Source organism: Calyptranema fuscum S582 (genome assembly GCF_055793305.1).
Genome location: NZ_JBSLYH010000058.1, coordinates 1 through 40,667 on the forward strand (window position 1 = coordinate 1; position 40,667 = coordinate 40,667).

Genomic DNA, 40,667 nt, shown 5'->3' on the forward strand with positions numbered 1-40,667 from the left:
CCCGTGCCCGGTTGGAGAAGGTGACGAATGAGCAGGTGAAGCGGCGTGGTGTGATTACCCGTCCGACTGCATTGCTCGTGGACAAGTCAGGTTCGATGGAAAATGCGATCGAGTTAGGGAAGCGGCTCGCTGCCCTGATCTCTGGCATTACCCAGGCAGATCTGTTTGTCTATGCCTTCGACAACATTCCCTACCCTGTCACTGCCCAGGGCAAGGAGTTGACCGACTGGGAGCGGGCATTCCAGCACATCAAGGCTGGGGGTGGTACAAGCATCGGTGCGCCTCTGGAAGCGATGCGGAAGAAGAAGCAGGTGGTTGACCAGATCATCGTCGTCACAGACGAAGGTGAGAATGCGGCTCCCTACTTCGGTGAGGTTTACAAGACCTACTGCCGGGAGTTGGCAGTAATGCCCAATGTAGTAATCGTCCGTGTGGGCGGTTACTGCAACTGGCTGGAGAGCCAACTGAAGGGACAGCAGGCACCTGTAGAAACGTTTACCTTCGCGGGAGACTACTACAGCTTGCCCAACCTGGTACCGCTGCTGACACGCCCTTCTCGTTTGGAACTCCTGATGGAGATTCTGGACATGCCTTTGCCCGTACGATCGGACAAGTAGGGTTCGCACAGAATCATGCAATCTACTAGGACGGTTGATTAGAGATATCAAGCTGAGAATTTAGGTGGTAAATCCAATGCCCCTAAAACAGGTTCTATAACTCTGTCTACCTCAGCTTGATTCTCTTGAATCCAAACAGTTAGAAATGCTCCTCTCACTATTGGTTCTGGGATAAATCCGATCTTTACCCCAATTTGACTAAATAAAAGATGTGGATCTCTATTAGTATGAGACACCTCTCTGACTTTTTCTGCAACCTCATCTTGTTTGTTTATAGAACGTTGACAAGCGATTGTCAGTAATGCGATGTTATGGTTTAAATTGCTTAAAACCGAATTAAAAACTGTAGATTCTGGAGATAAACCTGGAAGGCGATAAATTCCTTTACTAGGATCTTCTTTTTGCTTTGAATCACCATCAATAAAACATAACGAGTAAAAGGATATTGCAGGATTAGACATATGTCCATCATGTACTTTTACTGCACTACCATCACCTGAAACAGCGTAGACTCCTATTTCATCTAAGTGGTCACAAAGTTTTTCCCGCAAAATGCTTTCTACCCAGGTCTTTGCAAAAGCATCTTCTACAAAGATGGCAAGTCTTTTGTCTACTCGCCCAGATACTGCCCTCAAAGCTTCAATAGAGAGTTTGCCCTGTTGAACTCTTCCCTCTAAAGAAGCCCAGATTGCCTCAGAGGGAAGAGGCTCAAGTGCAAAATTACTGTGAGTTGTAAAAATAATTTGAAGAGTTTTGCGACGTGCTACATCGATAAAGTATTCAACCATCCTGCGAACAGCGACTGGATGAAGTCCATTTTCTACCTCTTCTATTAAAACCAGGGAGCTATTAGGCAAAGATTCGATATCTGAAACCATTCTTAAAACAGAAGCTTCTCCCGAACCAAAATTAAACTCTGAATATTCATATTCACCATTCCCCCCAACATGCAATCTTTGAACCTGAGGAAGGCTAATAGTAACTTCTTGCTCAACCTGCCGCTTATAAACGGGTCTTTGATTACCATCCTTGTCAAGAATGTATGAATCTAAAACTTTTCTTGTAATAGTCTTTGTCTTATTAAAAGAAACTTCTACTAATCTAAAATTATCCAGCGATTTTCCAAGGATTTTTTCAGCCTCCTCTTTAACGTGATCAAACTCTTCTATATACGATACAGATTCAACTGAAACACCCTTCTTTCTACCAAATAACCTACTTCTCATAAACAGATGGCTCTCGGTTGGCGGAACTGTTCTATTTATGCTAAAGAACTTAACAATTCTTTTCCGTAAAACTAGATCTCTCAACCACTCTTTTCCTTTAAGTTGAGTGATTGTTCTGATAGTTCCTTTTGGGTTTTGCTCCTTATCAATCGCTTCATATTCAATCTTCCAATCAATCATACTGCTGTCACCAACAGAGCTTCTTGGAAAGAATGATTCTGGATTCATTGAAGCATAAGCAGATGCGATAGCTCCAAGAACTGTAGACTTACCACCTCCATTAGGTCCTACTAGTGCTGTTACAGGAAAATCAAAGTTAACTTGAGACCCTCGAAATAAGCGAATCTTTTCGAGTCTAACTGAAAGTAAATACTTCCCATAGTCACCCTTGCGAACTTTCTCTAAAAGTGCTCGAACGGCAGAATCACGAATTTCACCCTTGTATAAACCACTCATGTTCTTTCATCCAAAGTCATCGTTTTCATCTTTAGTTGATTGTAATTCCACACGCTGACTTGGATTATAAGGCTTTAAGAAACATTTGTATTACTCGCACAAAACATAGCTTATCCAGGCTTAAGGTTTCATCGACTCTCCAGAGGTAACAGTATGAGCAACATGAAGAAAGCGTATGAGGTGGCAGCGATCGCACCTCACCTCATTAAAATGAATATAAGCCTGAACAGAGAAAGCAATGACTGAAGCTGTACAGTACATAACCAATCAGCAAGGGGAGCGCGTTGGGGTTTTGCTTGATTTGGAAACCTACCATCGCCTTGTTAATCCTGCTGCATCCAATGAGGAGCTTTTGACAGGGTTGAGCCTGGAAGAATTGCAGGCATTAGCCAATAGCCAACTTGCCTTGGCTGAACAAACGCAACTGGGTGATTTACTGGCTCAAAATGCTGAAGGGCAATTGTCGGCTGATGCTACTGCAACTCTTGATCGCTTGCTGACCCAGGTAGACAACCTGAACATCCTTAAAACTAGGGCCAGGTATACCTTACAGCAGCTTTACGGAGTCTTAGCATAGCGTGAGTGCTTATATCCCTGTTGAGTTGCAACGCCAGATCCGTTCTCACTTTTCTGACTGTTGTGCCTACTGCCGAACGGCTGAATCTCTTACAGTGTCAACTTTTGAATTTGAACATATCGTTCCACTAGCAAGAGGTGGAGAGACAGTCTTTGAGAATCTTTGTTTAGCCTGTCCCTCCTGTAATCGCTACAAAGCAGTTCGTCAGACCGCAACTGATCCAACGACACAAACAGAGGTGCCACTATTTCATCCGCAGCAACAATTCTGGTCTGATCACTTTGAGTGGAATGAGGGAGCCACAGAAATTGTTGGATTAACTCCTACGGGTAGAGCAACCATTGAAGCATTAAAGATGAACCGGCCTCAATTACTTCGAGTGCGGCAAATGTGGGCCAAGATGGGCGAACATCCTCCTACGTTGTGAGGATTCAAATACAGAGTAGGTATCCGGAGAATGGCAAAATCGAATGTAGTACGATGTAATACACTTCCTGCGTGCCCTGACCTGTAGAGCATCCATACGAGTACGAGAGGAAACGTGCCACTGCAAGCAGTGGGCGCTTGTGAACGGGGAGGGCAAAGAACCTGGGAGGTGGGCTTAAAAGTAGCCATCCTTGAAAGAGTGTGTAACAACTCACGACTCGGAGCGCCCCAAGTAACTGAGAAAGCGCAATGCTCCCAAAACTTGCACGCAGGATTGCTGAAAACTATCAGCTAAACTCAACTTTTATGGAAGAACAAATATGGTTAAAGTGGCAACAATCAACGTCTTATTTGACCTAAAAGAATGGATACAGCGACGGGAACTCCTGGTTGAAGGACTGATGGCAGAGGATGTTGATTTAATTGCTTTGCAGGAGGTCGTCACATTACCTGAAAATACAGGAGTCTGGCTTGCAGACAAACTAGATATGCCCTACGTATCCTTCACCCCTAAAGTCAACGATGAAGGAACTGCTCTGTCTGAAGGAATCGCCATCCTCAGCCGCTATCCGTTCGTCAAGCAAGAGATGCTCGCGTTGAAAGGGCAGAACCGTGTTGCTCAGTATGTTCAGGTTGTGGTGGATGGACAACCGTTTGCCCTCTGCAATGGACATTATTACTGGTATCCCGGACCTCACCCAGATCGGGATACTCAAGTACAGCAGGTTTTAGATTGGTTAGGACAGCTTCCACCAGAACTACCTATTGTTGCAGTCGGAGACTTTAACGGAACCCCGGAGACCTCAGCGATCGCGCTGATGCGGCAACAGTTCACATCTGCCTATGCTGTACACCACGGTCAAGAGCCAGTCTATACCTGCCCGACTCCCCTGGTGCGACGCAATTGGAAGAAAGTGCTGTGGCATACATTTCGCAATTTGCGATTCAATCACACACTTCGTCCTTGGCGAGGCACTTTGGATTACATCTTTGTCAATCATTATCTGCGGGTCAAGAACTGCCAATTAACTCTCAACCAACCTGCTTCTAACAGTCGTACTCTCTATCCTTCTGACCATTTTGGCATCACGGCTGATTTGGAAATCCTGCCTTAAGCCATCAACATTGATGACGAATGAGTTAGAAACACCAAGCAATCTTACTCATTCACTCTCAGCCATGATGAATATTCACACCTTACTCAATCAAATTGCAAACGCTGAAGCACAACTGCAATCAACTCAATTCCTTGCCCCCTGCGTCAAGGGTGGACGAGTTCGCACACGGGTAGCAGGGATGGTCTATACCTTCACTTCTAAACCTCGTCAGTTTGAAGGATGGGGTATTTTTCAGCCTGTGGATGCACAGACGGCAACACTGCTTGAAGAAGCCGATTTGTCTCAGATTACTGCTTATTTACAGCAGTTTCCGACCATCCGACTGCGGTTAGCTTATTGCTTGCAACATCAAAGCTGGCTGGCATATCCCGTTAATGAAGCGGATATGCGGCAACGGTTTAAGGCAGTGAAACCTGTGGTTGTGCATTTGGTGACAGAAGGCGTTGTGTTTGAGCAAATTCTCGCCCACTGGAATGGCAACTCCTGCTGGTTTGAGGACATCGATCGCCGTGCTGACCCTGCGATCGCCGAAGCCTTGCAATCCAATCTCAAGCAATTGACTCCCGTTGAGGAATTGCAATTTAAGGGGATGACCCCAGAAATGCGATCGCTCTACGAGTTGGCGGCTCAGCAGATAGAAGGGTTTACCCAACCTCAACGGGATGAAAAGCGACTGCGCCAAGCTCTCAAACTGGGTGGGGGTGAACTACACCAGTTCCAGGATCGAGGGGATTACTGGACGGTGGATTGGACAACAGCAGATGGTGTTCGTCATACCAGCGCGGTCACCAAAGAGGACTTGACCGTTGTTAGTTCTGGTATTTGCCTGAGTGGACGCGATCGCGATTTCGACCTGCAATCGTTAGTGGGTGTGATGGAACACCGGGAGTGGTGAAACAATGAGCATCTTTTTTCATGAGCAGCTTTACCGGACAGATTCCGTCATGGCAAAGCTGAAGGAGTTTCCTCTCACCATTTGTGGTGCAGGAGCATTGGGCGCAAATCTGGCTGAGAATCTGGCTCGTGCGGGTTTTGGTAAGCTCAAGGTGATCGATCGCGATCGCATCGAAGAACGCAATCTTTCCACGCAGCCCTACTACCGTTCGGATGTTGGTGCATTCAAGTCCAAGATTTTAGCGAATAACTTGTATCGGGCGATCGGAACAAAAGTAGAAGCTGAAACCAAAGAACTGACTGCGGCAAATACTACTCAACTACTCAAAGAGAGCGGATTGATTGTTGATGTATTCGACAACAGCACCTCTCGCCAAGCGGTGAAGGAGTATGGCGATCGCACCCGAATTCCTTGCCTTCATGCTGGACTCTCTGCCGATTATGCAGAAGTAATCTGGAATGAGGTTTATCGAGTTCCATCTGATGTCAATGATGATGTTTGTGATTATCCTTTAGCACGTAATTTGGTGATGCTAACGGTAGCTGTGGCTTGTGAGGCGATCGTTTCTTTTGTTGCAACAGGAGAACAACAGCACTTCACGATCACGTTGAAAGATTTGAGCGTTCAATCTCTCAATCTGTAACATGTGATGGTGGCTGTTCAGTTCACGATTAGCCGAAATACAGTACCCCGCTCACCTTGCCCACCCTGCCCAGTCGTGCCATAGAACGTGCCGTCATTCGCCTCCATGAGACTACGAGGATATTTCCCATTCTCGCCCGTGAATCGAGCAAGAATGGTGATTTGTCCTTGGGGGGTGAGGCGAAAGACAGCACCTGGTATGGTTTCCTCTCGCCCAGTTGCTGTGCCATAGAAGTTGCCATCGCGTCCTTGAATCAAACTGTTGGGGAAGAGGTCGCGATCGAAGGTCGCGATCGCCGTTCGTTGACCGTCAGACGCGAGGCGAAAGAAGCTTCCCATCAACGTCACACCATAGAAATTACCATCGCTGCCCTGAATGAGTCGGCTTGGATAAGCCTCTCGATTCACGCCTTGATTTAAGCCTTGAAACGTCGTGAAGGGAATTACTTTGTGATCGGTGGTGAGCCGAAAAATAGTGGCGGCTCCATCTGCCATATATTCCGTGCCGTAAAAATTACCGTGCGTCACATAGAGATTGCCGCTCTGATCTTCAAAGACATCCAAGCCACCGGGGCGATCTCTCACAGGAGAGGCTTCACCAAAATCGATGTCAAATTGAACTAGAGTTGTCAGTTGATCACTGGGAGTGAGCCGAAACAAAGTTCCTTGCTGTTTTATTCCTCCCATGTAAGTGGTGCCATAAAAATTCCCATCTTTTGCCTGAATTAGAGGACGCTCAGGACGTGCGCCATTGGTGCGATCGAACACGGCAAGAGTAGTGAATTGTCCCTCTGGAGTCAGCCGAAAAACGGTTCCAAACCCACTTCCACCTTTGTCTCCGCCACCCGTGGTCGTGCCATAAAAATTCCCATCCCGCCCAACAATTAGAGGAGCATCGGGGTTATAGCCATTGATTTGGGCATCGAAGGTTACCAGTGTCTTCAGTTGTCCGTCAGGAGTCAAACGAAAAACTGTTCCGGCTCCAGGATTTCCGCCCGAGGCAGTCACACCATACAGATTGCCATCCTTGCCTTGCACAACCCCGATTGGGTCACTCCCATTGCTACCGTTGAAATGGGCGATCGTCGTTAGCGTGACCTGGGTCGGAGTTGAAGCTTGTGTCCTTTTCAACCGGAGAGTTAGCAGGCGAAACTCGATTGATAACTTCACAAGCAGACAAACCAAGCAATGAAACAATTGCCAGAGAGCAGGATAAGGGAAAAAGTAGCTTTGAATTTTTCGCCCAGCCGATGCTCCCCTCGACAATGGTGGAGGTGCTGATGGCGAAACGGTTCTCTCCCTTGAAATTCCTGATAGGCTATTCGAGGAGTATGAATGGGTTGAAGAAGATCTGGAGTGCAGACTGTATCGGGAATCATTCATGCCGGCAGCAGAACTGAATCGCTATCCGATTCAAGTTTGGAATAAGGGAAAGTAGCGATCGCAGCTTTCAGGAATGGATGTTGATTTGCTGATGAGTGAACCCATCAAACCTGGGATGATTCACGCACTTCTAGATTTGCTTCATATGGGTAACAAGCTGATCGAGAGCTTTGCCCCATCCATCATGAAATCCCATATCCGCATGGGTCTTGCAGTCCTCTTGATTTCCATGAATAACCAGTGCAGTGTATTTCGTTCCCTGCTCGTGCGGCTCAAGCATAAGTACGGCTGTGAACGGGAAGTCACCACTGTCTTTTTCAGAAGATTGGATGACGGGACGGTAACCCGGTTGAAGGGCATTTGTCCAAACCAGCTTTTCGTTCGGGATGACTTCCAAATAACAGCCAACGTTAGGAAACTCTTGTCCCTCCGGAGAACACATCACGGTACGGAAAAGACCACCAGGGCGAAGATCAATTTCACAGTCGATCGTTTTCCAGGGTGCGGGCGTGAACCAGTGTTTCAGGTGCTCTGGCGTTGTCCAGGCTGCCCAAACCAGTTCTGGTGAAACATCGACGATGCGTTCAAATACCAGGTCAAGTTGAGAATTAGGTTGATGAGTTAATGGAGTCATCGGAATTATCCTTCAGTTGGGTGAGGTAAGAATCTAATTGATTGAGACGAGTTTCCCAGAGGTGGCGTTGTTCTACCATCCACTGTTCAGCCGCCATTAAAGCGTGTGGTGAGAGTTGATAGGTGCGGATGCGACCTGTTTTCTGAGACTGAACCAATCCACAATCACTCAAAACACTGAGATGCTGAGTAAACGATGGCAATGCCATATCGAATGGCTGCGCGAGTTCGCTCACGGCAGCAGGTCCAACACTCAACCGTTCGAGGACGGCACGCCGGGTTGGGTCTGCCAGGGCATAAAAAATGCGATCGAGTTGAATCAATTGGTTAGGCATATACCTAACTATAGCGCCAATCAATACTTAGGTAAATACCTTTCTTTTGTTGGATGATTGAGCGATCGCCTCTCTGTTTTCTAGGAGATGGTGAGTGCGATCGCCTACACCGCCATTTGCTGCACGTAAATACCTGCCATTCAGTGTATCAGCGCAATCTCGCCTGACTGGATAACTTGTTTGATATTGAGCTTGAGCTTATAGCGGTTCTCGGTCAAGTGCGGTACGCTTCCAGTCCTGAAGCTTTTGCCAGGCAGGAATCGACTGTACTTCACCATATTCTGAAGCTACTGTCTACAACTAATACCGAGCAATCCCAAATCTGGGTACACTTAGTATAGAGTCCATGAGAATTGTAAAAAGCATAGATGGGTAGACTGCTCGAGACATACTTGAGATATGGAATTCCAAGTGATGCAGCCTCAAAATATGAAGCTGTTGGATTGTCTGTTTCCACTTTCAGAGTGACTCCTATTAAGAAATTAGTTGAGCATTACGGCATATCCCCTGAAGAGGCTTCATGGGTTAAACAATGTATTACACGGCGGCCAATTCAAGAGGAAGTTGCTCAAAAACTTTTAGAAAATAGTAATTTTGTATGCTGTTGCTGTAAAGGCATTAAAGGAGAAAGTTATATCATTCATCACATAGTGGAATATGAAATTTCTCAGGATAACAGTTATGAAAATCTTGCCGTTTTGTGCCCCAACGATCATGATCTCGCACACAGATCACCAGGTTTAACAAATAAGCTGACGCCGGATCAAATTCGCAAAAGTAAAGACAATTGGGAGAAACAAGTTCGCTTACATAATCTTGCCACGTCCTTGCATGGAGAACGAGAGGAATTTCTTCTTAAACTACCTCGTTATCAGGAATTACAATTAGAAATTAATCTCTTAAAAGAGCGCATTGTTGATAAAGAAAAGATTATTACAAGAAGTGAGGCTTTCTTCAACGACGAGATAGCTAAACTATGCAATCAGATTACAGAGCTAGAAAGTCAAAAGGCTTCTCTCAAACAGCAAGTAGAAAACATAACACAAAAGCTTGTATGCATTGATTTTAGCCGCGTTTCAGAGCTTTACTCAGAAGCCGTTTCACGTTTTCTAGATGCGGATCTAGCTGGTGCGATTGCTGCACTTAATGAAGCGGAGCTAGACGCTGAACTTGAAAAATTTGAGGAACTCGATGAAGAACTTAATGAATCACTCCGCAAAAATGCAGATAGTCGTCTCTTTAAAGCAAAACTACTTACTCTAGATTTCCGTTTTTCTGAAGCACAGCAAAGTGCAGGGAAAGGGCTGCAATTGTATGAGAGACTGGCAGACCGTAATCCAGAAAAGTATCTTTTGAATTTAGCTTTTACTTTTGAAACTGTAGGAAGCGTTTACTACAATACAGGAGAATATGAGGCATCTGAGGCGTGCTTCGTCAACGGTGTTAGCGTTTGTCAAGCTTTATACGAAATGGGAATTTATGCCCAAGTACCTTTATATGCTCTATTGCTGCAAAATATTGGTGCTTCCTACTATAGTCGTGAGGAGTATGAAACTGCGAAAAATTACTTGGAAGAAGCAAATCTCTGGTACGGAGATCTTAGTAAGGTGTATGAAAAAATCGATAACGTACCATCAGAGAACCAAGAGCTAGTCGAACCTCTATTATTAGATTTCAAATATAGGCGTGCAATGGCTGCCACCAATTTAGGTACGACATATGAGGCTTTGGGAATGCACGATAAGGCACTTGAATTTCTGCTCAAAGGAAATAATCTTTACGAAGATCTAATTTTTGAAAAGCCAAACACAGATTTGGATGGTTTAATGAAAAGTTTATCTAGCTTGGGAAGCTTCTATAATTCAAGTGGAGACCTTGTTGCAGCAAAAGAGGTATACTTGAAGCTCCTTCCAATTGTTCAAAATCTATTTGAGAAGCATAGATCAAGATACATAGAAGAACTCGCGGACTTACTCTTAGATCTTTGCAGTATATGTTTAAGAAGTAATGAAGCCAATGACGCAAGAGAGTTTTGCAGTCAATCTCTTAATTTATACAGAGAATTTGCTACATCCAGAGGTGAGAAATCTGAGATTCAAATGGCATGGGCACTTATGTATCTTGTAGTTCTACCAAGTAATGAGCAGGTGAATAACTTTAACAAATGTGAGATGGCTAACGAAGCAAAATCTATAGGTGAGAAGTATCCAAGTAATTCAGAAGCAAAGAAATTAATTGAGGTTGCTCAACAATTTCTAGATTTAGTAAAGTCTAAAAATAAATAAATATGATGAGAGAGGTTATATAACTGTAAAATTTCCAATTGATATTGTGAATTGGATAGCCACCACCTAGCAATTCAAATGTAGCGGACAGATGAGAGTCACTGGTGTCGAGTTCGAGGTCATCTGCTGCCACTGCGTTTTGCCGTTATCCCGCCTATGTGAAGCACAGTGAAGCCGCGCTAGAATGGGCGGAAATGTCGTCTGAGCCAATACTCTTCGACTGCGAGTATATCGTTGAGTCCGGTTTTGGATGGCTCATCTTGATGGAGAAGTGACATGGAAAAGCCAGCAAAGAACACGATTTGCCTCTGGTATGATGGTTCCGCCGAGGAAGCCGCGCGGTTCTACGCCGAGACCTTTCCCGATTCGTCCGTCGATGCAGTGCACCACGCACCGGGAGACTTTCCATCAGGGAAGCAAGGGGATGTGTTGACCGTCGAGTTTACTGTGATGGGAATTCCCTGCCTCAGCCTCAACGGCGGACCTACGTTCAAACACAATGAAGCCTTCTCGTTTCAGGTCGCAACCGTTGACCAGGCTGAAACCGATCGCTACTGGAATGCGATCGTCGGCAACGGCGGACAGGAGAGTGCCTGCGGCTGGTGTAAAGACAAATGGGGAGTGTCCTGGCAGATTACACCGATCGCCCTGACAAAAGCAATTACCGATCCCGATCCCGCTGCCGCCAAACGAGCGTTCGATGCCATGATGCAGATGGGAAAGATCGACATCGCTGCGATCCTGACGGCGCAGCGCGGTTAAGCTTATGGAAGTCTGTCCCCTGCCATCGTCCGACCTCGGTGTCTAACCACGCGCGCCGGTGATGCCATCTCCCAAATAGTGACGGATTGATTGAATAAACTCGCGCAGTACAGGCGATGGATTATGAGCGCACCACACCGCAAGAGTTTCAATCTCAAACGTAGGCTGTATATCCTTGTAGACCACCCCAGTCCGCTGTAGATTCTGCATTGAGGCGGGCACGAGGGCAACCCCGATTCTTCCCGCAACTAAACCTAATGCGGTTTGTAGCCACCTGGCTTGTTGCACGACCGTTGGAATAAACCCGTTGTCCTGGCAAAGGTTCAGCACTTGATGATAAAACCCTTGCCCCAAGTGAGATGGAGGCAGAATAAAGGGTTCCTGGCTGAGTGCCTTGAGAGGAATTTTTTGGTGAGAGAGGAGTGGATGCTCTTGATGGATGGCAACAATTAATGGTTCTTTGAAAACAGACAAAACATTTAAATCGCTATTGCTTGGGATAGGGGAATTAACGAAACCACAATCAATGGTGCGATCGCCTAGCCGTTGAATTTGCGTTTGAGAATCCAGTTCGCATAGGCTCAACTGAACCTGGGGAGATCGAGTTTGAAAGAGGTTCAAAATCGATGGCAGAACACTTTGAGTCACGGTGCTGTTAAACCCGATCGCTAAGTGTCCGACTTCGCCTCGATTAGCTTGTTGAGCAATCAGCGTTGCCTGTTCAACTTGAGTCAAAACCAACTGCGCCTGCTTTAGAAATGCCTGTCCCGCATGGGTTAACTGAAGCGGACGCTTATCCCGTTCAAACAACTGCACACCGAGTTCGATTTCCAACGCCCGAATTTGCTGGCTCAAAGGTGGTTGAGCCATGTGTAACCGCTCAGCCGCTCGACTGAAATTTAACTCTTCTGCAACCATGATGAAGTATCGCAGGTGCCGTAGTTCCATTGTTGAAGCTCATCGCTGATTTCAAGACTATATCTCAAAAGTATAGTGTGTCGATCTAACCAATATTGGACATATCAAAACCCTGCTCTTATCGTTTTAGTAGGACTGTTCACCCGATTGAAGCAGCACAGCATTATGGTTATCTCATCATCGGTAGGGGCGGTCTCCACCCCCCAATTACTAAGCAAAAAAGGATATTACGGCGAGTTTGGCGGACGCTTTACGCCTGAAGTTTTGCATGAAACATTAGAGGCAGTCACCGCTGCCTATCAAACTGCTAGACGAGATCAGGCGTTTTGGAGGGAGTTTATCGCCTTATTAGCGAATTATTCTGGTCGTCCGACGCCCCTCACTTATGCGGAGGGATTAACGCGTTACCTGGGGGGTGCCAAAATTTTCATTAAGCGAGAAGACTTAAACCATACGGGTTCCCACAAATTGAATAATGGGCTGGGGCAAATGCTGCTGGCGAAACGGATGGGCAAGACGCGAGTGATCGCAGAAACAGGTGCGGGTCAGCATGGAGTCGCAACGGCTACGCTTGCCGCCAAGTTCGGACTCCGCTGCACCATTTATATGGGTGCGATCGATGTTGAACGGCAATATCCGAACGTGTTCTGGATGCGAAAGTTGGGGGCAGAGGTCGTTCCTGTTTCATCTGGAACTCAAACGCTCAAAGATGCCATGAATGAAGCGTTGCGAGATTGGTCTACTCACATGGACACCACACACTACGTCATCGGAACAGCCTGTGGTCCGCATCCGTTCCCAGAAATGGTTGCCTGGTTTCAATCGGTGATTGGACTGGAAGCGCGATCGCAAATTCTGCAACAGGCTGAAACCTTACCGACTGCCGTTTATGCCTGTGTCGGAGGTGGCTCCAATGCGATCGGGATTTTTAGCGGATTCCTAGATGATACATCGGTGCAATTAGTGGGTGTAGAAGCAGGGGGATTGGGCATCAATACTCCGCATCATGCCTCTCGCTTAGCAGCATCTGATGCATCCGTTGGGATTGCTCAGGGGTATAAAACCTATTTTCTGCAAAACCAGGATGGACAAATGCAAGACACCCATTCTGTCGCAGCAGGGCTTGACTACATTGGTGTTTCACCGCTTCTCGCTCATCTGACTCAAACGGATCGCATTAACGTTAAAGCTGCAACAGATACAGAGGTGCTTGAGGCGTGTCAGCTATGCATGAGTCAAGAAGGATTAATTCCTGCCCTGGAATCGGCTCATGCGTTTGTTCAAGCCTTCAAAGATGCACCGCACTACAGTTCCAGTGATTGCATTGTGATTAACCAATCTGGACGTGGTGATAAAGATATTTTCACGATCGCCAATGCTTTTGGTGATACTGAGTGGAAAGCATTTCTAAACAATCAAGTGTCTTCATTCCAGTCGTAAAAATAAGGTATTAAAGAAGTTGATGAGAACATTATCTACGCCTACTCCACTAGAGCGGTTCATTGTTGAACAGCGTCAGCAGAAAGACATTTTGTTGATGTCTCACACCGTGCTAGGCTATCCATCATTTCAGGATAATTACTGTGCGATCGACGCGATGGTGAAAGCAGGAGTCGAATTGATTGAACTCCAGTTCCCTTTTTCGGAAGCGATCGCAGATGGTTCTCTATTGCTGAACGCAAATCAATCCGCTATCCAAGCCGGAACAACGATCAAAGATTGCCTCTGCTTTGCGGCTGAGATCACTCAGCAGTATCGGCAAACGCAGTTTGTTATCATGACTTACTACAATGTCGTCTATCACTATGGAGTCGAGCAGTTTGTCCAAACCGCTGCCAATTCTGCTACCACTGGCGTGATCATTCCTGATCTGCCGCCAGAGGAAGCTAGAACCTATGTTGCAGCCTGTAATCATCATGGCATTGCCGCAATTTTTTTATGCACACCAAATAACAGTCCTCCAAGGTTGCAGCAGATTGCTAAAAGCACAAGTGGAATGATTTACTGTACCGCTCGCAAAGGTGTGACAGGACATGAAACACAATTTTCAACCCAATTTGGACGCTATATTGAATCGGTTCGTGCTTCAGTTCAACTGCCGATCGGGGTTGGATTTGGCATTCAATCTCAAGCAGCCGTTGCTCAGCTAAAGGGGCAAGTCGATATCGCAATTATTGGTACCCAGGCTGTGAAATTGTATATTGAACAAGGAGCAGCGGCATTAGAAGTGTTTATGCGAAATTTACGAACTGGTTAGGATTTCGACATACCCTTCTGTTCCATGCACGCGAATTCGTTGCCCATCTTTGATCTGTTGGATCGATTTCTCCGACACATCGCATTTCATACTTGCTGAGATAGGCAGCGATCGCGTTCCGAGCTTCCCTGCCGCCATCCAGTTTCACTAGCCCATCCCAAAAATTATCGTCTTCTGCATCCTGTAAATAATCAATTACCTCCGGATAAGGGCGAATCACATCGCTACAGAGACATAAACGTGATTCTCCCTATCATTCGCTTCCGGGATGGGATACAAGGTCGTGATCGGTCGGCTCTGAACCATGTAAAACGTATCATCCACCAAACACCATTCGATATCTTGGGGACTACCGAAATGTGCTTCGATTGTTCTATCGATACGCTCAAGCTGCGAAATCTGATCATCCGTCAGTGCTTGCTGATTCTGCCGCTCAAGTTCAATCTCCTGTGCTTTTGTACTACCATCTTCTAAGACATCAATCGCCAGTTTCTTAGTGGATATCTTCTTGTCGATAATCTCACCGTTCCGCACTTTATAGCTATCGGCATTCACTAATCCGGAAACAATCGCTTTCCCCAGTCCGAAGCTAGCATCAATGGATACCACTTTCCGAGGACCAGTGACCGGATCGGCAGTAAACAAAATACCTGCTGCCTGCGGGAAGACCATCTTCTGAACCACCACAGACAGGTGATCTTTACGGTGGTCGAAGCCGTTTTGCAGGCGGTAGGTGACTGCCCTCTCGGTAAATAGCGATGCCCAGCACTTGCTGATGTGCGTTAGGATTGCCTCTTTTCCAATGATGTTCAAATAGGTATTAGACTTGATCGGAAATTGGTTTGGGGCGCGGCTCCGCCGCGCCCCAAACCAATTTCCGATCAAGTCTATTGTGCTGACCTGCAAAAGAAGCGGTCGGTAAATCCTCTGCTGTTGCTCTGGATCGGACTGCATAGGAATTTTTTTCTCCAAATTTGGAGAGATAGCGGGCGATCGCTTCACTCATTTCTTCAGGCATGGCTATCCCTTCGATGACCCTGCGAATCTCACTGCTAAGTTCATGGATTTTATCTCGATCCTCTATCTTGAGCAGCGATAACTGATCCAGTAATTCGTTAATCGACGATGTTTCTTCAATGATTCTTTGAAAGGCGATCGTAGTAATGCAAAAGCCATCGGGTACGAGGATTCCTTCAATCCTGGACAGTTCCCCCAGGTTCGCGCCTTTCCCCCAACAAAGGTGAGTTTTGTTTGATCAATATCTTGAAAACCAAGCACCAATGAACTCATTTACTTACCTCACTAGCGCAACTCGACAATGCCACTTCCAAGCTGTTGGACAGACACTAAGCACAGATTTGGACTGCCTGTTCGATTGAAACAGAGGCAGAAATCTCTTTACCCGATCATCGTTGATGATGACGGTTGCTCACTGATCCATTGCACTAGTTGCAACACAACCCCGTTTGGATCGGTCACTTGGAAGAATCGCTCACCCCAAGGTTCTGTCTCGATGGGAGTTGTAATTGGGACTCCCTCAGCTTGCAAGCGGGTGTGATGCCTCTATCTGATATAGCTTTTTCAGATTAGCGATCGCTTCTGCTTTGCACTTCACCCAGTCAGGTAGAACGAATAGTTCTCTATCTTTTGACAGATTTTATTGCCGGGACTATTATCGATCGCCCGGTATTTCAAGAAGCTATAGGATGTGGGGCTAGTGAGGATTGGTGTTGAATCACTTTGACGTTTTCATTGACCGTTCAGTCAGTCATAAAATAGAATAGCGATAGAACAATTCATCAGCTCATCAAAGTCGCATCACACATCTACGGCTGCATGATGTTGCTGCTGTGGGATAGAGATAATTTGGAAGGAGCGATCGCCATGAAAGGAAGTTGTGCCTGTGGTGGCATTCAGTACGAACTGAACGACAAATTTTGGATTGCGAATCATTGCCACTGCTCAATCTGCCGAAAAGTGCATGGAGCCGCATTTAGCACCAGTCGATTTGCGTAAACTGGTGTAGAGAAAATTAGGATGCCACGCACTCCCGAAGAGAACGATCGCGTTCGTCGCGCCACTACCGAGCAGATTCTCCAAACCGCATTGAGTTTATTCTGTGAAAAGGGCTATTACTCTACCTCAATTGAAGAGATTGCTCGCCAGGCAGAAATTTCTAAAGGGCTGCTCTATCACTACTTCAAGAGCAAGGCAGATGTATTGGGCGCACTGGTAGACCTTCGTATCCAGGACGTCTTAGTGGTGATGGATGCAGCGCGGACAAGGCCGATTCCAGCAGCACAGATTCGGTACATTGCGGAAGGCGCACTTGCCGATGTTCAAAAGAAACCTGATGTCTTTCGGTTCTATCTCAACTTGTTCAGCCAACCCAAGCTTGACCCGGTGATTGCAACCTATAGTCAGAAATTAATGGATGAGCAAGCTCGACAATTTCAGGTGCAAACCGAGATGTTTAAGAAACTGGGGGTGAAAAATCCTCAGCAGCGATCGCTCTATTTCTCTTCAGCCCTCCAGGGCACCATGCTGATGTATTCCACCTATCCCACAACCTTTCCGCTGGATGCAGTAAAGGCTCAGATCATCGCAGAATTTTGCACAAATTCCCCATGAAATACATCTGGGCAATTCGCGCCAAGCGCACGTTCCCAAGGGAGATAGGAATCACTGATTGAAACCTCAGGAGCTAACGAATATGCCGATGCCATCTGAATACCAACGAGCTTCACTGGAGTTTGAGAAATTTCTGGTAGATGCTCGTGAAGCATCGGGTCTAACGACCACCAATCAGGTCTACACAATGGTGCAAGGTGTCTTGCAAACCTTTCGGCGACGGCTCACGCTTCCAGAAGCAATCCAATTCGCTGGAGTTCTACCACCTGTTCTGCGAGCACTGTTTGTGGCGGACTGGAATCCGAATGAGCCACGTCGCAGTTTTGGTGATCGAGCAGAAATGACTCAGGAAGTGCAGTCGTTGCGTGCCGATCATAATTTCGCACCCGATATCGCCATTCAAGCCGTTGCCATAGCACTTAGAAAGAACATTGACGAAACAAAACTCGATGGCGTGCTGAGCGTTCTACCCACCCCAGCCCATGACTTCTGGTGCCGTAAACAGTGATAACAGTAAACCATGAACGATTGCCACATTGGGTTGATCCATCCGTTATTTTTGTTGCGAGGATGTGTTCAGGTTGACCTACGTTCCTGCTTAATCTCGCGACTCATGCTAGACGCCTTGACCGCAAGCCATGCCCGTAACGCTCCAAGTTGGTTCAGCTTGATTGACAGCACCATTGATGTTCGAGGAATGAAACCTGAGCTAATGATCGGTGAGCGGTGGAAAAAGCTTTCCGTTCCGACAACTTTAATCTTGGGTGAAAATGACGCTTGGTGCCCTCCAGAGGAGGGCGAAGCGATCGCGTTGTCTAACCCTCATGTACGAGTCGTGCGTATCCCAGCGGCAGGTCATGCAGCGTGGCTTGACGATCCTGGCAGGGTGGTGGACGCAATCAACGAGTCCCTCAGTTGAGATCTGAAACAGCCGCTAACTTGCCGCTTAATCGATCGCATTCGTTCAATAGTCGATCCAGTTCCGCAGCCACTCTCCAGGGATTGCGTCCTGTGAAAAGAGCGGCAACGATCGCTTCATGGGGATTTCTCCCCGTTTGCTTTACGGCTGCGATTGCGGCTTTAGGGGAGAACCCTCGTCCTGCCACCAACCAGGCGGCTAGAATGTGTCCCGTACGCCCAATTCCACCTGAGCAATGGACAATAACCCTTTCATTGTTCTGATTAGCAGTTGCTAGGAACGGTAAAATGTGATGAATCAGTAAATCTGGATTGGCTGTGACTTAAGGTAAGCGATTGCCGCTGAATAAGGCATCCTTTTGCCAGAGTGCAGCCTAAGATGCTGATTCTCTCGTTGAACCATCATCCTACTTTTCCACCTGATTCAGCCATCCTTTTGCCGAAAGTCCAGATCTAGAGCAACTCTTTGCCGAAATTTCAAACCTTCCTTATAAGCATATGTTATGGTTTCTCGCCTATTGCGCCTAAAGCCTTTGAAGTTATTCTTTGAGCTTCGTTGAGCCCTGTTGTACGTCTGGCTAGATAGCTAAATCGCGATCGCATTGATTTGCTGAATTGCCTTAATTTTCGGAATTCTTGTGAGGCCGATATAATTGTTGGCATAACTCATGGCATTTATGGTGCGGGAGTTCTATGAGTGTGCCGACCGGAATCATAGCCCAAAGCAAAATCTATGAGAGTTCAGTATCTCTGGTCTATCGAGGTGTTAGAGAAGCAGATGGCCGAGCGATCGTCATCAAACAGCTGAAGCAGGATTATCCTTCTTCTCAAGAATTAACGCGCTACAGGCAGGAATATGAAATTACTTGCTCCCTCAATTTGGAGGGTGTAGTTAAAGCTTATAGCCAGCAGGATTATCAGCGAACACTCGTCATTTTTTTAGAAGATTTTGGTGGAGAATCTATCGAATGGTGGATGCGAAATCGTCCAAACTTCTATCCGATGTCTTTAACCAACTTTTTACCGTTGGCGATCGACCTTGTGAATATTATTGGCAGAATTCACTCCGCGAATGTTATTCACAAAGATATTAATCCTGGAAATATTGTTCTTAATCCCGATACAGGTGTTGTTAAAATTATCGACTTTGGGATTGCCACTCGCTTCAACCGCACGAATCAAACGTTTAAAAACCCGCATTTATTAGAGGGCACCCTCGCTTATCTCTCTCCAGAGCAGACCGGACGGATGAATCGGGCGACCGATTATCGCACTGATTTTTACTCGCTTGGCGTAACGTTCTATGAATTACTCACCGGACAAGTCCCGTTTCCGACAGCGGATGTCCTGGAACTCGTCCATTGTCATCTAGCTAAACCCCCTATCCCGCCATGTGAATTGAATCCTGAAATTCCCAAACCCGTTTCAGACATTATTGTGAAACTGATGGCGAAGAATGCCGAAGACCGCTATCAAAGTGCCTGGGGCATCAAAGCGGATCTAGAGAATTGTGCTGATCAACTGGAAACAAGGGGTCAAATTAATCCCTTTCAACTGGGTCTGCAAGATGTTTCCGATCAATTTCAGATTCCCCAAAAACTGTATGGTCGAGAGAAAGAAATCTCAGAATTATTAGAAGCGTTTGAGAGAGTTGCAGGGAGAAAGGACGCGGGGACAGGGAAACAGGAAGGTACAAAGAGCGAGAACGCCTCTGTGTCTTCTGAAATGATGTTAGTCAGCGGCTATTCTGGTATCGGCAAATCAGCCTTAGTACAGGAACTCTACAAGCCGATTACAGCAAAGCGCGGGTATTTTATCTCAGGTAAGTTTGACCAGTTGCAGCGCAACATCCCCTACAGTGCAATTGTGGATGCCTTACGAAAACTAGTGCAGCAACTGCTCGGTGAACCGGATCAGCAAGTTCAACAGTGGCGATCGCGCCTTTTAGAAGCGTTAGGAAGTAACGGGCAACTCATCATTGATGTCATTCCGGAAGTTGAGTTAATTATTGGCAAGCAGTCACCCGTACCGGACGTTGGGGCAACGGAAGCACAAAATCGCTTTAATCGAGTTTTTCAGCAATTCATTCGGGTGTTTTGTGCTAAAGAGCATCCTCTGGTCATCTTTCTAGATGATTTGCAGTGGATTGACTCTGCGACACTGAAGTTAATCGAACTGATGCTGCTCGATGAGCAAACCCAAGCGCTATTTCTGATTGGAGCCTATCGAGACAACGAAGTTACTTCAACCCATCCGTTATCGTTATCATTGGAAAACCTGCGCAAGCAAGGGGTAGTGCCGCAGAAAATCGTTCTAGCACCCCTAACGCTGGAACCACTGAGCCAGCTAATTGCCGAGACGCTACATCAAAATGTTGACACTGTTGCTACCCTCGCCAAGTTAGTGTTGCACAAAACCGAAGGCAATCCGTTCTTTGTAGGCGAATTTCTCCGATCGTTGTACAGTGAAAATCTTTTAAGCTTTAATCATGAACAGCGAAGCTGGCAGTGGAACATTGCTCAAATTGAAACTCAAAATATTACTGATAATGTCGTGGAGTTGCTGCTGAGCAAATTGAGAAAACTGCCGGAAAACACTCAGCAACTGCTTCAACTAGCCGCTTGCATCGGGGCTGAATTTGATTTGGAGACGTTGGCTATCGTATTTCAGCGATCGCCTCAAACAGTTTTTCAGGATTTGTTAGCTGCCATTCAATCTGGCCTAGTTCAGCCTATCTCTGAATTAGACGAGAATTTGTTGGTTCAGAAGCATAAGTTCTTACACGATCGCGTACAACAAGCTGCCTATGCTCTTATCGATGCATCGCAGAGACAAGGGATACATCTGCAAATCGGCCGCAATTTACTCGAAAAAACGTTGCCAGAGCAGCGAGTAGAGCGGTTGTTTGAAATCGTAGATCACCTCAATTATGGAACCGAGTTAATCACTGAGCAAGCTGAACGGAATCAGATTGCCAAGCTGAATTTGCAAGCAGGTCAAAAAGCGCTAGCAGCAACGGCTTATGAAGCCGCTTTTAACTATTTCAATACAGGGCTGAAACTCCTTGAGGTCGAGAGTTGGCAGCGTGAGTATAACCTGACTCTGGCGCTGCACTCAGAAGCAGCAGAGGCTGCCTACCTCAGTGGTCATTTTGACGAAATGGAGTGGCTTGTAAAAGAAGTACTCAGTCAGGCGAGGACCGTGCTAGACACCGTAAAAGCTTACGATAGTAGGATTCAGGCATGGCTATCATGGGGCGAACCGAAACAAGCCCTGAAAACTGGACTGGAAGTGCTACGACTGCTGGGAATTGATTTAGTGGAAGCTCCCAGTCAGTTAGACGTTCAAGCAGGATTAGAGGAAACCACTGCGCGATTGGCTGGGTGGGAAATCGAAGAGTTGATTGATCTGCCAGAGATGACTGAACCTGTGCCGCTGGCAGCAATCCACATTTTAGTCAGCACCATAGGCGCAGCTTTTAATGTGGCACCTGCTCTGATGGTGCTGATTGTGTGCAAAATGGTGAATTTATCGATCGCCTACGGCAACGCTAGCTGGTCGCTGCTTGGTTATGCTGCCTACGGCATGATGCTGTGTGGCGTTGTACAAGATCTTGAACTGGGCTATCAATTTGGCAAATTATCCTTAAATTTAGCAAAACAACTAAGCAACAAGAGAGGCAACTGCAAAGCATTGCTGATGGTGAATTTCCATATCATTCCCTGGAAAGAACACCTTAAAGAGACGTTTCCCGTTTTAGCTGAGGCTTATCAAAGCGGGATAGAAAGTGGAGAATTTGAATTTGCAAGTTATTGTGCATTCAGCCTCTGTTATTACCCCTTTTTTGCAGGACAGGGACTGAGAGAACTGGAACAACAAACAGCTATTTATCGAAAAGCCACCCATCAAATTAGACGAGAGACGGCTTCCATCTGGTTAGCCATGTTGCAACAAACGATCTTGAACCTGCAAGGTCAATCTGAACATCCAAGCCGCTTAGTGGGGGATTTCTATGATGAAGAGCAAGCACTATCATGGGCGATCGTGGTCAAGGATGGCACCAGCCTTCACTACTTTTACTTAAATAAGCTGATTGTATGTTACTTGCTCGGGGAGTATGAGCAAGCTGCAAAAACGGCTCTTTTATCAGAGCAATATTTAGGCGCAGCCACAGCAATCATCTCTGTCGCGATCTTTCATTTCTATAATTCCCTCATAATTCTGAGCTTGTGGGCGAATGCTGCCAACTCTGAAAAGGAAACCTGGTTAAATCGCATTAATGCTAACCAGGAGAAGATGCAGAAATGGGCACACCATGCCCCCATGAATTTCCTGCATAAGTTTCAGTTAGTTGAGGCAGAGAAAGCACGAGTTTTGGGTCAGTGGTTTGAGGCAGAGGAGTTTTACGAACAAGCCATTCAAGGGGCTAAAGAGAACGAGTATCTTCAAGAAGAAGCCTTAGGCTACGAGTTAGCGGCCAAACATTATTTAGCTCGTGGTCGCGAAAAGTTTGCCCAACTCTATATGAAGGAAGCCCATTACTGCTATGAACGATGGGGCGCAACGGCAAAGGTCAAAGATTTGGAAACCCGCTATCCTCAATTCTTTTCTCAGTCAGGAAATATAACTTCTATACCCATTCATACCAGTTCTGGAACGAATGCTAATACTTCACAGGTTGCCATCGATTTGGCAGCAGTGATGAAAGCATCTCAATCGATTTCAAGTGAGATTGAATTAGAGCAACTACTTTGTTCTTTGATGCAGATCCTGATTGAAAATGCTGGAGCACAAACTGGATGTCTGCTTTTAGAAAATGCAGGAGAATGGACGATCGAAGCAACTTGTGAACTCAGTGAGAATGCCCAAGTCTGTGTGCCGCGAGTACTGCAATCAGTGCCCATCGCAAATCACCTACCTGAAACGATTATTCAATATGTGATTCGAACACATGAATCGGTCATTCTCAATGATGCTATTCATGAAGGTCATTTCAATCATGATCCTTACATTCAACGCCATCAAACGCGATCGATTCTGTGTTTACCACTGCTGAATCAAACCAAACTTGTGGGTGTGTTGTATCTCGAAAATCAGTTGGCAGTTGGAGTATTTTCACTGGAGCGATCGCAACTTCTCAATCTACTTTCGACTCAGTCCGCCATTGCGATCGAAAATGCCAAACTCTACTCAAAGCTCCGCGCCAGTCAAAGCCAGATGGCTCAATTTTTAGAGGCGATTCCAGTCGGGATTGGCATCGTCGATGCAGCAGGACGCCCTTATTATGCCAATCAACGGGGAATTCAGCTCATGGGCAAAGCCATTGATCCTGCCGTATCCCCCGATCGACTCGCTGAAGTGTATCAATTCTATGTGAGCGGAACGAATCAAATTTATCCAACCGAGAGACTGCCAGCTATCCGGGCGTTGAGCGGGGAACATACCAGAATTGATGACATGGATATTCAGCAGAGCGATGCAACCATTCCCATTGAAGTATGGGGCACTCCTGTCTTTGATGAGCAGGGTAATGTTGTTTATGGGATCGTGGCATTTCAAGACATCACTGAGCGTAGACAATCTGAGCAATTATTAGCCGATTACAACCGCACCTTGGAGCAACAGGTTGGAGAACGGACAGCAGCTTTACAGAAAAGTGAAGCAGAACTACGCCAAGTCTACGACGAGCTTCGCTTACGAGAACAGGAACTAAGATTAATCACCAATGCTCTCCCAGCTCTCATCAGCTATGTCAATGGCGATCGGTGCTATCAATTCATCAACCGTGCCTATGAAGCCTGGTTCAACCTTAGCTGTGATGAAATTTTGGGCAAACCTGTTAGCCAACTTCTGGGTGAGGCGGTTTATCAACGCATTGAACCGTATATTAACCAGGTATTTGCAGGGCAAACGGTACCCCTGGAAGCAGAAATCCCGTTTCCGATCGGTAAACGGTTCATCAGTGCCATCTTGATCCCTGATTTTGATGCCAAGGCTCAGGTGAGAGGATTCTACAGTCTGATCACGGACATCAGCGAACAGCGGGACGCTGCACTACGTGAACGCAAACGCGCCGAACAAGCTTCGATTTTGGAAGAACGCAACCGCATGGCCCGAGAAATTCACGATACGTTAGCGCAGGCTTTTACGGGCGTTTTGCTTCATGCTGGATCGGTAACACAAATGCTGGTAGATGATTCCGGATCTGCTCAGATATATCTGGAAAGGCTGGAAAAAATTGATGAATTAGCTCGAACCGGACTTGCGGAAGCTCGTCGCTCAGTGGTAGCACTTCGTCCTCAACTGTTGGAGCAGGGGACTTTAGAGAGTGCTCTACAGCATCTTGTGACTCAAATGCAGCCAACGACTAAGACCACGCTAATCTACGAAAGCAAGGGTGCCATTTACGCTCTACCGATTGAAGTAGAAAATCACTTACTGCGGATTGGACAGGAAGCCTTAACAAACGCCATCAAGTACGCTAATGCCAGCCAAATTCTGATTGAGCTAGTGTACAACAATACTCAGTGTCTGTTGCGCATTAAAGATGATGGACAGGGCTTTGGGATTGGCAGCATCTCATCACTGGGCAGCTTTGGTTTATTAGGAATGAGCGAGCGAGCAGAACGGATCGGTGCACAACTAGCGATTCAAAGCGAGCCTGGGCAAGGAACAGAGATTGTGGTAGTAGTGGGGTGGGGGGGGTAGGGTGTGGGGTGTGGGGGATGTGAGTTATGGGTAAACTGGAGAGTTATCGTGATTTGGAGGTTTGGAAGGTATCGATGCGATTGGCAAAGGAGGTTTATCAGGGAACAGAAGTCATGCCTAAGCAGGAAATTTATGGGTTAACTTCGCAGATTCGTAGAGCTAGTGTTTCTGTTCCTGCCAATATTGCTGAGGGCTATGGACGGAATCATCGTAAGGAGTATCTTCACTTCCTCAGTATTGCCAATGGAAGCCTCAAAGAACCAGAAACGTTGCTTCTCCTTGCCGATAGTTTGAACTACATTGATGACATTACTGAATTAATGAATTTGTGTGAAAGTGCAGGACGCCTACTCACCCGTCTCCGTCAGAGCCTCCAAAGGGGGATAGACAATTGACTTCTCCACACCCCACACCCCACACCCTACCCCCCATCCCCCATGTCCCACACCCCACACCCCACACCCCACACCCCAATCCGGGTTCTGATTGTCGATGACCATTCCCTCGTTACAGAAGGATTGGCGAACATTGTTAACTATGACCCAGAAATGACAGTGGTTGCTCAGGCAGAGAACGGGCAACAGGCGATCGACTGTTATCGTGAGCATCAGCCTGATATCACCCTAATGGATTTGCGAATGCCAGGAATGGGAGGGGTTGAAGCCATTACTGCGATTTGTGCTGAATTTAAATCAGCCCGAATTATTGTGTTGACCACCTACGATGGCGATGAGGATATTTATCGAGGGTTGCAGGCAGGCGCACAGGGCTATTTGCTTAAAGATGCAAAACCCAATGAACTTTTGAATGCGATCCGGATGGTTCATGGTGGTCAGCAGTATGTTTCTCCAGTTGTAGGGCGGAAACTGGTCGAGCGGATGAATAACCCAGTCCTGAGTGAACGAGAGCTAGATGTGTTCCGTTTAATGGCGCAGGGATTGAGTAATCAAGACATTGGAACGACCTTAAATATTGGCGAAAGCACTGTTAAATCGCATGTAACCCATATTTTGAATAAGTTGGGAGTCGGCGATCGCATGCAAGCCGTCATTGTGGGTGTCAAACGCGGGATTGTTAGTTTATAAATTATGTTTTAGTGGAGATTTAGGCTCCGACTAAAGTTGGAGTCCAACTTCCACTTATGATGGATTGCTTCATCCATCCCCAGATCACACGAATTGTAGACTCTTAGTGGGCGACAGATAGAAACCAATTTCCTATAGTGAATTCATGCAAACGCTAACAGCAACTTAGTTGCAGGTTTAAGTTTGCCTGGCAGGTTTGAAAGATGGCTGACGATCGTGCACATAATTCCTTGTTTGTTCCACCTTCAATCCAGGATCACATTCAAGGTGTGCTAAGTGCCAGTATTGTACTCGTCATGTATGGAGATTATGAATGCTTTCAAAGCGCAAACGCCTATCGATTGATTAAAGCGGCTCAACAAGAGTCAATGCCTTCTTTGGGCGAGAATAATATGTGTTTTATCTTTCGCCATTTTCCCCAGATAGAAATTCATCCTCATGCTCAACGAGCAGCGGAAGCAGCGGAAGCAGCCGCAATGCAAGGTCAGTTTTGGCAAATGCATGAGATGCTCTTTATCCATCAACAAGCATTAGAGAACGGATATCTGGTGGAATATGCAAATCGTTTGGGACTTGATCTTTCCCAATTTTTGCAAGATTTATCTAGAAGAGTGCATGTCGATCTCATCGTTGCAGACATTCAAAGTGGACAGCAAAGTGGAGTAGAAGCGGCACCAGCTTTATTTATTAAGGGGATTCGTTATCGCGATCGCTGGACTGTTGAGCAATTAATAGCAGCCATTACGGCGGCAAGTCATTAGGGACACAGGGTCTGAATTGAGCGATTACCCCGCAGGGGGAACTGCTTCGCATCGCCGAAGGATAAAAAGCAACCAATCTGAACATCAAATTCATCAACCTAAAGGAGATCAAGATGAGTAGCAATCCTGTAAACGGTCAAACCATGAAACTCGAAGTGGTAGTATTGCCTGTTTCCGATGTCGATCGCTCCAAGGATTTTTATAAAACCTTGGGATGGCGGCTGGATGCCGATTTTGTTACTGGTGAAGACTTTCGGGTGATACAGTTAACGCCTCCCGGTTCAGAGTGTTCAATCATCTTCGGGAAAGGAGTGACATCAGCCGCACCGGGTTCAGTTCAGGGTCTACATCTCATCGTTTACGACATCGAAGCAGCCCGCGCCGAACTCGTCGATCAGGGGATCGAGGTGAGTGAGGTGTTCCACGACGCGGGCGGCATCTTCCACCGTGCCGGAACTGAGGGACGAGTAACGGGTTCCGATCCAGAGCGTCGCGACTATGCCTCCTTTGCCTCATTCAGTGATCCAGATGGCAACGGTTGGGTACTCCAGGAAGTGAAGACACGCGCACCCGGACGGTAATCGGACATCCACACACCCAGCAACACCTAAAAACTAATTCATCCAATGAAAACGCAAAAAGTATGGTTCATTACTGGAGCCTCCAGAGGGTTCGGACTGGAAATTGCCAGAGCAGCCCTGGCATCCGGCGATCAGGTCGTGGCGACGGTCCGCAGTAAACCTGAACAACTCGCGACTGCTCTACACAACCACCCAGATCTCTACGTGGTGCAGATGGATATCACTCAAGAAGACCATGTACAAGCGGCTGTCAAGCAAGGGGTTGCCCGGTTTGAGCGGATCGATGTCCTAGTCAATAATGCTGGGTTTGGTATGGTTACGGCGATCGAAGAAGCTTCGGATACCGAAGTCCGCAACTTGTATGAGACTAACGTGTTTGGCTTACTCAATGTGACTCGTGCCGTATTGCCGTATTTGCGCCAACAAACATCCGGGCACATCATCAATATCTCGTCTTTGTTCAGTTACGATGCGGTGCCGGGCTGGGGACTGTATGGATCTAGTAAATTTGCGATCGAAGGTCTCTCGAAAGGGCTAGCGGTTGAACTTGCACCGATTGGCATCCATGTCACGGCAGTGGCTCCTGGTCTGTTTACGACCGATTTTCTGAGCGCTGAATCCTATGTTGCCGCTAAAACGATTATCGACGATTACCAGGAAACGGTAGAACCGATGCGGAGCGGAGCCGATGCGCTACACGGGCACCAACCCGGTGATCCGAAAAAGTTTGCTCAGGTGATGATTCAACTTGCTAACGCAGAACATCCGCCGCTACATTTGCCCGTCGGCAATGACGCGATCGCCATGTACCAGAACAATGCTACGAAAATGGCACAGGACATTGAAGCATGGCTGCCAGTCTCCACAAGTACCGATCATGATCAGCGCGTAACGGCTGCGAGCATCGCCTGATATGCAAGATTCGCACATTCGATTTCCAACGGAGAGTGTTATGAAACTGGAAGGTAAGAAGGCACTGATTACTGGAGGAAACAGCGGCATTGGCTTTGCCACCGCTCAACTCTTCATCCACGAAGGGGCTGAAGTGGCAATCACGGGTCGAGATCAGAAGACGCTTGATGCGGCTGTTGAAAAACTGGGTCCGAAAGCCGTTGCCTATCGTGCAGATGTGACAGACTCCAATGCCCGTGCTGACCTTTTCAGCAAAATTGGTCAACGGTTTGGCAACCTGGATATCGTCTTCGCTAACGCTGGTATTGCTGGAGCCACACCGATGGGAAGCGCTGATGAAACGGTGTTTGAAAACATTATTCGCATCAATCTCACCAGCGTTTTCTTTACAGTCCAAGCCGCCTTACCGTTGCTCAACGATGGTGCCTCCATTATCTTGAACAGTTCCGTGATCGGTTCACTAGGACATCCCGGAAGTGCAGCCTATGCAGCAAGTAAAGCGGGTATTCGCGGTATGGCACGATCGATCGCATCTGAGCTTTCTCCGCGCAACATTCGGGTCAATATCGTTGCACCGGGAGCGACAAGAACCCCTATCTGGAGCCGTGGATCTACGTCGTCTGAGAAGACTGACGAGCGCTCAGCACAATGGGCTACAGCGACTCCACTGGGTCGTTTAGGAGAACCAGACGACGTTGCCAAAGCTGTCCTTTTTCTTGCCTCAGACGATTCGTCCTACATCCAGTCAGTTGAACTTTTTGTGGATGGTGGCATTGTGGGTTCTCCAACTGGTGCGACATTCCGCAGCGCATAAATTTTTTCCACCAACCCTTCAAAAACATAGAGGTTTATATGGGCATTGAACAGAAAGTTGCTGTGATTACTGGTGCGTCGCAAGGCATCGGTGCAGCTCTCGTTAAGGCATACCGCGATCGCAACTATCGTGTAGTCGCAATCTCACGCTCAATTCAACCGTCGGACGATGATGGAATCGTGGCGGTGTCCGGTGACATTGCCGATCGCAAAACTGCCGAGCGTGCGATCGTTGAAGGCATAACCCGATTTGGGCGCATTGATACGCTGATCAACAACGCCGGGATCTTCATCGCCAAACCGTTCACTGAGTACACCGAAGCTGACTATGCAGCGACCCTGGGCACCAACGTCACGGGCTTCTTTCACATTACACAACTCGCCATTGCTGAGATGGAGAAGCAGGGCGGTGGTCATATCGCGCAGATCTCAACCAGTCTGGTTGACCACGCGATCGCGGGCGTACCGTCGGTGCTTGCATCCCTAACAAAAGGTGGGCTGAATGGTGCAACTAAATCACTGGCGATCGAGTATGCCAGGCGCGGTATTCGGGTGAACGCGGTGGCGCTGGGAATCATCGACTCGCCAATGCATCCGATCGAAACCCATGCCCAACTCGATGCCCTACACCCAGTCGGTCACATAGGCAAAATTTCCGATGTCGTTGATGCAATCCTCTACCTCGAATCAGCCAACTTCGTGACGGGCGAAATCCTTCACGTCGATGGTGGTCAGAGCGCGGGTCATTAATTGGGGTGTGGAGTGTGGGGTATGGGGTGTGGTTAATGCAATTGGAAACGGTTGTAACTCTGACACTTCCAAACAAAATTGTGCGATCGCCCAACCTTACTGATAGCGACTTTCACCCCACACCCCACACCCTACACCCCACACCCACCCGCAATTCTACAAGAAACACAGACATGATCTACGAATTACGCATTTATCACGCTGTACCCGGACGACTGCCAGCGCTGATTTCCCGCTTTCAAAACCACACGATACAGATTTGGGAAAAGCATGGCATTCGCCAGGCTGGGTTCTGGACAACGCTGATCGGCGAAAGCAACCAGCAACTCACCTATATGCTTGCCTGGGACAGCATGGCTGAACGCGAGAAGCGTTGGGGTGCATTCCTTGTTGACCCTGAATGGCTCGCGGTTACCAAGGAGAGTGAGAAGGAGGGGCCACTTGTGCAGAACATCAGCAACGAGTTGTTGACACCAACCGCCTTTTCTTCAGTGAGGTAAGCGATGAGGGGAACGATGGGTTCTCAGTTCATTCGATTTTGAAAGTGAGGTAGGCAGAATGAAAGAAAATGTTGAGGATGAGTCCTTTGAAGATGAACGTAAGAACGATCAACGTGAAACGGATAGCCCCGATGTTTTCGCCGAACGTGTTCGCAGCAACCAGCGCAGGCTCACCGCTGAGCTAAGGCACCAGTACGATTTTATTGTTTGCGGATCGGGATCGTCTGGTTCGGTAGTTGCCCGCAGACTAGCCGAGAATCCAGATGTCAGCGTTCTGCTGCTGGAAGCGGGAGGCACAGATGATGTACCCAGCATCATCGCTGCGAATCAATGGCCGATGAACCTGGGCACCGATCGCGACTGGAGTTTTCAAGGGCAGCCGAATCCCCATGTGAACGGGCGATCGCTGCCGTTTTCGATGGGTAGGGTACTCGGCGGTGGATCAAGTATCAACGTCATGGTTTGGGCACGCGGACACAAACACGATTGGGATCTCTTTGCGGCTGAAGCCAACGATCCTGCCTGGAGCTATGAATCCGTCTTGAAGCTATATCGCCGTCTGGAAGATTGGCATGGCGCACCAGACCCAATGTATCGCGGTACGGGAGGCCCTGTTTTTGTGCAGCCTGCACCAGACCCCAACCCGCTTGCCCCCGCAACGGTTGAAGCCGCGCAATCGATCGGGATTCCGACGTTTGAAAATCCCAATGGTCGCATGATGGAAGCGGCAAAGGGGGCGGCGATCAGCGACGTGCGAGTCCGCAATGCCAAGCGCGAATCGATCTTCCGCTCCTACGTCTTCCCGTATATGGATCGACCCAATCTGACAGTTCTCAGTCAGGCATTGGTGACGCGGCTGACCTTCCAGGGCAAGCGAGTCACGGGTGTGGAGATCGCTTATCGGGACGCGATCTATCAGATTGGTGCAGCAGTTGAAGTTGTGCTGTCGCTGGGTGCCATCCATACACCGAAGGTGCTGATGCAATCCGGCATTGGCGATGAAGCCGAGTTGCGGCGGTGGGGCATTCCGGTCGTGCAGCACCTTCCCGGTGTGGGGCAAAATTTTCAAGACCATGTTGCTTTTGATTGTGTCTGGGAATATCAAGACGCGATCGCCCCGCGCAATAATCTATCAGAGGCGATCTTTTTCTCGACCAGCCAGTCCAGTCTGGACAGCCCAGACCTGTTTGTCTGTCAGGCGGAGGTGCCCAAATCCAGTGCCGAGAATGCCGCCCGCTTTGGACTACCCACCGCAGGCTGGACGCTATTTGGAGCCGTTGCCCAGCCCAAAAGCCGAGGTTGCTTGCGCTTGACGGGAGCCAATCCGTCTGCCCCAATTCTGATTGATGCCAACACGCTGTCTGACCCGGATGACCTCAAAGCCGCGATCGCTTGTGTAGAACTTTGCCGCGACGTTGGCAACTCGGCTCCACTGCGTCCGTTCGTCAAGCGCGAAGTGATGCCCGGTAATTTGAAAGGAGCCGAACTCGAACGCTTTATCCGGGATGCGGCGACGAGTTTCTGGCACGAAACCTGCACTGCAAAAATGGGGCGAGATTCTATGTCGGTGGTGGATAGCAACTTGAGAGTGTATGGCATCGACAATCTCCGGATTGCAGATGGATCGATTCTGCCACGAATCACGACTGGGAACACGATGGCTCCCTGCGTGATCATCGGGGAGCGAGCAGCAGAAATTCTACAGCTCGAACATCAACTGCAAACTACTGTAGGAACAAAATCATTTGCTCAATAAAATCACTGTACTTTTCATCAACGAATGCACATTTAAGTTGCGGGTTGACTCAAAGAAATTCAGTAGTATGCATGGGGCGATTGCAGAAACATGAGACGTAACCTATCTAAACATCAAACTGACTAACCAGAAGGAAAACAAAATGAGCAGCGATCTGCGGCTTCCCGATTGCCTGTGGAATTCTCCAGAAGCAGACGTTGCAACCCTGGCAACCCTTCTGCGCGAGACGGCAGAACACCATGACCACTATGAGAAAACGCACGCCCAGCATCACTGGTGGGACTGGTATGCGCCCTACCTGTATGCACGTCAGAAGGGCTGCACTCCTGAGGATGCTGCCATAGCCGCCGATCGCTATATGGAAGAAATTCTTCGCTTAAACGACCAGTAAACAGGATTAGGAATTCAACCAATTGGAAAAAGATCAATGTCTGAAAAAATCAACCGTCAGCGTCGCCACTTTTTGGGCATTGCGGCTATGACCATTGCGGCTACACAGCTAGGTCGATTCGGTGCTGCTAACGCCCAATCGAGCCAAACAAACCCCAAGGAGATCACCATGACTCAATCCGGAGTTGCGCAACCCACCGACACAAATACAATTCGCCCCTTCCACATCAACATTCCGCAAGCGCCACTTGACGACCTCCGTCGCCGCATTGCAGCAACGCAATGGCCCGAAAAGGAGACGGTCACCGATCAGTCACAGGGTGTGCAGCTCGCGACGATGCAAAAACTCGCACGCTATTGGGCGACCGATTACGACTGGCGCAAGATTGAGGCAAAACTGAAGGATCTACCGCAATTCATCACCACGATCGATGGACTAGACATTCATTTCATTCACGTTCGATCGAAACACGAAAATGCGTTGCCGCTCATCGTCACGCATGGGTGGCCCGGTTCAATCATCGAGCAGCTGAAGATTATTGAGCCCCTGACCAATCCCACGGCTCATGGCGGTAGTGCAGTGGACGCTTTTGACCTCGTAATTCCCTCGCTTCCGGGCTATGGCTTTTCAGGCAAGCCGACCACGATTGGCTGGGAACCCGCCCGTATCGCACGCGCTTGGGTGGTGCTGATGCAGCGCCTTGGATACTCGCGCTTTGCGGCGCAAGGGGGTGACTGGGGGAATGCCGTCACCGAGCAAATGGCCCTGCTGACACCTCCAGGGCTGCTCGGCATTCATACCAACATGCCTGCCACTGTTCCAGCCGATGTTGCAAAAGCACTCAAGTTCGGTGACCCACCGCCATCTGGACTCTCTGCCGAGGAAAAGAACGCATGGGATCAGCTCGACTTTTTCTATAAGCACGGGCTTGGCTACGCTCAGGAGATGGCGAACCGCCCGCAAACGCTGTACAGCATTGCAGATTCACCAGTCGGACTGGCGGCATGGATGCTCGACCACGACGCACGCAGCCACGCGCTCATCGCACGTGTTTTTGACGGAGAGCTTGAGGGACTTACGCGAGATGACATCCTCGACAACATCACGCTTTACTGGTTGACGAATACGGCTGTCTCTTCGGCTCGTCTGTATTGGGAAAATAAGTTTGCCTTTTTCGACCCTAAGCATGTCGCTATCCCGGTTGCCGTGAGTGTCTTTCCTGATGAGATCTATGCAGCCCCACGAAGCTGGACAGAGAAGGCGTATGCCAAACTTATTTACTATAACCGAGTCGAAAAAGGCGGCCACTTCGCAGCGTGGGAGCAGCCAACAATTTTTACGCAGGAACTCAGGACGGCATTCCGATCGCTACGCTGAAGCCCGTACAAAATCTGTTGTGTTCGTCGCTGGTACTTCTAAAACTTCGATCGCCGCCCAATCCATCTGAACGCAATTGTAGCAATGCTCAATCATCGTGATGTACTGCTTTCGGCATGGACTGATACGCTGCGGGAGTTTGGGTGCCAGCGCACCTCGTCAACCATCTGGCAGTGATGGCTGAACTTCACGCTCAGAGACGATATGACCGCATGACGGATGACCTGTTCCGGCTGACGGGCAAGACTCCGACGAACCTGTACGACTTTGTGAAATTGCATACTGCTGAACTCACACCCAGTAAAGTCACGGCTTGAGGGCAGTTCGCTTCAGCAAGTTGAGTTGAATTCAATCGGAAAACGATCAATGTCTGAAAAAATCAACCGTCAGCGCCGCCACTTTTTGGGCATTGCGGCTATGACCATTGCGGTTACAAAGTTAGGTCGATTCGGTTCTGCGATCGCCCAATCGAGCAAACCAAAACCCGCTGTTCTGGACATCACGAAGTCGGGGACCAACACGTCGTTCGACTCACTCAAGCAGGTCAATGCTGGTGTCCTGAATGTCGGCTACGCTGAAATGGGTTCCGCGAACGATCGTCCAGTCATCCTTCTGCATGGATGGCCCTACGACATCCATAGCTATAGCGATGTCGCCCCATTGTTAGCAGCAGCGGGATACCGGGTGATCATCCCATATCTGCGCGGCTATGGTACGACGCACTTTCTTACCAGCGAGACATTCCGCAATGGGCAGCAGTCGGCGATCGCAGCCGACATCATCGCGCTAATGGATACCCTAGGGATCGAGCAGGCAATCCTTGGTGGGTTTGACTGGGGCGCACGCACCGCCAACATTATCGCGGCGCTCTGGCCCGAACGCTGCAAAGCGCTCGTCTCCGTAAGTGGTTATTTGATCGGCAGCCCTGAAGCCAACCAAACACCCCTGCCGCCGCAAGCCGAACTCCAATGGTGGTATCAATTTTATTTCGCGACGGAACGCGGCAAGCTCGGCTATGAACAAAATCGGCACGATTTCAACAAGCTGATCTGGCAGATTGCGTCACCGCAATGGCACTTCGATGACGCGACGTTCGATCGCAGCGCCACGTCCTTCAACAATCCGGATCATGTTAGCATCGTCATTCATAACTACCGCTGGCGGCTGGGTCTAGCCGAAGGCGAGTCGAAGTATGACGACTTGGAGAAGCGGCTGGCCACATTCCCCCCGATCGCTGTACCTACCATCACGCTAGAGGGTGATGCCAACGGTGCGCCGCACCCAGCCCCCAATTCCTACACCCAGCAATTTTCGGGCAAATATTTGCACCGCACTATCAAAGGTGGCATCGGGCATAACCTACCTCAAGAATCGCCACGAGAGTTCGCCAAAGCTGTCATTGATGTTGACAGTTACTGAGCGGGTTGAGCCTAAGTTGTGGAGCGGACACTTCGCAGCATGGGAACAGCCGCATCTCTTCAGTAAAAAGATGCGCGCTGCGTTCAAGTCACTGCCTTAGGTAGAGAGAATTGCACGTCTGGATCAAGGTATTCCTAACTCTGAGTTGGAAATTTTGAAAGTGGCGATCGGTGGCAGACATTTTCCATCCATTAATCGGAGCAATCCCATGACTCAATCTTTCTGGTTTTTTGGTTCTCGTCTCAATATCATTGCCGATCACACCACAACTAGCGGTCAGTATGATCTGATCGAAGGCTACTTCCCATCGGGTACACAAACACCTCTGCATCGCCACAGGCGCTATTCGGAACAACTCTATGTACTAGAAGGAGAGTTCACGATCTGGGCAGATGAAAACAAGTTTGTACTCAGTGCAGGTGAAAGCTTTTTGATCTCTCCTTGCACCCCACACGCGATCGGCGTATTCAGCGATCGACCTGCTCGTGGATTGATTGTTGCTGCACCCAGTAGCTTCGCTCGGCTAATTGCAGAAGTCGGCACACGGGATGAAATAGCAGCACCAGATATGGCACTATTTGAACGCATTTCTGCCGAGATCGGTGACGAAATTTTGGGTCTACCCGGAGCCTTGCCTTTGCCGAAGCTGTGAGAACATAGCGATGCTTGCAGCCTCAAACCAAAACACTAAGCCCTTGCTTCTAACTTAGGCTAGGGTACCCTTCTGCCAGAACGCACCGCCTATCATGATTGGCGAGAAGGCCCCTGATTTAATCAAAGCCAGTCGGACTTGACCAACTGTCATCACCTACTATCAACAGAGGTAACCATGGAAACACCAGATGTGATCGTGATTGGCAGCGGTCAGGGTGGAGTTCCACTTGCGGCTGACTTTGCCATAGCGGGTAAGAATGTCGTTCTATTTGAGCGCGATGCGTTAGGCGGCAGTTGCATTAACTATGGCTGTACGCCGTCTAAAGCTTTTTTAGCCGCTGCCCATGCCGCAGGTCGCGCTCGACAAGCCGTAAAGCTTGGCATCCACACGCAGGTCAAGGTCGATTTTTCTGCGGTGATGGAGCGGGTGTGTGGTATTCGCAGTCAGTTTAACCAGGGCACCCAACGACGCCTAGAGAGTGCAGGGGTGCGAGTCATCTGTGCTGAAGCTGCGTTCACCGGAGAACGGACAGTCAGCGGTGGTGGCGTGACGGTGCAGGCTCCCATCATTGTTATCAACACAGGCACATCCTCCAGTATTCCTGACTTTCCTGGTTTAGCGGGAACGCCGTATCTCACCAATCGAAACTTCTTTGATTTACAGCAACTTCCACCCCGGTTACTCGTAGTTGGCGGAGGCTATATTGCTCTGGAGCTGGGGCAGGGACTCGCACGGTTAGGCAGCCAGACCGAATTGATTGTGCGGGGAGATCGCCTGCTGGCCCAAGAAGAATCTGAGGTTAGTGCGGTGCTGTTGGATGCGTTTAAGCAAGATGGAATTGGACTGCATTTCAACACAACGATTCATCAGGTTACTTATACCAACGGTGTGTTTACTCTAACGCTAAATAATGGCGAAGTACTCCATGGGGAAGCCTTGCTGATTGCGACTGGACGAAAACCTAATACGGTCGCATTAAATGCTGCGGTGACAGGCGTTGAATTAGATGCCCAAGGATTTATTAAAATTGATGATCAGTTTCAAACGACTTGCCCTGGAATTTATGCGATCGGAGACGTTGCCAAACAGCCTGCCTTCACTCATGTTTCCTGGGAGGATTACCGTCGCTTGAAAGCCATTCTGTGTGGCGAACACCGGACCCGGAGCGATCGCGTCTTAGGTTACGCCGTTTATACAGAACCACAAGTAGGCCGAGTGGGAATGACGCTAGAGCAGGCCCAGAAACAGGGCATTGCTGCCCGCGAAGTAACCCTGCCAATGTCTCACATCGCCCGCAGCATTGAGTGGGGACACGATCTAGGCTTCTACTGCATGGTCATCAACATCCAGACAAATTTGATTCTTGGGGCAACATTGGTGGGATACGAGGCATCTGAAATTGTGCATGTCTTTCTGTCACTAATGGAAGCGAAAGCACCGTGGCAGTTGCTGGAACAATCGGTTCACATTCACCCCACTTACGGTGAGGCATTACCCAGTCTCGCAAGGTTACTCATTGGAGATGACATGCCAACGTGCCCCAATATGTAAGAAAGGAGCACTCACGCTGACTGATAATAAAGCATATATTTGCCGCTCCATGTTTAAAGAAAATGCTTGCCGTTATGGCAGGAGTTTTCTTTAAGGCACATTGGCATAGTAAAAGTCTTCGATCGGTGCCCAGCATACCTGGTCTACTCCAAACGTTTGTTGATAAACGTCAAGCAGATTGGTATAGCGAGCGAGTTGAGATTCAGGGAGCAAACAGCAGACCCGCTTGATCTTCTGGCTCTGCATAAACTCAATCCACTCGTTGACTTTCTCGCTGCTGTATGCGGGCCGGGCGGAGCCAAACACAATCCATTCACTCTCTGAAGCAGCGGTGAACTTATACATGATGAGCGCGTCATGTTTTATTGGTGATTCTTAATGTCTTAACTCCCTCAAACGTTGAGGTCTTCTGACCCAGAAGTAGATCAGCGCACCCACGAAGTTGATTAATAGGATGATGATAACCCACACAATCTTGGTATTACCTTCTGCAACTTCCTGAGTTGCACAATCGATCAGCATCCATAGCCAAAATCCTTGCATTAAAAGCACAATGACTCCGGGAATGAGCAATGTACTCAGCATTCCGCTTAACACGCTATCGCTCTCTCTGGCTGGGGCAACAGAAATGTCAATGTTTGCCTGATCTAGCTTTTGTATAAGGGTAGGATCGTTAGGTAAATTAACGTTCACCGTCTCACCTGTTTTCGTTATCACCAGGGCTTGTGTGCGATCGTTCGTAAAAGTAACTTTTTCGACCTGATTTTGCTCAACCGCTTGCATAAACTGGTTATAGGACCAGGTTTCCCTTGCTGAAACTTGTGGAGAGGCGATCGCTAGTAGAAAGCTGAGTAAAGCGATCAAAATCAAATTCTTTTTCAAAATCCTTCTCCCTCTGGTTGGCTCAAATAGCCCCCTATATTCCAATCACTCCTGGACTTTGATAACTGGCGGGTCGGGTTCATCCGCCCAGTAATCCGTGCTTTCAAATTTTCCAACCTTGCCTATCGATCGCGATAGCCACTTGTCCGAGTCGGGGTAGTAACAAACTTCGTAAGGCAAGTTTTCTCCCATCATCAAAATCTCTACAAACTCATCGGTGTGATTGTAAAACTGGTGGGCAATCCGTTCACCACGAGGAAAGGATATGGCATCCCCCTCTTTGACTTCGATGGTGCGATCTTCATATCGCAACATCGCCCTGCCTTTGAGGATCAGGCAAAACTCATCTTCATGCACGTGATAATGAAACGGGCAGGAAAGTGATTTCGGCTTTAACCGCTCCACCACGACTCCCATATGACCTTCCTTGCGATTCATAGAAGGGGTCAAGCGTTTAGACCAGCCTGAGTAATGTTCTGAGTGATGGGACTCTTTCCACTCCAGGTCGTTCATGTTGACGATGTTCGGCATCTCAGACATAGGAAGTTCTCATTCGTTGACAGTTTGTGATTCAGCAACTAGCAAATTTGCATCACGAGCGATCGCCCAGCCACCCTCTGCTTGCTTGTGTAGAATTGTGAGGACATCTCCAGTGCAGCGCATTGGAGAACCGGGCTGTAGAGAGGTGTCATCACGATAGCAATACAAAAGAACTTATGCAATTCACCTTGAAGGGCGATCGCGAAGAAAATTGAAACTTTAACTTTACTCCTTCGAGATGAATAGCGGACACAGTATTGTAAGCAGGAAGCACTATCCTTTCGGCTAGTGCGTTTCTAAAACCAGTACGCCACACTCAGTTTATTAGGGATTAGGAGAAGGAGGAACAACGATGTTTATTCTCAAAGTCCTATATGCTCTTTTAGGGAATCTTGCCATTTTTGGTGGGTTACTATTTCTACCCGCAGGAACCTTGAACTGGTGGCGTGCCTGGATTTTTTTAGGGATAGTTGCAGTAAGTGTAATCGCAACTATGTTCATTGCTTTTCGAGAGAATGAAGAACTCTGGAATGAACGCCTCAAACCGCCCATTCAGCAGGGGCAACCTCTGGTAGACAAAATTATCATCAGCGTGTTTGTGCTCGCCTTCTTTGGTCTAGTTGCCACTATTCCTCTGGATGTGTTCCGATTTCATCTGTTGGGGAAACCCGGTGCGATCATTTCGGGATTGGGCTTGCTGCTGTTTACCACAGGGTGGTGGATGATTGCGTTCTCCTTTAGGGAAAATACTTTCGCGGCTCCGGTAGTAAAACATCAGGCAGAACGGCATCAAACAGTCGTTGATACCGGAGTTTACAGTATTGTCCGCCACCCCATGTATGCAGGTGCTGTGTTGCTAATGATTGGGATGCCTTTATGGCTAGAATCCTATGCCGCAGCTTTGTTTGCGATCGTTCCAATTATCTTGCTGGCAGTGCGAATTGTGTTCGAGGAAAAATTCCTGAAACAAGAATTAAGCGGCTACGATGCTTATATCAAACGTGTGCAATACAAGCTATTGCCCTATATTTGGTGAAAATTCGAGTTAGGAGAGTACCTCTGTTACAAACCAACTCCCTATCTCATCAAAATAGCAACGCATGATGGAGGACATATGAAAGAGGTACAGTATCGTGGGGGGTGCCTTTGTGGAGCAGTTCGCCTGGAAATTGCGGCTGAACCATATCGGGTGGGCATTTGCCATTGTCTAGACTGCCGCAAGCACCACGGGGCAGTATTCAATACTGTTGCGATATTTCCTGCCGATGCAGTCAGTATCACTGGCACGGTGTCTAACTATCGCGATCGCTATTTCTGCCCAGTTTGCGGCTCCTCGGTCTTCGGTCGCTCTGCTGACGAAATCGAAATTCCTGCTGGCATCTTCGATATGCCGAATCAAGTGACACCCACGTATGAACTCTGGATGTGTCGTCGGGAGGATTGGCTACCCCCGTTCAACGTCGCACGTCGGTATGAACACGATCGAGAAGGGACAGCACGCACCGAACCATAATCGAAACTCATGTCTACGACAACGTTTTCTTGAATACGTAGCTCGTCTTGTCATAATTCATTTGCTTTTGATAGAAGCGGTGAGCATCGGCACGTTCTAATCCTGATGACAGTGCTACAACTTTACAGTCCTCACGACGGGCTACTTCTTCCACGAATTCAAGCAACCGACTACCATACCCTTTTGAACGAACACTGCTTGTTGTCACTAAATCGTGAACCCAAACATAGCGTCCATACGAAAAGTTGGTCAAAATTGTGATGCCAGCGAGAGAAACAATGACACTTGAATCGCGGAGTGCGAAGAGGCGATAGCCTTCCTTAACCATGCTGGCAATTAGGCTTAGATACGCTTGTTCATCTAAAGTAGTGCGAAGTTCACGCATAACAGGAAA

The 40,667-nt window shown here is 48.1% G+C and carries 42 protein-coding genes and 4 pseudogenes; 32 read left to right on the forward strand and 14 right to left on the reverse strand.

The window, feature by feature from the left end:
• Positions 1 to 617: vWA domain-containing protein (locus tag ACR6Z4_RS27400; RefSeq protein WP_479720523.1), on the forward strand; the 617-nt coding region annotated here is incomplete at its 5' end.
• Positions 618 to 664: 47 nt separating this feature from the next.
• Here the strand turns inward: ACR6Z4_RS27400 and ACR6Z4_RS27405 are convergent.
• Positions 665 to 2,299, reverse strand: a complete 1,635-nt coding sequence (locus ACR6Z4_RS27405) for an ATP-binding protein (protein WP_479720524.1) — start codon at positions 2,297 to 2,299, stop codon at positions 665 to 667.
• A gap of 238 nt (positions 2,300 to 2,537) precedes the next feature.
• Between ACR6Z4_RS27405 and ACR6Z4_RS27410 the strand changes: the two genes are divergently transcribed.
• The 5 genes from ACR6Z4_RS27410 (at position 2,538) to ACR6Z4_RS27430 (ending at position 5,958) form a co-directional block, all read left to right on the forward strand.
• On the forward strand, positions 2,538 to 2,876 hold the full coding sequence (locus ACR6Z4_RS27410) for a hypothetical protein (RefSeq protein ID WP_224344743.1): 339 nt from the start codon (positions 2,538 to 2,540) through the stop codon (positions 2,874 to 2,876).
• Between the two features lies 1 nt (position 2,877).
• Positions 2,878 to 3,303, forward strand: a complete 426-nt coding sequence (locus tag ACR6Z4_RS27415) for an HNH endonuclease (protein ID WP_479720525.1) — start codon at positions 2,878 to 2,880, stop codon at positions 3,301 to 3,303.
• 319 nt (positions 3,304 to 3,622) lie between these two features.
• Entirely contained in the window at positions 3,623 to 4,417 is a 795-nt protein-coding gene (locus tag ACR6Z4_RS27420; RefSeq protein WP_479720526.1) for an endonuclease/exonuclease/phosphatase family protein, read from the forward strand.
• 64 nt (positions 4,418 to 4,481) lie between these two features.
• Complete coding sequence (locus ACR6Z4_RS27425; RefSeq protein WP_479720527.1) at positions 4,482 to 5,315, forward strand: hypothetical protein; 834 nt, start codon at positions 4,482 to 4,484, stop codon at positions 5,313 to 5,315.
• Positions 5,316 to 5,319: 4 nt separating this feature from the next.
• Entirely contained in the window at positions 5,320 to 5,958 is a 639-nt protein-coding gene (locus tag ACR6Z4_RS27430) for a ThiF family adenylyltransferase (RefSeq protein WP_479720528.1), read from the forward strand.
• A 17-nt stretch (positions 5,959 to 5,975) separates the two neighbouring features.
• Here ACR6Z4_RS27430 and ACR6Z4_RS27435 read toward each other — a convergent pair whose 3' ends face one another.
• The 3 genes from ACR6Z4_RS27435 to ACR6Z4_RS27445 form a co-directional block, all read right to left on the reverse strand.
• Positions 5,976 to 7,127, reverse strand: a complete 1,152-nt coding sequence (locus ACR6Z4_RS27435; RefSeq protein WP_479720529.1) for a choice-of-anchor tandem repeat GloVer-containing protein — start codon at positions 7,125 to 7,127, stop codon at positions 5,976 to 5,978.
• Between the two features lie 343 nt (positions 7,128 to 7,470).
• A complete protein-coding gene (locus tag ACR6Z4_RS27440) occupies positions 7,471 to 7,974 on the reverse strand; it encodes an SRPBCC family protein (RefSeq protein WP_479720530.1) in 504 nt (167 codons plus the stop codon).
• Positions 7,949 to 8,308, reverse strand: a complete 360-nt coding sequence (locus tag ACR6Z4_RS27445) for an ArsR/SmtB family transcription factor (protein WP_479720531.1) — start codon at positions 8,306 to 8,308, stop codon at positions 7,949 to 7,951. The genes ACR6Z4_RS27440 and ACR6Z4_RS27445 overlap by 26 nt, the downstream gene beginning before the upstream one ends.
• Positions 8,309 to 8,700: 392 nt before the next feature.
• Here ACR6Z4_RS27445 and ACR6Z4_RS27450 point away from each other — a divergent pair, with 392 nt between their 5' ends.
• Entirely contained in the window at positions 8,701 to 10,593 is a 1,893-nt protein-coding gene (locus ACR6Z4_RS27450) for an HNH endonuclease signature motif containing protein (RefSeq protein ID WP_479720532.1), read from the forward strand.
• A 276-nt stretch (positions 10,594 to 10,869) separates the two neighbouring features.
• Positions 10,870 to 11,355: a VOC family protein gene (locus ACR6Z4_RS27455; protein WP_479720533.1), complete on the forward strand. Its 486-nt coding sequence runs from the start codon at positions 10,870 to 10,872 to the stop codon at positions 11,353 to 11,355.
• A gap of 42 nt (positions 11,356 to 11,397) precedes the next feature.
• Here ACR6Z4_RS27455 and ACR6Z4_RS27460 read toward each other — a convergent pair whose 3' ends face one another.
• Entirely contained in the window at positions 11,398 to 12,303 is a 906-nt protein-coding gene (locus ACR6Z4_RS27460) for a LysR substrate-binding domain-containing protein (RefSeq protein ID WP_479720534.1), read from the reverse strand.
• Between the two features lie 135 nt (positions 12,304 to 12,438).
• On the opposite strand from ACR6Z4_RS27460, the gene trpB reads away from it, so the two are divergent.
• A complete protein-coding gene (gene trpB, locus ACR6Z4_RS27465) occupies positions 12,439 to 13,713 on the forward strand; it encodes a tryptophan synthase subunit beta (RefSeq protein WP_479720535.1) in 1,275 nt (424 codons plus the stop codon).
• Between the two features lie 22 nt (positions 13,714 to 13,735).
• The gene (gene trpA / locus ACR6Z4_RS27470; RefSeq protein ID WP_479720536.1) at positions 13,736 to 14,530 is read left to right on the forward strand and encodes a tryptophan synthase subunit alpha; all 795 of its coding nucleotides are present in this window, start codon (positions 13,736 to 13,738) and stop codon (positions 14,528 to 14,530) included.
• Between the two features lie 225 nt (positions 14,531 to 14,755).
• On the opposite strand, the pseudogene ACR6Z4_RS27475 reads toward trpA, so the two are convergent.
• The 3 genes and pseudogenes from ACR6Z4_RS27475 to ACR6Z4_RS27485 all read right to left on the reverse strand — a co-directional run.
• Positions 14,756 to 15,820: pseudogene (locus tag ACR6Z4_RS27475) on the reverse strand (PEP/pyruvate-binding domain-containing protein); the annotation flags it as partial.
• Positions 15,821 to 15,928: 108 nt separating this feature from the next.
• A pseudogene (locus ACR6Z4_RS27480) lies at positions 15,929 to 16,087 on the reverse strand (VOC family protein); the annotation flags it as partial.
• A gap of 261 nt (positions 16,088 to 16,348) precedes the next feature.
• Positions 16,349 to 16,489: a hypothetical protein gene (locus ACR6Z4_RS27485; RefSeq protein WP_479720563.1), complete on the reverse strand. Its 141-nt coding sequence runs from the start codon at positions 16,487 to 16,489 to the stop codon at positions 16,349 to 16,351.
• Here ACR6Z4_RS27485 and ACR6Z4_RS27490 point away from each other — a divergent pair.
• From ACR6Z4_RS27490 to ACR6Z4_RS27505, 4 genes are all read left to right on the forward strand, one after another.
• On the forward strand, positions 16,472 to 16,546 hold the full coding sequence (locus tag ACR6Z4_RS27490) for a hypothetical protein (RefSeq protein WP_479720561.1): 75 nt from the start codon (positions 16,472 to 16,474) through the stop codon (positions 16,544 to 16,546). The genes ACR6Z4_RS27485 and ACR6Z4_RS27490 overlap by 18 nt on opposite strands.
• Positions 16,547 to 16,567: 21 nt before the next feature.
• Entirely contained in the window at positions 16,568 to 17,161 is a 594-nt protein-coding gene (locus ACR6Z4_RS27495; protein WP_479720537.1) for a TetR/AcrR family transcriptional regulator, read from the forward strand.
• Between the two features lie 82 nt (positions 17,162 to 17,243).
• A complete protein-coding gene (locus tag ACR6Z4_RS27500; RefSeq protein WP_479720538.1) occupies positions 17,244 to 17,669 on the forward strand; it encodes a DUF2267 domain-containing protein in 426 nt (141 codons plus the stop codon).
• A gap of 12 nt (positions 17,670 to 17,681) precedes the next feature.
• The gene (locus tag ACR6Z4_RS27505) at positions 17,682 to 18,080 is read left to right on the forward strand and encodes an alpha/beta fold hydrolase (RefSeq protein WP_479720539.1); all 399 of its coding nucleotides are present in this window, start codon (positions 17,682 to 17,684) and stop codon (positions 18,078 to 18,080) included.
• Here ACR6Z4_RS27505 and ACR6Z4_RS27510 read toward each other — a convergent pair.
• Positions 18,073 to 18,384, reverse strand: a pseudogene (locus ACR6Z4_RS27510) (protein-tyrosine phosphatase family protein); the annotation flags it as partial. The gene ACR6Z4_RS27505 and the pseudogene ACR6Z4_RS27510 overlap by 8 nt on opposite strands.
• A 388-nt stretch (positions 18,385 to 18,772) precedes the next feature.
• Between ACR6Z4_RS27510 and ACR6Z4_RS27515 the strand changes: the two are divergent.
• From ACR6Z4_RS27515 to ACR6Z4_RS27590, 16 genes are all read left to right on the forward strand, one after another.
• The gene (locus ACR6Z4_RS27515) at positions 18,773 to 24,787 is read left to right on the forward strand and encodes an AAA family ATPase (RefSeq protein ID WP_479720540.1); all 6,015 of its coding nucleotides are present in this window, start codon (positions 18,773 to 18,775) and stop codon (positions 24,785 to 24,787) included.
• A gap of 26 nt (positions 24,788 to 24,813) precedes the next feature.
• On the forward strand, positions 24,814 to 25,182 hold the full coding sequence (locus ACR6Z4_RS27520) for a four helix bundle protein (RefSeq protein ID WP_479720541.1): 369 nt from the start codon (positions 24,814 to 24,816) through the stop codon (positions 25,180 to 25,182).
• A 42-nt stretch (positions 25,183 to 25,224) separates the two neighbouring features.
• Entirely contained in the window at positions 25,225 to 25,872 is a 648-nt protein-coding gene (locus tag ACR6Z4_RS27525; protein ID WP_479720542.1) for a response regulator, read from the forward strand.
• A gap of 203 nt (positions 25,873 to 26,075) precedes the next feature.
• Positions 26,076 to 26,633 (forward strand): DsbA family protein, encoded by a 558-nt coding sequence (locus ACR6Z4_RS27530; protein WP_479720543.1) that lies wholly within the window; start codon positions 26,076 to 26,078, stop codon positions 26,631 to 26,633.
• 113 nt (positions 26,634 to 26,746) lie between these two features.
• The gene (locus ACR6Z4_RS27535; RefSeq protein WP_479720544.1) at positions 26,747 to 27,214 is read left to right on the forward strand and encodes a VOC family protein; all 468 of its coding nucleotides are present in this window, start codon (positions 26,747 to 26,749) and stop codon (positions 27,212 to 27,214) included.
• Positions 27,215 to 27,259: 45 nt separating this feature from the next.
• Positions 27,260 to 28,126, forward strand: a complete 867-nt coding sequence (locus ACR6Z4_RS27540; protein ID WP_479720545.1) for an oxidoreductase — start codon at positions 27,260 to 27,262, stop codon at positions 28,124 to 28,126.
• Between the two features lie 40 nt (positions 28,127 to 28,166).
• Positions 28,167 to 28,940 (forward strand): SDR family NAD(P)-dependent oxidoreductase, encoded by a 774-nt coding sequence (locus tag ACR6Z4_RS27545; protein WP_479720546.1) that lies wholly within the window; start codon positions 28,167 to 28,169, stop codon positions 28,938 to 28,940.
• Positions 28,941 to 28,978: 38 nt separating this feature from the next.
• Positions 28,979 to 29,689, forward strand: a complete 711-nt coding sequence (locus tag ACR6Z4_RS27550) for an SDR family NAD(P)-dependent oxidoreductase (protein ID WP_479720547.1) — start codon at positions 28,979 to 28,981, stop codon at positions 29,687 to 29,689.
• A 173-nt stretch (positions 29,690 to 29,862) separates the two neighbouring features.
• Positions 29,863 to 30,189, forward strand: a complete 327-nt coding sequence (locus ACR6Z4_RS27555; protein ID WP_479720562.1) for an NIPSNAP family protein — start codon at positions 29,863 to 29,865, stop codon at positions 30,187 to 30,189.
• Positions 30,190 to 30,247: 58 nt separating this feature from the next.
• On the forward strand, positions 30,248 to 31,945 hold the full coding sequence (locus tag ACR6Z4_RS27560) for a GMC family oxidoreductase (RefSeq protein ID WP_479720548.1): 1,698 nt from the start codon (positions 30,248 to 30,250) through the stop codon (positions 31,943 to 31,945).
• A 142-nt stretch (positions 31,946 to 32,087) separates the two neighbouring features.
• On the forward strand, positions 32,088 to 32,336 hold the full coding sequence (locus tag ACR6Z4_RS27565) for a bleomycin resistance protein (RefSeq protein ID WP_479720549.1): 249 nt from the start codon (positions 32,088 to 32,090) through the stop codon (positions 32,334 to 32,336).
• Between the two features lie 36 nt (positions 32,337 to 32,372).
• Positions 32,373 to 33,713, forward strand: coding sequence for an epoxide hydrolase family protein (locus ACR6Z4_RS27570; protein WP_479720550.1), 1,341 nt, complete (start codon positions 32,373 to 32,375; stop codon positions 33,711 to 33,713).
• A 176-nt stretch (positions 33,714 to 33,889) separates the two neighbouring features.
• Entirely contained in the window at positions 33,890 to 34,030 is a 141-nt protein-coding gene (locus tag ACR6Z4_RS27575) for a hypothetical protein (RefSeq protein ID WP_479720551.1), read from the forward strand.
• Positions 34,031 to 34,079: 49 nt separating this feature from the next.
• Entirely contained in the window at positions 34,080 to 35,132 is a 1,053-nt protein-coding gene (locus tag ACR6Z4_RS27580) for an alpha/beta fold hydrolase (protein WP_479720552.1), read from the forward strand.
• A 208-nt stretch (positions 35,133 to 35,340) separates the two neighbouring features.
• Positions 35,341 to 35,784: a cupin domain-containing protein gene (locus ACR6Z4_RS27585; RefSeq protein ID WP_479720553.1), complete on the forward strand. Its 444-nt coding sequence runs from the start codon at positions 35,341 to 35,343 to the stop codon at positions 35,782 to 35,784.
• A gap of 177 nt (positions 35,785 to 35,961) precedes the next feature.
• Positions 35,962 to 37,338, forward strand: coding sequence for a dihydrolipoyl dehydrogenase family protein (locus ACR6Z4_RS27590; RefSeq protein ID WP_479720554.1), 1,377 nt, complete (start codon positions 35,962 to 35,964; stop codon positions 37,336 to 37,338).
• Positions 37,339 to 37,437: 99 nt separating this feature from the next.
• Here the strand turns inward: ACR6Z4_RS27590 and ACR6Z4_RS27595 are convergent.
• The 4 genes and pseudogenes from ACR6Z4_RS27595 to ACR6Z4_RS27610 form a co-directional block, all read right to left on the reverse strand.
• Positions 37,438 to 37,683, reverse strand: a pseudogene (locus tag ACR6Z4_RS27595) (protein phosphatase); the annotation flags it as partial.
• Positions 37,684 to 37,713: 30 nt separating this feature from the next.
• On the reverse strand, positions 37,714 to 38,220 hold the full coding sequence (locus tag ACR6Z4_RS27600) for an ATP-dependent metallopeptidase FtsH/Yme1/Tma family protein (RefSeq protein ID WP_479720555.1): 507 nt from the start codon (positions 38,218 to 38,220) through the stop codon (positions 37,714 to 37,716).
• Positions 38,221 to 38,265: 45 nt separating this feature from the next.
• Positions 38,266 to 38,760: a cupin domain-containing protein gene (locus ACR6Z4_RS27605; RefSeq protein WP_479720556.1), complete on the reverse strand. Its 495-nt coding sequence runs from the start codon at positions 38,758 to 38,760 to the stop codon at positions 38,266 to 38,268.
• A gap of 9 nt (positions 38,761 to 38,769) precedes the next feature.
• Positions 38,770 to 38,928 (reverse strand): hypothetical protein, encoded by a 159-nt coding sequence (locus ACR6Z4_RS27610; RefSeq protein WP_479720557.1) that lies wholly within the window; start codon positions 38,926 to 38,928, stop codon positions 38,770 to 38,772.
• Positions 38,929 to 39,112: 184 nt separating this feature from the next.
• Here ACR6Z4_RS27610 and ACR6Z4_RS27615 point away from each other — a divergent pair, with 184 nt between their 5' ends.
• Positions 39,113 to 39,796, forward strand: coding sequence for a methyltransferase family protein (locus tag ACR6Z4_RS27615; protein ID WP_479720558.1), 684 nt, complete (start codon positions 39,113 to 39,115; stop codon positions 39,794 to 39,796).
• Positions 39,797 to 39,874: 78 nt separating this feature from the next.
• Entirely contained in the window at positions 39,875 to 40,273 is a 399-nt protein-coding gene (locus ACR6Z4_RS27620) for a GFA family protein (RefSeq protein ID WP_479720559.1), read from the forward strand.
• Positions 40,274 to 40,286: 13 nt separating this feature from the next.
• Here ACR6Z4_RS27620 and ACR6Z4_RS27625 read toward each other — a convergent pair.
• Positions 40,287 to 40,667 (reverse strand): GNAT family N-acetyltransferase (locus tag ACR6Z4_RS27625; protein WP_479720560.1); only part of this gene is annotated, 381 nt, incomplete at its 5' end.

What these genes read in the sequence shown, in the direction of transcription:
- ACR6Z4_RS27500 (WP_479720538.1), top strand. Translation starts at nt 17,244, where the DNA reads ATGCCGATGCCATCTGAATACCAACGAGCTTCACTGGAGTTTGAGAAA.
- ACR6Z4_RS27405 (WP_479720524.1), bottom strand. Translation starts at nt 2,299, where the DNA reads ATGAGTGGTTTATACAAGGGTGAAATTCGTGATTCTGCCGTTCGAGCA.
- ACR6Z4_RS27605 (WP_479720556.1), bottom strand. Translation starts at nt 38,760, where the DNA reads ATGTCTGAGATGCCGAACATCGTCAACATGAACGACCTGGAGTGGAAA.
- ACR6Z4_RS27535 (WP_479720544.1), top strand. Translation starts at nt 26,747, where the DNA reads ATGAGTAGCAATCCTGTAAACGGTCAAACCATGAAACTCGAAGTGGTA.
- ACR6Z4_RS27455 (WP_479720533.1), top strand. Translation starts at nt 10,870, where the DNA reads ATGGAAAAGCCAGCAAAGAACACGATTTGCCTCTGGTATGATGGTTCC.
- ACR6Z4_RS27525 (WP_479720542.1), top strand. Translation starts at nt 25,225, where the DNA reads ATGTCCCACACCCCACACCCCACACCCCACACCCCAATCCGGGTTCTG.
- ACR6Z4_RS27560 (WP_479720548.1), top strand. Translation starts at nt 30,248, where the DNA reads ATGAAAGAAAATGTTGAGGATGAGTCCTTTGAAGATGAACGTAAGAAC.
- ACR6Z4_RS27515 (WP_479720540.1), top strand. Translation starts at nt 18,773, where the DNA reads ATGAGTGTGCCGACCGGAATCATAGCCCAAAGCAAAATCTATGAGAGT.
- ACR6Z4_RS27570 (WP_479720550.1), top strand. Translation starts at nt 32,373, where the DNA reads ATGTCTGAAAAAATCAACCGTCAGCGTCGCCACTTTTTGGGCATTGCG.
- ACR6Z4_RS27580 (WP_479720552.1), top strand. Translation starts at nt 34,080, where the DNA reads ATGTCTGAAAAAATCAACCGTCAGCGCCGCCACTTTTTGGGCATTGCG.
- ACR6Z4_RS27505 (WP_479720539.1), top strand. Translation starts at nt 17,682, where the DNA reads ATGAACGATTGCCACATTGGGTTGATCCATCCGTTATTTTTGTTGCGA.
- ACR6Z4_RS27440 (WP_479720530.1), bottom strand. Translation starts at nt 7,974, where the DNA reads ATGACTCCATTAACTCATCAACCTAATTCTCAACTTGACCTGGTATTT.
- ACR6Z4_RS27620 (WP_479720559.1), top strand. Translation starts at nt 39,875, where the DNA reads ATGAAAGAGGTACAGTATCGTGGGGGGTGCCTTTGTGGAGCAGTTCGC.
- ACR6Z4_RS27590 (WP_479720554.1), top strand. Translation starts at nt 35,962, where the DNA reads ATGGAAACACCAGATGTGATCGTGATTGGCAGCGGTCAGGGTGGAGTT.
- ACR6Z4_RS27565 (WP_479720549.1), top strand. Translation starts at nt 32,088, where the DNA reads ATGAGCAGCGATCTGCGGCTTCCCGATTGCCTGTGGAATTCTCCAGAA.
- ACR6Z4_RS27615 (WP_479720558.1), top strand. Translation starts at nt 39,113, where the DNA reads ATGTTTATTCTCAAAGTCCTATATGCTCTTTTAGGGAATCTTGCCATT.
- ACR6Z4_RS27555 (WP_479720562.1), top strand. Translation starts at nt 29,863, where the DNA reads ATGATCTACGAATTACGCATTTATCACGCTGTACCCGGACGACTGCCA.
- ACR6Z4_RS27495 (WP_479720537.1), top strand. Translation starts at nt 16,568, where the DNA reads ATGCCACGCACTCCCGAAGAGAACGATCGCGTTCGTCGCGCCACTACC.
- trpB (WP_479720535.1), top strand. Translation starts at nt 12,439, where the DNA reads ATGGTTATCTCATCATCGGTAGGGGCGGTCTCCACCCCCCAATTACTA.
- ACR6Z4_RS27430 (WP_479720528.1), top strand. Translation starts at nt 5,320, where the DNA reads ATGAGCATCTTTTTTCATGAGCAGCTTTACCGGACAGATTCCGTCATG.
- ACR6Z4_RS27420 (WP_479720526.1), top strand. Translation starts at nt 3,623, where the DNA reads ATGGTTAAAGTGGCAACAATCAACGTCTTATTTGACCTAAAAGAATGG.
- ACR6Z4_RS27575 (WP_479720551.1), top strand. Translation starts at nt 33,890, where the DNA reads ATGGCTGAACTTCACGCTCAGAGACGATATGACCGCATGACGGATGAC.
- ACR6Z4_RS27540 (WP_479720545.1), top strand. Translation starts at nt 27,260, where the DNA reads ATGAAAACGCAAAAAGTATGGTTCATTACTGGAGCCTCCAGAGGGTTC.
- ACR6Z4_RS27445 (WP_479720531.1), bottom strand. Translation starts at nt 8,308, where the DNA reads ATGCCTAACCAATTGATTCAACTCGATCGCATTTTTTATGCCCTGGCA.
- ACR6Z4_RS27545 (WP_479720546.1), top strand. Translation starts at nt 28,167, where the DNA reads ATGAAACTGGAAGGTAAGAAGGCACTGATTACTGGAGGAAACAGCGGC.
- ACR6Z4_RS27530 (WP_479720543.1), top strand. Translation starts at nt 26,076, where the DNA reads ATGGCTGACGATCGTGCACATAATTCCTTGTTTGTTCCACCTTCAATC.
- ACR6Z4_RS27585 (WP_479720553.1), top strand. Translation starts at nt 35,341, where the DNA reads ATGACTCAATCTTTCTGGTTTTTTGGTTCTCGTCTCAATATCATTGCC.
- trpA (WP_479720536.1), top strand. Translation starts at nt 13,736, where the DNA reads ATGAGAACATTATCTACGCCTACTCCACTAGAGCGGTTCATTGTTGAA.
- ACR6Z4_RS27520 (WP_479720541.1), top strand. Translation starts at nt 24,814, where the DNA reads ATGGGTAAACTGGAGAGTTATCGTGATTTGGAGGTTTGGAAGGTATCG.
- ACR6Z4_RS27550 (WP_479720547.1), top strand. Translation starts at nt 28,979, where the DNA reads ATGGGCATTGAACAGAAAGTTGCTGTGATTACTGGTGCGTCGCAAGGC.
- ACR6Z4_RS27425 (WP_479720527.1), top strand. Translation starts at nt 4,482, where the DNA reads ATGATGAATATTCACACCTTACTCAATCAAATTGCAAACGCTGAAGCA.
- ACR6Z4_RS27410 (WP_224344743.1), top strand. Translation starts at nt 2,538, where the DNA reads ATGACTGAAGCTGTACAGTACATAACCAATCAGCAAGGGGAGCGCGTT.
- ACR6Z4_RS27460 (WP_479720534.1), bottom strand. Translation starts at nt 12,303, where the DNA reads ATGGAACTACGGCACCTGCGATACTTCATCATGGTTGCAGAAGAGTTA.